This window comes from Prevotella rectalis (assembly GCF_900607215.1).
In the GTDB taxonomy this organism is placed as follows: domain Bacteria; phylum Bacteroidota; class Bacteroidia; order Bacteroidales; family Bacteroidaceae; genus Prevotella; species Prevotella brunnea.
Genome location: NZ_LR027819.1, coordinates 1 through 57,671, shown reverse-complemented (window position 1 = coordinate 57,671; position 57,671 = coordinate 1). Strand labels below are relative to the sequence as shown.

At 44.9% G+C, this 57,671-nt stretch carries 54 protein-coding genes, 1 tRNA gene and 2 pseudogenes (1 of these 57 running past the window's edge); 20 read left to right on the top strand and 37 right to left on the bottom strand.

Going from position 1 to position 57,671, the window contains the following annotated elements; all coding sequences use genetic code 11:
- Positions 1-1,343: the 3' end of a TonB-dependent receptor gene (locus tag E0E16_RS00350; protein ID WP_130828345.1), read on the top strand. It extends 1,990 nt beyond the left edge of the window; only the last 1,343 of its 3,333 coding nucleotides appear in the window; the start codon falls outside the window, past its left edge; its stop codon occupies positions 1,341-1,343.
- A 224-nt stretch (positions 1,344-1,567) separates the two neighbouring features.
- Positions 1,568-2,020 (top strand): copper resistance protein NlpE N-terminal domain-containing protein, encoded by a 453-nt coding sequence (locus E0E16_RS00345; protein ID WP_130828344.1) that lies wholly within the window; start codon positions 1,568-1,570, stop codon positions 2,018-2,020.
- A 557-nt stretch (positions 2,021-2,577) separates the two neighbouring features.
- Here the strand turns inward: E0E16_RS00345 and rsgA are convergent.
- The 4 genes from rsgA to rsmA all read right to left on the bottom strand — a co-directional run bounded on the left by rsgA (position 2,578) and on the right by rsmA (position 5,530).
- A complete protein-coding gene (gene rsgA / locus E0E16_RS00340; RefSeq protein WP_130828343.1) occupies positions 2,578-3,522 on the bottom strand; it encodes a ribosome small subunit-dependent GTPase A in 945 nt (314 codons plus the stop codon).
- Positions 3,523-3,602: 80 nt separating this feature from the next.
- The gene (gene frr, locus E0E16_RS00335; protein ID WP_130828342.1) at positions 3,603-4,163 is read right to left on the bottom strand and encodes a ribosome recycling factor; all 561 of its coding nucleotides are present in this window, start codon (positions 4,161-4,163) and stop codon (positions 3,603-3,605) included.
- A gap of 78 nt (positions 4,164-4,241) precedes the next feature.
- Positions 4,242-4,721 carry a free L-methionine (R)-S-oxide reductase MsrC gene (locus tag E0E16_RS00330; RefSeq protein WP_130828341.1) on the bottom strand — a complete coding sequence of 160 codons (480 nt, stop codon included), beginning with the start codon at positions 4,719-4,721 and terminating at the stop codon, positions 4,242-4,244.
- Positions 4,718-5,530, bottom strand: a complete 813-nt coding sequence (rsmA, locus tag E0E16_RS00325) for a 16S rRNA (adenine(1518)-N(6)/adenine(1519)-N(6))-dimethyltransferase RsmA (protein WP_130828340.1) — start codon at positions 5,528-5,530, stop codon at positions 4,718-4,720. The genes E0E16_RS00330 and rsmA overlap by 4 nt, the downstream gene beginning before the upstream one ends.
- 77 nt (positions 5,531-5,607) lie before the next feature.
- Here rsmA and E0E16_RS00320 point away from each other — a divergent pair, with 77 nt between their 5' ends.
- Entirely contained in the window at positions 5,608-6,633 is a 1,026-nt protein-coding gene (locus tag E0E16_RS00320; protein WP_130828339.1) for a lysylphosphatidylglycerol synthase transmembrane domain-containing protein, read from the top strand.
- A gap of 40 nt (positions 6,634-6,673) precedes the next feature.
- Positions 6,674-8,128: an aminoacyl-histidine dipeptidase gene (locus tag E0E16_RS00315; protein ID WP_130828338.1), complete on the top strand. Its 1,455-nt coding sequence runs from the start codon at positions 6,674-6,676 to the stop codon at positions 8,126-8,128.
- 620 nt (positions 8,129-8,748) lie between these two features.
- On the opposite strand, the gene E0E16_RS00310 is transcribed toward E0E16_RS00315, so the two are convergent.
- The 3 genes from E0E16_RS00310 to ribF form a co-directional block, all read right to left on the bottom strand.
- Complete coding sequence (locus tag E0E16_RS00310; RefSeq protein WP_130828337.1) at positions 8,749-11,436, bottom strand: calcium-translocating P-type ATPase, PMCA-type; 2,688 nt, start codon at positions 11,434-11,436, stop codon at positions 8,749-8,751.
- Positions 11,437-11,546: 110 nt separating this feature from the next.
- A complete protein-coding gene (locus tag E0E16_RS00305; RefSeq protein ID WP_130828336.1) occupies positions 11,547-12,383 on the bottom strand; it encodes a CPBP family intramembrane glutamic endopeptidase in 837 nt (278 codons plus the stop codon).
- 38 nt (positions 12,384-12,421) lie between these two features.
- Positions 12,422-13,357, bottom strand: a complete 936-nt coding sequence (gene ribF / locus E0E16_RS00300) for a riboflavin biosynthesis protein RibF (RefSeq protein ID WP_130828335.1) — start codon at positions 13,355-13,357, stop codon at positions 12,422-12,424.
- Between the two features lie 303 nt (positions 13,358-13,660).
- Here ribF and E0E16_RS00295 point away from each other — a divergent pair.
- The 9 genes from E0E16_RS00295 to E0E16_RS00255 all read left to right on the top strand — a co-directional run bounded on the left by E0E16_RS00295 (position 13,661) and on the right by E0E16_RS00255 (position 19,427).
- Positions 13,661-13,734 (top strand) — tRNA-Ile (locus E0E16_RS00295).
- Between the two features lie 313 nt (positions 13,735-14,047).
- Positions 14,048-15,271 carry a site-specific integrase gene (locus E0E16_RS00290; protein ID WP_130828334.1) on the top strand — a complete coding sequence of 408 codons (1,224 nt, stop codon included), beginning with the start codon at positions 14,048-14,050 and terminating at the stop codon, positions 15,269-15,271.
- A 37-nt stretch (positions 15,272-15,308) separates the two neighbouring features.
- A complete protein-coding gene (locus E0E16_RS00285; RefSeq protein WP_130828333.1) occupies positions 15,309-15,776 on the top strand; it encodes a DUF1896 domain-containing protein in 468 nt (155 codons plus the stop codon).
- A gap of 166 nt (positions 15,777-15,942) precedes the next feature.
- On the top strand, positions 15,943-16,362 hold the full coding sequence (locus tag E0E16_RS00280) for a hypothetical protein (protein ID WP_255418073.1): 420 nt from the start codon (positions 15,943-15,945) through the stop codon (positions 16,360-16,362).
- 412 nt (positions 16,363-16,774) lie between these two features.
- Positions 16,775-17,206, top strand: a complete 432-nt coding sequence (locus E0E16_RS00275; RefSeq protein ID WP_130828332.1) for a hypothetical protein — start codon at positions 16,775-16,777, stop codon at positions 17,204-17,206.
- A gap of 5 nt (positions 17,207-17,211) precedes the next feature.
- Positions 17,212-17,631, top strand: coding sequence for a PcfK-like family protein (locus E0E16_RS00270; protein WP_130828331.1), 420 nt, complete (start codon positions 17,212-17,214; stop codon positions 17,629-17,631).
- Positions 17,632-17,635: 4 nt separating this feature from the next.
- The gene (locus E0E16_RS00265; RefSeq protein ID WP_130828330.1) at positions 17,636-18,910 is read left to right on the top strand and encodes a PcfJ domain-containing protein; all 1,275 of its coding nucleotides are present in this window, start codon (positions 17,636-17,638) and stop codon (positions 18,908-18,910) included.
- 27 nt (positions 18,911-18,937) lie between these two features.
- Positions 18,938-19,192 carry a DUF8466 domain-containing protein gene (locus tag E0E16_RS00260; RefSeq protein ID WP_130828329.1) on the top strand — a complete coding sequence of 85 codons (255 nt, stop codon included), beginning with the start codon at positions 18,938-18,940 and terminating at the stop codon, positions 19,190-19,192.
- 4 nt (positions 19,193-19,196) lie between these two features.
- Entirely contained in the window at positions 19,197-19,427 is a 231-nt protein-coding gene (locus tag E0E16_RS00255) for a hypothetical protein (RefSeq protein WP_130828328.1), read from the top strand.
- Positions 19,428-19,571: 144 nt separating this feature from the next.
- Here the strand turns inward: E0E16_RS00255 and E0E16_RS14035 are convergent, their stop codons facing one another.
- On the bottom strand, positions 19,572-20,819 hold the full coding sequence (locus tag E0E16_RS14035) for a TIGR02391 family protein (RefSeq protein WP_060941326.1): 1,248 nt from the start codon (positions 20,817-20,819) through the stop codon (positions 19,572-19,574).
- Between the two features lie 275 nt (positions 20,820-21,094).
- Between E0E16_RS14035 and E0E16_RS00245 the strand changes: the two genes are divergently transcribed.
- Entirely contained in the window at positions 21,095-23,245 is a 2,151-nt protein-coding gene (locus E0E16_RS00245; RefSeq protein ID WP_130828327.1) for a heavy metal translocating P-type ATPase, read from the top strand.
- A 324-nt stretch (positions 23,246-23,569) separates the two neighbouring features.
- Here E0E16_RS00245 and E0E16_RS00235 read toward each other — a convergent pair whose 3' ends face one another.
- The 17 genes from E0E16_RS00235 to E0E16_RS00155 form a co-directional block, all read right to left on the bottom strand.
- Positions 23,570-24,064, bottom strand: coding sequence for a Csac_0668 family 2Fe-2S cluster-binding (seleno)protein (locus E0E16_RS00235; protein WP_002846217.1), 495 nt, complete (start codon positions 24,062-24,064; stop codon positions 23,570-23,572).
- Positions 24,065-24,133: 69 nt separating this feature from the next.
- Complete coding sequence (locus tag E0E16_RS00230; protein WP_130828326.1) at positions 24,134-25,099, bottom strand: IS30 family transposase; 966 nt, start codon at positions 25,097-25,099, stop codon at positions 24,134-24,136.
- A 196-nt stretch (positions 25,100-25,295) separates the two neighbouring features.
- Complete coding sequence (locus tag E0E16_RS00225) at positions 25,296-25,805, bottom strand: glycoside hydrolase family protein (protein WP_130828325.1); 510 nt, start codon at positions 25,803-25,805, stop codon at positions 25,296-25,298.
- A complete protein-coding gene (locus tag E0E16_RS00220; protein WP_130828324.1) occupies positions 25,792-26,277 on the bottom strand; it encodes a DUF3872 domain-containing protein in 486 nt (161 codons plus the stop codon). The genes E0E16_RS00225 and E0E16_RS00220 overlap by 14 nt, the downstream gene beginning before the upstream one ends.
- A 12-nt stretch (positions 26,278-26,289) precedes the next feature.
- Positions 26,290-26,871, bottom strand: coding sequence for a conjugal transfer protein TraO (locus E0E16_RS00215; protein ID WP_130828323.1), 582 nt, complete (start codon positions 26,869-26,871; stop codon positions 26,290-26,292).
- 5 nt (positions 26,872-26,876) lie between these two features.
- Positions 26,877-27,827, bottom strand: a complete 951-nt coding sequence (gene traN, locus E0E16_RS00210; protein ID WP_130828322.1) for a conjugative transposon protein TraN — start codon at positions 27,825-27,827, stop codon at positions 26,877-26,879.
- 48 nt (positions 27,828-27,875) lie between these two features.
- On the bottom strand, positions 27,876-29,144 hold the full coding sequence (traM, locus tag E0E16_RS00205) for a conjugative transposon protein TraM (protein ID WP_130828321.1): 1,269 nt from the start codon (positions 29,142-29,144) through the stop codon (positions 27,876-27,878).
- Positions 29,137-29,439 carry a hypothetical protein gene (locus E0E16_RS00200; RefSeq protein WP_040555682.1) on the bottom strand — a complete coding sequence of 101 codons (303 nt, stop codon included), beginning with the start codon at positions 29,437-29,439 and terminating at the stop codon, positions 29,137-29,139. The genes traM and E0E16_RS00200 overlap by 8 nt, the downstream gene beginning before the upstream one ends.
- Positions 29,440-29,443: 4 nt before the next feature.
- Positions 29,444-30,067, bottom strand: a complete 624-nt coding sequence (gene traK / locus E0E16_RS00195) for a conjugative transposon protein TraK (RefSeq protein ID WP_130828320.1) — start codon at positions 30,065-30,067, stop codon at positions 29,444-29,446.
- A gap of 50 nt (positions 30,068-30,117) precedes the next feature.
- Positions 30,118-31,155 carry a conjugative transposon protein TraJ gene (gene traJ / locus E0E16_RS00190; protein ID WP_130828319.1) on the bottom strand — a complete coding sequence of 346 codons (1,038 nt, stop codon included), beginning with the start codon at positions 31,153-31,155 and terminating at the stop codon, positions 30,118-30,120.
- A 51-nt stretch (positions 31,156-31,206) separates the two neighbouring features.
- Complete coding sequence (locus tag E0E16_RS00185; RefSeq protein ID WP_004356170.1) at positions 31,207-31,836, bottom strand: DUF4141 domain-containing protein; 630 nt, start codon at positions 31,834-31,836, stop codon at positions 31,207-31,209.
- Positions 31,837-31,864: 28 nt separating this feature from the next.
- Positions 31,865-34,378, bottom strand: coding sequence for a TraG family conjugative transposon ATPase (locus E0E16_RS00180; protein WP_130828318.1), 2,514 nt, complete (start codon positions 34,376-34,378; stop codon positions 31,865-31,867).
- Positions 34,375-34,710: a DUF4133 domain-containing protein gene (locus tag E0E16_RS00175; protein ID WP_130828317.1), complete on the bottom strand. Its 336-nt coding sequence runs from the start codon at positions 34,708-34,710 to the stop codon at positions 34,375-34,377. The genes E0E16_RS00180 and E0E16_RS00175 overlap by 4 nt, the downstream gene beginning before the upstream one ends.
- Before the next feature lie 2 nt (positions 34,711-34,712).
- Positions 34,713-35,015 carry a DUF4134 domain-containing protein gene (locus E0E16_RS00170; RefSeq protein WP_004354999.1) on the bottom strand — a complete coding sequence of 101 codons (303 nt, stop codon included), beginning with the start codon at positions 35,013-35,015 and terminating at the stop codon, positions 34,713-34,715.
- A gap of 158 nt (positions 35,016-35,173) precedes the next feature.
- Positions 35,174-35,947 (bottom strand): hypothetical protein, encoded by a 774-nt coding sequence (locus E0E16_RS00165; protein ID WP_130828316.1) that lies wholly within the window; start codon positions 35,945-35,947, stop codon positions 35,174-35,176.
- The gene (locus E0E16_RS00160) at positions 35,944-36,471 is read right to left on the bottom strand and encodes a DUF3408 domain-containing protein (RefSeq protein ID WP_006045106.1); all 528 of its coding nucleotides are present in this window, start codon (positions 36,469-36,471) and stop codon (positions 35,944-35,946) included. The genes E0E16_RS00165 and E0E16_RS00160 overlap by 4 nt, the downstream gene beginning before the upstream one ends.
- Positions 36,458-37,252, bottom strand: coding sequence for a division plane positioning ATPase MipZ (locus E0E16_RS00155; RefSeq protein ID WP_130828315.1), 795 nt, complete (start codon positions 37,250-37,252; stop codon positions 36,458-36,460). The genes E0E16_RS00160 and E0E16_RS00155 overlap by 14 nt, the downstream gene beginning before the upstream one ends.
- A 590-nt stretch (positions 37,253-37,842) precedes the next feature.
- Between E0E16_RS00155 and E0E16_RS00150 the strand changes: the two genes are divergently transcribed.
- The 3 genes from E0E16_RS00150 (at position 37,843) to mobC (ending at position 41,612) form a co-directional block, all read left to right on the top strand.
- On the top strand, positions 37,843-38,256 hold the full coding sequence (locus E0E16_RS00150) for a plasmid mobilization protein (protein ID WP_007173295.1): 414 nt from the start codon (positions 37,843-37,845) through the stop codon (positions 38,254-38,256).
- 6 nt (positions 38,257-38,262) lie between these two features.
- Positions 38,263-39,543 (top strand): conjugal transfer protein MobB, encoded by a 1,281-nt coding sequence (gene mobB / locus E0E16_RS00145; protein ID WP_007173294.1) that lies wholly within the window; start codon positions 38,263-38,265, stop codon positions 39,541-39,543.
- Between the two features lie 65 nt (positions 39,544-39,608).
- Positions 39,609-41,612, top strand: coding sequence for a conjugal transfer protein MobC (gene mobC / locus E0E16_RS00140; protein ID WP_007173293.1), 2,004 nt, complete (start codon positions 39,609-39,611; stop codon positions 41,610-41,612).
- Between the two features lie 99 nt (positions 41,613-41,711).
- Here the strand turns inward: mobC and E0E16_RS00135 are convergent, their stop codons facing one another.
- The 3 genes from E0E16_RS00135 to E0E16_RS00125 all read right to left on the bottom strand — a co-directional run bounded on the left by E0E16_RS00135 (position 41,712) and on the right by E0E16_RS00125 (position 44,989).
- A complete protein-coding gene (locus E0E16_RS00135; protein WP_080975323.1) occupies positions 41,712-43,520 on the bottom strand; it encodes a S8 family peptidase in 1,809 nt (602 codons plus the stop codon).
- A 6-nt stretch (positions 43,521-43,526) separates the two neighbouring features.
- Positions 43,527-44,141 carry a tail fiber domain-containing protein gene (locus E0E16_RS00130; RefSeq protein ID WP_007173291.1) on the bottom strand — a complete coding sequence of 205 codons (615 nt, stop codon included), beginning with the start codon at positions 44,139-44,141 and terminating at the stop codon, positions 43,527-43,529.
- A gap of 77 nt (positions 44,142-44,218) precedes the next feature.
- On the bottom strand, positions 44,219-44,989 hold the full coding sequence (locus E0E16_RS00125; RefSeq protein ID WP_130828314.1) for a class I SAM-dependent methyltransferase: 771 nt from the start codon (positions 44,987-44,989) through the stop codon (positions 44,219-44,221).
- Positions 44,990-45,465: 476 nt separating this feature from the next.
- Between E0E16_RS00125 and E0E16_RS00120 the strand changes: the two are divergent.
- Positions 45,466-45,771 (top strand): annotated as a pseudogene (locus E0E16_RS00120) (hypothetical protein); the annotation flags it as partial.
- Positions 45,772-46,080: 309 nt separating this feature from the next.
- On the opposite strand, the gene E0E16_RS14030 reads toward E0E16_RS00120, so the two are convergent.
- The 9 genes from E0E16_RS14030 to E0E16_RS00075 form a co-directional block, all read right to left on the bottom strand.
- Positions 46,081-46,215, bottom strand: coding sequence for a hypothetical protein (locus E0E16_RS14030; protein ID WP_007173288.1), 135 nt, complete (start codon positions 46,213-46,215; stop codon positions 46,081-46,083).
- A 108-nt stretch (positions 46,216-46,323) separates the two neighbouring features.
- Positions 46,324-46,638: a hypothetical protein gene (locus tag E0E16_RS00110; protein WP_130828313.1), complete on the bottom strand. Its 315-nt coding sequence runs from the start codon at positions 46,636-46,638 to the stop codon at positions 46,324-46,326.
- Positions 46,639-46,790: 152 nt separating this feature from the next.
- Positions 46,791-47,672: a hypothetical protein gene (locus E0E16_RS00105; protein WP_007173285.1), complete on the bottom strand. Its 882-nt coding sequence runs from the start codon at positions 47,670-47,672 to the stop codon at positions 46,791-46,793.
- Positions 47,673-47,691: 19 nt separating this feature from the next.
- Positions 47,692-48,438 carry an HmuY family protein gene (locus tag E0E16_RS00100; RefSeq protein WP_007173284.1) on the bottom strand — a complete coding sequence of 249 codons (747 nt, stop codon included), beginning with the start codon at positions 48,436-48,438 and terminating at the stop codon, positions 47,692-47,694.
- Positions 48,438-50,594, bottom strand: coding sequence for a TonB-dependent receptor plug domain-containing protein (locus tag E0E16_RS00095; RefSeq protein WP_048741232.1), 2,157 nt, complete (start codon positions 50,592-50,594; stop codon positions 48,438-48,440). The genes E0E16_RS00100 and E0E16_RS00095 overlap by 1 nt, the downstream gene beginning before the upstream one ends.
- Positions 50,581-51,258 carry a DUF4903 family protein gene (locus E0E16_RS00090; protein WP_007173282.1) on the bottom strand — a complete coding sequence of 226 codons (678 nt, stop codon included), beginning with the start codon at positions 51,256-51,258 and terminating at the stop codon, positions 50,581-50,583. Before E0E16_RS00090 ends, E0E16_RS00095 begins: the two co-directional genes overlap by 14 nt.
- 6 nt (positions 51,259-51,264) lie before the next feature.
- Complete coding sequence (locus tag E0E16_RS00085; RefSeq protein WP_007173281.1) at positions 51,265-51,795, bottom strand: hypothetical protein; 531 nt, start codon at positions 51,793-51,795, stop codon at positions 51,265-51,267.
- 61 nt (positions 51,796-51,856) lie between these two features.
- Entirely contained in the window at positions 51,857-53,269 is a 1,413-nt protein-coding gene (locus E0E16_RS00080; protein WP_048741237.1) for a leucine-rich repeat domain-containing protein, read from the bottom strand.
- Between the two features lie 117 nt (positions 53,270-53,386).
- Positions 53,387-55,870, bottom strand: coding sequence for an outer membrane beta-barrel protein (locus E0E16_RS00075; protein WP_130828312.1), 2,484 nt, complete (start codon positions 55,868-55,870; stop codon positions 53,387-53,389).
- A 243-nt stretch (positions 55,871-56,113) separates the two neighbouring features.
- On the opposite strand from E0E16_RS00075, the gene E0E16_RS00070 reads away from it, so the two are divergent.
- A complete protein-coding gene (locus E0E16_RS00070) occupies positions 56,114-57,514 on the top strand; it encodes a DUF3945 domain-containing protein (protein ID WP_007173278.1) in 1,401 nt (466 codons plus the stop codon).
- Between the two features lie 21 nt (positions 57,515-57,535).
- Positions 57,536-57,671 (top strand): annotated as a pseudogene (locus tag E0E16_RS00065) (DNA topoisomerase); the annotation flags it as partial.

The window sequence follows — 57,671 nt, the reverse complement described above, 5'->3', positions numbered from 1 at the left end:
ATGTGTTTAAAGACCGCACGCTGAAAGTGCGTGGTGGCTCAGGTATCTTCACCGGTCGCCTGCCATTGGTGTTCTTCACCAACATGCCCTCCAACTCTGGTATGGTCCAAAACCTCGTGAGTGCCGTGACACGATACACCAACGGCGTCGTAACATCGAGAGACCCACGACTCGACAAGTTTACAGGAGGCATCGTTACCGATGTGAACCAAATGCGAGACATGCTCGGTGCACCGGAAAGCATCACACCGGAGCAAGGCACGGTGCCAAGTTCCATCGCCGCCATCGCCAGCGACTTCAAGATGCCACAGGTATGGAAATCATCGATTGCCGTTGATTATCAGATACCCACCTCGTTCCCCTTCACCGCAACAGCAGAGTTCACCTATACAAAGAAAATCAACGACGTTCGTCTGGTTAACTGGGACATCAAGGATGCGGAGATGCCCACATGGGAGCGCCTCAACGGAGCCGACAACCGCTATCTCTATCCGACCAACTTCACATATAATAAGGTGAGCGATGCTTGCGTGCTGGAGAACACGCACAAAGGCTATGGTTGGACATTCAACCTCACACTAAACGCAGAGCCAATCGACAACCTGAGCATCATGGCAGCCTATACCCACACAGTGATGAAGGAGGTGTCGGGAATGCCCGGCTCCAACGCATCATCGGCATGGCAAGGACTCTACACCGTCAACGGTCCGAACAGCGACGCACTGCAGAACTCGCAGTATGTGATTCCCGATCGCCTGATAGCTTCAGTGAGCTACACTTATCATCACGACCATTTCGCACTCTTCTACACCGGCTATTCTCCAAGGGGCTACAGCTATTTTTACTACGGCGACATCAACAACGACAAGATTGCCAACGACTTGATGTACATTCCGGCCGACGACAGCCAGATTCATTTCACACACGAGTCTGATCGCCAACTCTTCTGGAACTACGTGAATCAGGACTCTTACCTGAAGAACCACAAGGGCGAGTATGCGGAGGCTTACAGCGCACGCGCGCCATTCGTCCATCGTTTCGACTTCCGCTGGGCACACGACTTCACCTTCAACATCGGCAACACACGCCACAACCTTCAGTTGAGTGCCAACGTGATGAACATAGGCAACTTGTTCAACTCAAAGTGGGGAGTGGAGAAGAACATGAACGGCAGCTTCGGCGGTCAGTTCCTGAAAGTTGACAAGATAGATGCCAACAACGTTCCTTACTTCTCGATGAGAAAAGACAAGGAGGGCAATGCTCCTACAAAGACATGGTCGTTCGACAAGAACTACAACCAGTGCTGGATGTTGCAGATTGGTGTAAAATACTTCTTCAACTAAATTGCGAAAAAAAACACACTCATAAGAAAAAGAGGGTACACTGCGTATCCTCTTTTTTTTATGAATAAGCAGGTACACCTGTTTATTTAGCTGCCGGAGCTTTGAGCTTTCTTTACAAACGAGGATTTCGCGTAAATGTTTCTTAAATGTTTTTAAGACTATTGATTATCACTTTTTTTATGCAAATGCGTATCTTTGCAACGAAACAAAAAGAACATGAATTTATGAAGAAAATTTTTATGGTACTGCTAACTTCCGTTGCGATGGTAGCGTGCAAACAACCCGCAAAACCTGTTCAGGATGCTGCGACCACAGCCAGTCAGGAGACAGAACTTACTGATTCTTTGTGCTTTAAAGGGGAAGTTCCGGCAGCCGATGGTCCCGGAATCAAGTATGAATTGATGATGGCAACCGACAGTACGGACGGTTTCCGACTCACGGAGACAATGCTTGAGGCAGACAAGGGAAAAGACGTGGTAGAACGCTATACCGGTAAAGCCGAAAAAATGGAAAAGGATAAGGACGGCAAGAAGGTAACGGCTTATAAACTGCAGTTGGGTAAGACTGAGACTATGTTCTTCAAGATCGTGAACGATTCTACGTTGCGATTGGTAAACAACGAGTTGGAAGAAGCTGAAAAAAGTTCTCTCAACTATGATTTGAAACTTGTAAAATAAGATTCTGACAACTTGCAATTGCCAGGCTTCTTTTAGAAACGAAGAGAATGGAGAACGGTAGCGTTCTGTCTGTATCTTTCCAATAGGGAAGTCTTCGGGAACAAGAAGATGACAGGCAACAAAAAAAGTAGGAGGTAAGCACTGCTTGTGAGTGTTTATCTCCTATTTTTCATGTTTATGGCGGACTTTTCATAAAACTTTTCTTCTTCGCAGCTCGCCGAAAAAGGGATGGGAAGCGAGTTCCATCCTGTTCACCGGTTAGGCATCTGTTCTGACCGGTAAAGGTTCATTTTTGCGAAAGCTTAGCTTTTGCAATGTAATAGCTTAGCTTTTGGGACTCAAAAGCTAAGCTATTGAAAAGCGAAAGCTTAGCTTTTGCAATGTAAAAGCTTAGCTTTTGGGACTCAAAAGCTAAGCTATTGAAAAGCAAAAGCTAAGCTTTTAAAAAGCAATTCGTAAGTGGCTGATTATCAACGACTCTCTCCCCTCCCTAAAAACCTTGTCGGTGAGGTCATTTTTTGCCCGTTTTTCCATCGTTTCGAGTGCCCGGATAAGGTTCAGAAGGCAGCCCTGTATTTCCCCTCTTCTTTATCTTCGAGCATGGATAGATAACTGTTGTAGCGGCTTTCAGAAATATAGTGATCTTCAACGGCTTTCAGAACAGCGCATCCCGGTTCGTGGGTGTGGGTGCAATTGGAGAATTTGCATTGTTCGGAAAACTTGAATATCTCTCGGAAATAACTCGTCAGTTCTTCCTTGTCAATATCGAATGTGCCAAAACCTTTAATGCCCGGTGTGTCAATGAGATAGCCACCTTTAGGCAGTTCCAGCATCTCGCTGAACGTAGTGGTGTGTATTCCGGTATTATGCACATCTGAAATCTCCGCGGTACGTCGGTTCGCTTCGGGCAACAGTTCGTTGATGATGGTCGATTTCCCCACACCGCTGTTGCCGGCAAGGAGCGTTACCTTTCCATCCAAGAGTGGCCGAAGTCGGTGAAGACTTTTGTCAGAAGGCGCGTTCTCGGTGGATTGCACTTCCACGCACTTGTAGCCTATGGTCTCATACAAGTGAATTAGTCCCTTTTGGTATCGAAGTTCGTCCTCCGACAGCAAGTCATATTTGTTGAAAACAAGTATCACGGGCACGCGATACGCCTCCGCTCCGGCAAGAAACCTATCGATAAAGATGGTAGAAGTCTCCGGATAATTGACCGTTATCACAAGGAGTGCTTGGTCAAGATTGGCAGCGAGGATGTGGCTTTGTTTGGAAAGATTGGACGATTTTCGGACGATGTAGTTCCGCCTGTCTTCTATCTCGGAGATGAAAGCAGTTCCTTCCTTATTGATAATTAAGTGTACGTAATCACCCACTGCCACGGGATTCGTTGAACGGATACCTCTCAGACGGAAATTGCCTTTTATTTTGCTTTCGATCACTCGTCCGTCATCGGTTTTCACTGTGTACCAGCTGCCTGTGTTCTTTATTACTAAGCCACGCATATTGTGAAAAAAAACAGTTCCGCGCTCCTTTTTGGATAGCGTGGGGCGGGAACTGTGTGTGGAACATCGGACATGAGCGGTCAGACCGTCATGATTTCTTTTTCTTTCTCCTCGAGCAACGACTCAATCTTTTTGATGTACTTGTCGTGAATCTTCTGCAAATCGTTCTCGGCATCTTTCTCCAAGTCTTCCGAGAGTCCGTCTTTGATGGCTTTCTTCAATTTGTCTTTAATGTCCGAACGTGCGTTGCGCACCTCCACTTTTGTGCGTTCGCCTATCTTGTTGCTCTGCTTCACGAGTTCCTTGCGACGCTCTTCGGTGGGCTGTGGCAGGCTCAATCGGATTACTTCGCCATTGTTGTCCGGCGTGATGCCTACGTCCGAATCCATGATTGCTTTCTCTATATCCTTTATCGCCTTTTTGTCCCAAGGCTTGATGGCTATGGTGCGAGGGTCTGGAACGGTTACGGAAGCCACCTGATTGAGAGGCACCACGGAGCCGTAGGAACTTACGCGCACGCCATCGAGGATGGCAACGTTGGCACGACCCGCGCGAATGCGTGCCAGCTGCTCTTCAAGATAGGTGGCAGCCATTATCATGCGTTCTTCAGCTTCGTTTAATGTTGCTTTAACGTCTATCATATTCTTTACAGTATTAAAAATTTAGCACAAATATAGGGATTTATTCCCAAACTTACAAGTCTTTTCTCTGTTTTTCCATCAGGCAGAATACAATTTGTCGGTCAGCAGTCGGGCTATCTTCTCCAAATAATGTGCATCTGTCTCGTCGAAAGCGTTGACCTCTTTGCTGTCAATGTCGAGCACGCCTACAGGCTCGCCGGTTGTCGTAAGGAGCGGAATGACGATTTCGGAACGCGACTCCGAGCTGCAAGCGATGTGCCCCGGAAACTCCTCTACGTCGGGAACAACCAATGTGCGCCGTTCCGCGATTGCCGTTCCGCAAACGCCTTTGCCAATAGGAATGTTAAAACAAGCCACCGTTCCTTGAAAAGGACCTAATTGTAATGTCTTACCGGAGTGAAGCAAATAAAATCCGGTCCAAAAAAAGCTGTCGAACGCATGGTGCAGAGCGGATGAGACGTTTGCCAGCACACCGGTTTCATTGTTTTCCTCGCCTTCTATCAAAGCGACAATCTGCTTCAGGAGCAATTCATAAGTTTCTTTCTTATTATAGTTCATTGATTATTGTTCTGTTCGATACCATTCAGCTCGTCAGCCACCTCGTTGGTCAGTTCCACAAACTGGGCGATGGAAAGCTGTTCGGGACGCTGGGTCATAATCTCTCGCTCATAAAAGCCTTCGCTCGGCTTTGTTGGGAAAATCTGTCGAAGGCTCACACGCAACATCTTCCGCCGTTGATTGAACACGGCCTTTACCAATCGCTTGAACAATCGCTCGTCGCATCCCAAATCGCTAATGCTGTTGCGTGTCATGCGAATGACCGCACTCTTCACCTTTGGCGGCGGATTGAACACATTTTCATCCACCGTGAACAAGTATTCCACATCGTACCATGCCTGAATCAGTACGGAAAGAATGCCGTAGCTCTTGTTCCCGGGGACGGCTGCCAAACGTTGAGCCACCTCGCGCTGTATCATGCCCGTGCAGCAAGGTATCAAGTCCTTGTTATCGAGCATTTTAAAGAAAATCTGTGAGGAGATGTCGTAGGGATAATTGCCGGTCAGCACGAACGGTTTGCCACCGAATGCTTCACGGAGATCCATCCGCAGAAAGTCCTTGCCCAAGATGTTTTCCCTCAACGTGGGAAACTTCTCATAAAGGAACGACACACTCTCCTTGTCAATCTCCACGGCTTTCACTTCTCTCGGCTTTTCCACGAGATATTGCGTGAGTACTCCCATCCCCGGACCTATCTCCAACACGGGAATGTCAGGGCATGCGTCCACTGTGTCGGCTATCCGTTTGGCAATATTCAAATCGGTGAGGAAGTGCTGACCGAGATGTTTCTTGGGTCTGACTGATTTCATAATTTTTCTTTATTCGGTTACAAAGATAGATATTTTATTTTGTAATTAAAAGCATTTTAGTATCTTTGCTCATTGTAATGAGATTGAAGAAGTTGCTCTACGACAGCATAAAGATTATCCTACCACTTATATTAGGTGGCAGCATTCTTTATTGGATGTATCGCGATTTCGACTTCGCAAAAATAGAGAACGTGCTGCTTCGGCAGATGAATTGGACGTGGATGCTGCTCTCGCTGCCTTTCGGCGTACTCGCACAGGCATTTAGAGGTTGGAGGTGGAGGCAGACTTTGGAGCCTCTTGGTGAGAGACCGCGTAACTCCGTCAGCGTTAATTCCATCTTTCTGTCCTACGCCGTTAGTTTAATCATCCCTCGCGTGGGCGAATTTGCTCGTTGTGGTGTGCTCCATCGTTACGATAAAGTGGCTTTTCCGAAAGCGTTGGGAACCGTGGTGACCGAACGCGCCGTCGATACAATCATTGTTGTGATCATCACGGCATTGGCTTTTCTATCGCAGATAAGCGTTTTTGGTAATTTCTTCTCGAAAACCGGAACGCGAATGGATCATCTTGCAGGTTCTTTTTCTGCCATGGGGTGGCTTGTTACCACCGTCTGTGCAGTGGCAGCCATGATGTTGCTCTACGTCATCCGCAGGAAATTGACCATCCACGACAAAGTAAAGGAAACACTGTCGGGCATCTGGCAGGGCATCATTTCACTGAAAGGACTGAAGAACGTGCCCTTGTTTCTGTTCTACAGCTTTGCCATTTGGGCGAGTTACTTTCTTCATTTCTACCTGACGTTCTTCTGTTTTGAAGCAACGAGCAATTTAGGCGTTACATGTGCCCTGCTTTGCTTTGTGGTTGGTTCAATTGCAGTCATCGTACCCACGCCCAATGGTGCCGGTCCATGGCATTTCGCGGTAAAGACCATGCTCATCTTATACGGCATCGCTGATGTTCAGGCGCTCTATTTTGTGCTTATCGTTCATACCGTACAAACTTTGTTAGTGGTGCTGTTGGGCATCTACGCATGGATAGCGTTGGCATTCACGAGAAAAAAAGCTGTTGGCGATGGTGGTCAGCCCACTTCCCGCACAGCATAAGAAACATATCAAAATACTAACCCTTAAAATAAACAAAACTATGAGTGAAATCAGAAATCTAAGTCCGGAGGCTCTCTGGCGTAATTTTGACGAATTGACAAAGGTTCCGCGTCCATCGGGACACATGGAAAAAGTTCAGGCTTTCTTGCTCGACTTTGCTAAGAAGGTAGGAGTGGAAGCTCGCGTTGATGAAGCCGGAAATGTTCTCATGCGTAAACCGGCAAGTCCCGGCTACGAGAACCGCAAGGGAGTCATTCTTCAGGCTCACATGGACATGGTTCCGCAAAAGAGCCCCGACAGCAAACATAACTTCGAGACTGACCCCATTGAGACACACATCACCGATGGATGGGTATATGCCAACAACACCACACTGGGTGCAGACGATGGAATTGGTGTTGCGGCCATCATGGGTATCATGGAGGATAAGACATTGAAGCACGGACCAATCGAAGGTCTCATCACAAAGGACGAGGAAACAGGAATGTACGGTGCTAACGACCTTCCAAAAGGAGAATTGAACGGCGACATCCTTATGAACATCGACTCTGAAACATGGGGTAAGTTCGTTATTGGTTCGGCAGGTGGTATTGACATTACTTCCACTCTTGAGTATAAAGAAATGCCTAACGACCAAGAAGCCGCCATAAAAGTTACGCTGAAAGGATTGAAGGGAGGACACTCCGGACTTGAAATCAATGAGGGACGCGCCAACGCCAACAAAGAGATGGTTCGCCTCGTAAGAAAGGCTGTGGTAGAATTAGGCGCACGCCTTGCTTACTGGCAGGGGGGCAATATGCGCAACGCCATTCCGTTCAAGGCGGAAGTTGTACTCGCATTAGCAAAAGACAAGGTGGCAGCTCTGAAAGAGATGGTTGAGAAACAACGCGCTCTCGTGGAAAATGAATATAAGACAATAGAAAAGAACGTGGAATTCTTCACGGAGGAGGTAGAGAAACCTGTCGCACTTGTACCTGCTGAAATACAAGACAATCTCATCAATGCCATCTACGCATGCCACAACGGTATTGTGCGCATGATTCCCGTTTATCCACACGTTGTCGAGACCTCATCCAACCTCGCCATCGTAAATATCAACGCCAACAAGGCTGATATAAAGATTCTGGCACGTTCTTCACGCGAGGACATGAAAGACTACGTGGTCAATCAGCTCAAGAGCTGCTTCGACATGGCAGGTATGAAAACCGAACTTAGCGCAAGCTACGGCGGATGGGATCCCAACCCTGACAGCGAAATCTTGAATTTACTAAAGAAGACTTATAAGGAATTGAATGGCGAGGAAGCTATCGTACAGGTAGATCACGCCGGACTTGAGTGCTCCATCATTCTCGGCAAGTATCCTCATCTTGATGTTGTCAGCCTCGGCCCGACCATTCGCAGCCCGCACACCGCCACAGAGCGTTTTGAAATTGCAACAGCCAAGCCATTCTGGGACTTGCTGATAAAAACTCTCGAGGCTATTCCCGAGAAGTAATTCCAAAGCCTCTCTTCGTGATGAAGAAAGCTTAATCATCTCATTCATTATTATAATTAACAAGAGGGCGTGCCGGCTTTGGCACGCCCTCCTAATTATCAATAGTTCGTTAAAATCTGAGATAATGGGGCAAATATTGGATGCTTACAACACATTTGTTTCGTTGAGTACAAACATAAAGTTTTTGGAGAAAAAGTAGTAAAATGACTATAGCACACAAAGGCGATTAATATCGGATACTTAAAAATTATTCGCATTCTGTCTATAAAAAGCTTAGCTTTCACTTTCCAAAAGCTTACCTTTTGCAATGCAAAAGGTCATGTATTGCAGTGCAAAAGCTTAGCTTTTAAATATCAATTTATATTATCCTGATTATCAGTAAAATATGAGACATTCCTCGGATCTTGATTTTGTCATATAATTTCAAAGACGATGGCAGGGCGTATGTTCGGTATCAAAAATCTGTTTACCGTCGCCTGAACATGAATTGGAGACATAAGGAAGTATGCGTTGTTCGACATTGAAAAGACACGTCAAATCTCATGATTTAATAGAGCTTTGCGTGAGGTTTTACAAAATTATTTAGAAATGCTATTGATATTTTTGTTTCGCGCCTCCAGTCATCGTTTTTTATCCCACAGGCGCAGAAGTTCACCTACCCAGAGCACGAAAGACGTGGAAACGATTATCACCACCCAATCTTGCAGGGAAAGTGACGTAACATTGAACATCTGACCTCCGAGTTCGACGATGAGTACCTGACCGATAAAGATAAAGAACACAATCGTTCCAAATCCCTCACAGCCCTTGAAGTGGAAAGCACTCCTTCCCGTGGCGTAAGCTCTGGCGTTAAACATGTTCCAAAATTGAAGCATGACGAAAACGGTGAAGAACAGACTCAGTTCGTAAGGGCTCATGTGCTTGTGGTCTCCGATTTGCAAACGCAACAAGTCTGCCATTCCCGTAACGGTGGCATGTTCCAAAATATAAAGGAACGCCAACAATAAAAAGAAGAAGAACCCACCCACTGCCAATATGTTAATGGCCATGGAACGCGTGATAATGAAAGCCTTTCTATCTCGAGGTTTATCGCGCATTACTTTTTCGGTTGGTGGCAATGAGGCCAACGCCATGGCAGCGAAGGTGTCCATGATGAGGTTCACCCACAGCATCTGCGTAACGGTGAGCGGACTTTGCGTTCCCATGAAAGCACCTGCCAAAACGATGAAACAAGCAACGACATTCACCGTAAGTTGGAAAAGGATGAAACGCTGGATGTTCTGATACAGGCTGCGTCCCCGCATAACTGCCTTGCCAATGGACCGAAAGGAGTTATCGACAATGGTTATGTCGGATGCCTCTTTTGCCACACTTGTGCCATCGCCCATGGACAGTCCCACGTGCGCCGCCTTTAATGCGGGGGCATCATTGGTTCCATCGCCTGTGACCGCCACGACCTGATTCTTCGCTTGCAATGTTTCCACCAGCCGTTTTTTGTCCATAGGGCGCGCCCGAGCCATGATTTTCAGGTCGGCAACACGCGCTCGCAATGCTTCATCTGTAAGCATGGCGAACTCCGGTCCGGTGATAATGGCACGTTCTCCATCTGCTTCCGACCACAGCCCTACTTGTCTGCCAATCTCTTTCGCTGTCCCCGGGGTGTCGCCGGTTACAATCTTTATCGCTATTCCCGCGTTTATGCATTCCCTCACCGCTGCCGGAACTTCCTTTCTCACCGGATCGGAAATGGCAACAATGCCAAGGAACGTGAAAGCTGCTTCCTCACGTATGATGCTCTCTATCGATACGGATTTCAAGTCCTTGATGGTTTTCTCCGGCAATATCCTACAAGCGAAGCCCAACGTCCGCATTGCCTGATTTTGCCATATACCGAGCCGGTGCGTAATCTCGTCCCACGAGGAATTACCGGAAATGGTGGTACAGTAGTTGCGAATGATGTCGGTGGCACCTTTTATATAGAGAATGACCTTTCCCGGGAGGAGCGATGACTTTACCACAGTCGCCATAAACTTGCGCTCGGTGGAGAAAGGCAACTCGTCTATAATCTCAGCGTCGGAGCGCAGTTCTCGATAGTCTTCTCCCTGTTCATGTAACCACAACAGGAGCGCGCCTTCCGTTGGATTTCCCAATGTCAAGGAATGTTCCGGGTCGGTCAGGTCGAGCGATGCCGTGGAATTAACGGCAATTCCTTCTCGCATGAGTGCCCGGCAGGTAGTATCTTTCTCATCGAAGCTTATGGCATAGACGCGCATTTGATTTTGAGTCAGTGTGCCGGTCTTATCCGTACATATAACCGTTGTGGCTCCCATCGTCTCGCAGGCGTGCATCTTTCTCACGAGGTTGTTAGTCTTCAGCATACGGCGCATGGAGTAAGCCAAACTAAGCGTTACCGCCATGGGTAGCCCTTCCGGAACTGCCACAACAATGAGCGTTACGCAAATCATGATGCTATTGAGAAAATACTGCAAGAAAAAGACCCAATCGAAACTATACTCCATGAAAAACATGAAGAGACGTCCCGCTAAAATCAGTCCGGCGAAACTATAGCTTCCCCATGTAACCAATTTCCCAAGACGGTCTAACTGCTCGGTGAGTGGAGTTTTCACACTGTTGTCTATCTGCGCTGAAACAAACACCTTTCCGTTTTCAGTGGCATCACCCACTTTTTCCACCCGGAAGAGCCCGTGTCCCTCCATAACTTTCGTCCCGCGTAGGACATGATTTGAGGGATAAGTCGCGTGTTCGTCAAACTCATCTCTATTGACACTTTTATGACAGATGGGTTCTCCGGTCAGAGAAGATTCGTCGATATGGAGCTGAACGGCATTTAGCAACTCGCCATCGGCAGGAATGTCGGCACCGGTATTCAACAGCACCAAATCGCCAACAACGACATCACACTTAGGCACTTTCGTGGCATTTCCGTTTCTTATCACCTCGACCATTTCTTCATCGTTCACCTTATTTAATATGGTGAAGGCGCGATTTGCTCTCTCTTCAAAAAGGAATGCCAGACCGGTTGCCAACAAAATGGCAATGAAGATGCCTACCGGCTCAAAGAAGACCGTGGCATCAATGCCTAAGCCGAAGTATTCATAAAAGGAAATGCCTATCGACAAACTGCCGGCAACCAAAAGAATGATAATCAGTGGGTCGCGAAATTTTACGATAAAGCGTTTCCACAAGGATGTTTGGACAGGTGGCGTCAAAACGTTTCTACCGTATTTCAATCTGCTGGCTTGAACTTCAAAATCGGTAAGCCCTTCGTAATGTTGCTTATGTTCCATAAAGATTCTTATCGTGTGCAAAGATAGTCGTTATTCACCAATATTCATGATTTTTACCATAGTGGAGTCAAAGAGCGAGCACTCTTTGAAGCTTTACCCATAAGTCCCACTTACGCGTCAGCTCGCTTCATCCTTCTTGTCAATTGAAAGATAGCCGGTAAAAGGATGCAGAGCGAGAAGAACAGCCCTCCGTGCATCAACCGCTCATTGCCATGAAATAAATCGAGAAGCTGTCCGTCCGAGAGTTCCGGCATAAGATGAAACATTAGATAGGCAACAGTATTATTCACCCAATGGAACGCTATCCCGGGAACGACGCTGCGCGTACGCATATACATCCACCCCAACAGCAGCCCCATGATAAAGGCATGCACGCCTTGAGCAAGATTCAAATGCACAAGGGCGAAGATAAGAGCTGAAAGCACGATGGCACACCACGCACATTTACCATCAAAGGCGGAAAGCAGCTTACGGAGAATACCGCCCCGAAAGATCATTTCTTCGGCTATCGGTGCCAAAATGCCGATTGCCACATACCCCCAAGGCTCTCGCATGATACCTTCAAAAAGCTGTTGCGTGCTTTTCGACATGACAATCTGCACTTTCTCGTACGCAAACTCCAATGGAAGAATAGCACCTATCGCCAAAATCATCGCCCAAAAGAGCACACCACAAGGTTTCGTTTTCAAATAAGAGCGCGAAACCGGCGCCCATCCGAGTTTGGCAAACAGGACGATTGCCGTCAGAGAACTAAAGATGCTGCCAATGACTATCACCGCGCTATATTTTCCCTCTCGCAACCCTTCCTCCACCATCTGAAACCCGACATCATTCAGAAAAGCGAAGATAGCCACCGAAATCAGTTGGAAAGAGAATTGCAAAAGAAAAAAGACGGCAACAAATAACATCACATAAAGCAACGAATTTGCTATCTCCTTCTTGTTCATGTTCCTAATGTTTTTGTATTCTTGAAAAACTCAGCGCGTTAGTTTGCCTCGAGAATGACCTCTGCCATCGCCTTGTCCCTGCGCAACTGTTCGGTCAGTTGCTCCGCGGTATCGAACTTTCGCTCTTCGCGGATATGCCGGAAAAACAAGATGCGCAAGCGCTGACGATATAAGTTTCCTTCATAATCGAAAATGTTCACCTCAACCGATTGTTTCCTTCCATGAAACGTGGGGCGAACGCCAATGTTAATCATTCCTCCATGAGCCTTTTCCTCCCCGGCGATATACACCCTTACCGCATATACACCCGGAGCGGGTATCAACTTATCTGCAGTGGGACTGAGATTCGCGGTCGGAAAACCCAACCGTCGCCCATTCTGAAAGCCGGGAATCACCACACCTTCCATCTGATAGGGATAGCCCAAACATTTGTTGGCAAAGGGCATGTCCCCGGTCTCAATGAGCCGACGCACGACCGAAGAACTCACCTCCGTACCCTCTATCATAAAAGCGGAACTCTTCAGCACCTCAATCCCTACTTCCGCACCATAACGCACGTAATCGTCGAAAGTTTCGCGGTGGTGATGCCCAAACCGGTTGTCATAACCCATGACGAGCCGACGCACATTCAGTCGTTTTCTCAGCACAATATCCATGAACTCCTTCGCGGAAAAATGTGCCAATTGTTCATCAAAATGCAAAACCACCGTGTTATCCAATTGCGTTTGGCGCAGATGGTAAAGCTTCTCATTGAGCGATGAGAGCATCTTCGGCTGATAATCCGAATGAAGCACCGCGCGCGGATGCGCATCAAAAGTAATCGCCATCGACTCCATCCCGGAAGCCACTGCCGCTTTCACCACATTTTGAAGAAGGAACTGATGTCCCCGATGCACCCCATCGAAGAAGCCAATGGTGGCAACCGAAGGCGCGAGTTCGATATCGTCGGCAGTTGTTAAATCTATTATTCTCATGATTGCTGTGCTTGAACCTTTGTGATGAAAATCCGTCAAGATGCGAAATACACGTGAGCAAATCCTTTTTCCTCACCTGCGGTTATCTCGTCGCCTAATCATCATCAAAACAGAACATGCACTGCCCCAATCTTTATCAAGACTTCGCGGAACATGTCCTTAAACTTTGGCAAAGATACGGTAAATCGGCGTGAAATACCCTCTCATCCCATCCAAAATGTGTTAAAACGCTAAAAATATCATCCCTTATTTCTCTCTTTCAGCTTTTTTGATTATCTTTGCAGCCGAATTATCAAAATTCCCGGACTTGTAGCTCAGTTGGTTAGAGCAACAGACTCATAATCTGGAGGTCCCTGGTTCAAGCCCAGGCTGGTCCACAAAGAGGTTTCAAGAGGACGTCAAACAACACGTCATTTTAGCCTTCAAAACAAGGATAATCGCTGTAAAATCAAGGTTTTACAGCGATTTTTTGTTTTTTATCCATATCCGTTTGACTGCCAAACCATACCTTTTGATAGTCATCATTCGGTCATTTTCTGCTACAGAAACTGCTACACAAAAGCAGACTCTCAAAAAAATGTAGCAGTGAATGGAAAATGACTACCTAATTGACGGCATACAAATATCTCGTTTTCAACAATTTATGTTGAACTTTGTAGCCAAGAAAGCTACACTAAAAAATGATGCGTTATGAAAACGACTTTCAAGGTATCCTACTACCTACGTTCCAACTACGAGAACAAAGAAGGAAAATCGCCTGTAATGCTCCGAATGTATCTCGGAGGCGAAATGGCTAATCTTGGATCCACTAAAATTTTCGTGGATAAATCTAAATGGAGCAACAAAACCAGCAGAATGATCGGTAGAACGGCAGAAGCTCTCTCCGTCAATGCATCAATAGATGCACTGACAACAACTTTGATGCAGATCTATAGGAAATATGAAACCTCTGAAAGCTTGTCCTTAGATCTTATCAGGTCAGTGTTTCTTGGAACAGATAAGGAATTTACAACTTTTCTCCCTGTCTTTGATAAATATATTGACTCCATCACGCAACAAGTTGGCAAGACGCTGACAAAGGGAACGTTTTATAAGTACAAGGTGGTGAGGCAGAACTTTCAAAGCTTCCTACAGGCAAAATATCACCGCAGGGACATTGGGTTGTCAGAACTAACAAGTGCTGTTGTCCAAGACTTTGAATTGTATCTGACCTCAGTTGTAGGCGGGGCACATAATACTACCACCAAGAAATTGAGAAACTTGAAGACGGTCGTGAACTATGCGAGGAACAGAGGACTTATTATGCATGATCCGTTTGCAAACCACAAACTACACTACGAGTTGGTAGATCGTGGTTATCTCACAGAAGAAGAGGTTCTCCGTATTATGAAGAAACACTTTGACATAGAAAGGCTGGAGTTAGTAAAGAATATTTTTATTTTTTCCTGCTTCACAGGATTAGCCTACATTGACGTATATAATCTTACCTACGATAAGATTGTTACTGTCGAAGACAGACAGTGGCTTATCACCAAGAGGTATAAGACAAGCGTAGATGAAAATGTCATGCTGCTGGATATTCCCCTTGCCATCATAAGAAAGTACTATGACATTAACAGAAAAGGTGGAAAGGTATTTCCAATGATGAGCAATCAGCGCATCAATTCATATTTGAAAGAAATTGCCGACCTTTGTGGAATCAAAAAGAACCTCACCTTTCACATGGCAAGGCATACTTTCGCCACTATGTCTATATCCAAAGGAGTTCCAATGGAGTCGGTGTCTAAGATGCTCGGACATACGAACATCAGAATAACACAGATTTATGCCCGCATCACCAACAAGAAAGTGGAGCATGACATGGAGCAACTCGCCGACAAGCTCGACAAGTTCAATAAGGCGATGGGCATCTGATAATATGATAATGTATAACCTAAAAATAACATGAATTATGGAAACGACAAAGAAAGAACTATCCTACTTCCGTCTGAAATTAGAGAACTATCTCGGTGAGCATTTCCCCGAAATGCTGAGTGACAAACCATTCATAACGGCAAGAGCCGATGAAGCCCTTACCACCTACTGCGATGCAGTGGCACAAGGCTTCTCGCATCCCGAAGCGGAGAGTATGGCAAACGAAGTGTTGCATCGAGGACTGCATTTTTCAAAGTATGATACACTTGTGTCTGTCTTGGAGAATGAGTTTGAGAAAGAACTGCCTTCTCCACTCCCCGAAAGACTAACACCAATGCTTCTGAAGAACAAGGCAGTGCAAAGCGTTTTCGACAAGTATGAACTGACAGACGACTTTGGGGCGAGTCCTGAGTACGATAAACTCTACACCGAACTGACAGGAACAATCGTTCTGCTCATTGAGGTTAATGGTCTGCCAACTGTCGATAGTGAGAACATGACTTGATGTAATACCATCGGAAGCTTTTGTAGTGTCAAGATCCAAGATAAACGCTCCGCTCCACATGCCAAGAGTTTGTACAAACACTTGTCTTTTTTCGAGCATAGCTCTCAACAACTCGTGTGTAGCCAGAGCATCTTGTTATTGCTCTTGAACTATTAAAAGCTCCGATATGAATACAATCATCATGAATCAAGACGTTCTTAAAAGTGCGATTTCTCGCCGAGACAATAGAAGCGAGCTCCCATTGTCCTCACGGCTTAACGAAATCGTTCACACACCTGCCTTCATCAAGGCAGACGCATCGAACAAAACCGATAATATCAAGCAGCAGCCGACTTCTCCCAAGCAAGTCTGCCATTTCTCTTGGACACGCTTTATCGAACTCGCAATCCTGCTTTCCATCGTTATCGGTGCCATTTGGCTGATCTCAAAGATAGTAACGCCACAAGTCGTAACTGTCGTGTCAGTCATTGCAGGTTTTCTGATACTACGCTTTATAGTCAGGGTAATTCTGAAAGTGGCATTTACGCTGCTGAGCATTCTCTTCTGGCTGGCGATTCTCTGTGCCATCCTGCTTTGCGTGCTTTGAGAAGCACGACGATGAATCTGTAAACACTTTCATTTATCGTTCATCAGGTGGTTATCTCACATTTCGAGATAGCCACCTTTTCTATTTCCCACTATGGGCGTTGCACTTTCGCTTCCTTTCCAATGCTCCACAATATGCGAAATGAAGAAGACGGATGCTGTTCCCTTTTTATCCGCAAAGGTAGTATGGGGCTTGTGGCTTTTTTCGAGTCAAGCTCTCAACAACTCGTCAAAAGGTCTGTGCCGCTTGGTTTGTCTGGAAAATCTCCACACCTACGGGTAGTATTTTCCGACAAAACCTTGTGTAAGCCCGCCCCGCTACCTCTATTTTGCTACAAAAAGGACGAGTTGTTGAGGGCTTGCCCGAAAAATCAGCATACTCCGATCTTTGGACACATAAAAAAAATGTCGCTATGGATAAGCAAAAAGTAAATACAACATCTTCGATGAACAGAAAAGGATATAGCTCCTTCTCTCATTACCGCATTAACCCTACGGCTGAAAAGAGTGAGCAAGTGTTGGCAATGAAGTTTGTACAATGGGACGTTTCCCCTTTGGAGAACCTTTGTAACAGCAAAGTATATCTCCTGCGTGCAAAACTCAATCGTGGCGAGTGTATGAGCCGTGAGGAAAAGAATTGGCTATGTGAGGCGGTGAACTCTAACACCTATTTCCGCACAGCCGTTCCCCTACAAGGCTATCGCTTTGACTTCTTTGACGTGCTGAAGAAATACCTTGTCAATCAGTACGGACAATGGACAGAGTATTACGCACCCGACAGAACAAGCCTAAGAACCTACCTATATGGGCGTATCAATCAAATAGTAGAAATCCCAAAATACTAAGCAATATGAAAGGAACAGAACATTTCACACGGACAATAGCCGAGTATCTCAATCAGCGTGCTATGACAGACCCTTTGTTTGCCCCTAACTTGATGAAACCGAACAAGAATATCGAGGAGTGCATCACCTACATTCTTAATGAAGTACAGAAAAGCGGTTGCAATGGCTTTGATGATGATGAAATCTTCTCTATGGCTGTTCACTACTACGATGAGGACGATATAGAAGTAGGTAAGGCTGTTTCTTGCCAAGTAGCCGTTAATCACATTGTAGAAATCACAGAGGAAGAAAAAGCCGAAGCAAGGCAGGAAGCCATTAAGCAATATCAGCGTGAGGAACTTGCCAAGTTACAGAGCCGTAACGCACGAGTGAAAAAGACTGAGAACATAGCAACCCAAGTACAACCATCACTATTCGATTTTTAAGCCTATGAAACCAAGAAACAAATTTGAAAAGGCAGTTTTGGAACAAAGCAAGCATCTTCGCCCGATAACCACGACACAAAGTAAGTGGGCATTTCGTGAGTGCATAGACCACTTCGCCTACCGCTTACCAAAAGGTCGCACTACTTGTATGGATTGTGGGCATAGTTGGATAATGGACAAACATAGAGAAACTTGCACTTGCCCTCATTGTAGGGCAAAGTTGCAGGTCAAGGAAACCTATGAGCGCAAGTTGCAGCAGAAGCAGTATTTCACCATACTTACCACTTGTGGAGAGTTTCAAGTATTGCGTATGTTCCTACTTATTGTGGGTATGGAGAAAGGTTACAAAGCACAAACTTCTATAATTGAGATTGGGCAATATTGGTGGAATATGCAGGGACGAAAAGCTATGGTTGCCATACAGAGGGTATTGGGACACTATGTTGATACCTTTTCCTATTATAGTCCTATGGCGATACGCAACGATAATGAAGCCTATCAGCATATTGCCTACTCACCGATATATCCGAAGTTCAAGGTTACAGACATACTTCGTAGAAATGGTTTTAAGGATAATTTCTATGGCATCGTGCCTACTAAGTTTATTCCTGCATTACTTACAGACAGCCGAGTGGAAACATTGCTAAAAGCAGGTCGCACAGACCATTTACGTTACTTTCTTGGCAACAAGAAGGCTTTTGAAGAATTATGGCAGTCCTACAAGATAGCAGTCCGTAACGGCTATGAGATAGCAGACATTTCTTTTTGGAGTGATTATGTAGATACACTTAAAAGATTAGGTAAGGATATTCATAATCCAAAATATTTATGCCCAACAGACCTTAAAGCCGAACACGACCGCAGACACGAGGAACTTCTCAGATTACGTGAAAGGGAAGAGATAGAACAGAAGCAAAAGAAGGCAATGGAAGATGAAAAGCGTTTCAAGGAACTCAAATCCAAGTTTTTTGGTATCACTTTCACGGACGGCACAATTCAAGTCCACGTTTTAGAGAGCGTGCAGGAACATTTGGAAGAAGGTGTATCAATGCACCATTGCGTATTTTCTAATGCATACTACCTCAAGGAGGACTCCCTTATCCTTTCGGCTACCATTGAAGGCAAGCGAATAGAAACCATTGAAGTATCATTACGAACTCTGGAGGTGGTACAAAGTCGTGGGGTGTGCAACAAGAATACGGAATACCACGAGCAGATAGTAAACCTTGTGAATGCCAATCGAGGTCTTATAAGCCGAAGAATGAAAGCAACAGCATAAAGTATGAACCATTAAATTATCAGAGATATGAAAACAGAGATTGAAAACATCATCTACAATTGGACGGATGAGATACCGCATATTCTCATTAGGGTTATCAACGCAATAACCCTATCCGACAGCAAAGAGGAGTTAAGGTCAGCTATCAACAAAATAGTTGAAGAAACAGAGCTTGACAAGTTCTTTGCATACGGCTATGGCGCACATCACTTTTGGCTCACACACCGCAAATTATCTAATGGAGAGCCAAAGGAATATAGATTATTAAAGGTTGAATTTTAAGATTATGAAGAAGAAATTTTACAGAGTTCGGACGCAATACATCTTTGAAGGAGTGTTTGATGTGGTTGCGGAGAGCAAGGAAGACGCACGGCAGAAAGTCCTGCAAAATTGTGGGTTGGTTATGGGTGGCAGCATTCACAGCACACTTCCCGATGAGGAAATCAATTGGGCTTTCTCCACACACCCCGAAGTAAAGACGGGACGGATAATCGTTCAAAAAGAGCACACAACGTAAAGCGGTCGGCAGATTTGCCGACCGCTCCTTTCTTTCGTGAGCTTCGGGCGGACAAAGAAAGGAGCAAAGAAACCCCAACAAAAAATACCTCGTTACTTTTGGCAGTGAGTTGAGACGGCTCAAAAGTAACAAAAAGCCAAATAACTAATATCCTGTCTTATATGTTATATCTAATTTGTTATGAATTATGGAAGCAACGACTAAAACCTCTATCATGGCTGATAATTGTGTATCCTCTGTCATTCTTGGAGTATGAGCTTTTGGATTACGATACATACTAAAAAAACCTTTTATAAAATTGCTAAACCCTTTATGTTCACTTTCCTCTGAAGGAGTTCTCAATGTATTAAAAGCCATAATTTTCTGTTGTTCGGGGAGCATTGTTTTTTCTTTTATTAAATCCATAAGGGATTTGAGCCTATTAACAGGACCTATACTTGATAAAATTCTTACGATATCTACATTTTTGTCAATTAATCTAAACAATCCTCTTATTCCTGTTTGGGTTAAATTTAAAAGCATCTTTTCATTATATTCTTGGGCATCTTTAGAAACTCCATAACAATTTCCTAAATAAGATAATAAAACTGCTTTTAAATAGGTGTTTAAGGATGCAATTGGAATTTCATATCCTAAGGCATCAAGTTCTTTGGCAAAATTTGGTTCATTATAAAAATTGTTCCATTCATAATGAGCATCTATGAGAAACTGAGCGTGTTTCTTAAAAATAACTTCTTTATAAGATTCTGGTATATAAGAAACACCATTAACTAGTTTTAAAAAGCTTAGTGCTTCATTAGCTCCATCTTTCCCTTTAACTTCTCGCAGAGATGCAAACTTAACAGCTATACTACTTTTTACATCTTCAGAAACAATATTCCATAATGATGGAGCAATCAATTTTACATTGTATTTTAGATTTGCATTACAATCAGGTTTGATATAATTTGAAAACAAATTATGTAAAATAGGACCATGAATTTTTGACGACTGATTTTCTATAATAGCACATATCTCCTCACCTTTCTCAAGTTTTTCTGATGACAAATTTTCTATGAGGTCTTTAATTTGCAATCCTGGAGCTGGTAGATCGTATGTAAGAACATACTTTATGCAATTCTTGATAAAATTAAATGTCTCTATCTTATCTAATGCACCCATAGGAAAATGAGCTGTTGAGAAATTATTCCGTATTTCTCGACACTGTTCAAGATAGAAATGGGCCTCATGTGGAATGATGCCGAGAGAAAAAGTACCAGAGATAATTTGATAATCTTTTACTTCTCTTAAGTCTTCAATTGTTTTTAATTTTTTACCCACCCAATTAATCGCACTGGAGAAATATTCAATACCATAGGAAATAATTTTACGGTACAAATCATAAATTGCCAAATTCCAAATATAATTTATTGCGGCATCATTTAAGCCGAAAGGGACGCCACAGATCGTTTCTGTGCAAAGTCGGATTTTGCCAAACGAGAGAATATATGTACCTTTGCATATGAGTTGGCACCTAACCCGTTTCGGGTGTGTATACTCTCAGGTCTTAATCCAATGACCGGTATACAGTCCCAGTAATATTCAATCAACTGTGTACTTTTTTCAGGAATCGCATAGACAATGCAAATGTCATTTACATCATTATTAAGTATAAGGAGGAATTTAAAATGAACAATTACAACAAACATTTATCCCACAGTCACCATAATCATGGCGACATGGATCATTCAAAACATGAGCACGTAAGCACGGAAGAACATGGAGACTATAAGGATCAACATCAAGAACATCATGCTGGGCATAATCACAGCGGGCACAGTGGGCATGACCACAGCGGGCACAGTGGGCATGATCACAGCGGGCATAGTGGGCATGACCACCATCATCACGGTAACTTTAAGGAACTTTTCTTAAAATCATTGCCAATAGGAATCATTATTATGCTCTTATCCCCTATGGCTGGGTTTGAACTACCATTCCAGTTTGCTTTTCCATATTCTGATATTGTAGTAGCTATTTTATCTACTATATTAATTATTTATGGTGGACGTCCATTCTATCAAGGGGCAGTTGACGAATTTAAACAAAAAGAACCTGGAATGATGGCTCTCGTTTCTTTAGGTTTAAGTGTTTCATATTTATATAGTATTTATACTGTAATAGCAAGCTACGTAACAGGTGAACAAATTATGGATTTTTTCTTTGAATTTGCTTCATTACTATTAATCATGTTATTAGGTCACTGGATTGAGATGAAAGCTATTGGAGAAGCAGGAGATGCACAAGAAGAACTGGCTAAGCTAGTACCAAAAGATGCTCATGTAGTATTAGATGACGATTCAATAGAAACACGACCAGTTGCTGACTTAAAGGTAGGTGATTTAATTCGAGTTCAAGCTGGAGAAAATGTGCCAGCAGATGGAACTATCGAGCGTGGCGAATCACGTTTAAATGAAGCTCTTCTAACTGGAGAATCAAAAGCAGTTAAAAAAGGTCCTGGCGATGAAGTAATCGGAGGCTCAACAAATGGAGAAGGGGTTCTTTATATTAAAGTGAATGAGACAGGTGATCAATCCTTTATATCTCAAGTTCAGAATTTAATCAGCCAAGCTCAAAGTCAGCCTTCCAGAGCAGAAAATATTGCTCAAAAGGTTGCAGGGTGGCTCTTCTATATTGCGATCATTGTCGCACTAATAGCTTTTGTAGTATGGACGCTTATAGCGGACATCCCAACGGCAGTAACATTGGCTATCACAACATTAGTTATAGCTTGTCCACACGCATTGGGTCTAGCTATTCCATTGGTCACCGCTCGTAGCACAAGCTTAGGGGCAAGTCGTGGCTTACTAGTAAAAGACCGAGAATCTTTAGAAATAGCTCAAGATGCAGATGTGATGATTTTAGATAAGACAGGTACTTTAACAACAGGTGAGTTTAAAGTATTAGATGTAAAACTTCTTAATGGAAAATATACAAAAGAAGAAATCATTTCACTATTGGCAGGTATTGAAGGTGGGTCTAGCCACCCAATTGCTCAATCAATTATTAGTTTCGCTAAGCAGCAAGGTATAAGTCCAGTATCTTTTGATTCAATTGATGTGATTTCCGGTGCTGGCGTAGAAGGCAAAGCCAAGGGCCATAGTTACCAATTAATCAGCCAAAAAGCATACGGACGTAATCTGGATATGGATATTCCAAAAGGAGCAACTCTCAGTGTCTTAGTAGAAAACAATGATGCCATAGGTGCTGTAGCTTTAGGGGACGAATTAAAACCAACGAGCAAAGAGTTAATTAAAGCTCTTAAAAAGAACAATATAGAGCCGATTATGGCAACAGGTGATAATGAAAAAGCAGCTCAAGGCGCGGCAGAAGATTTAGAGATTGAATATAGATCAAATCAATCTCCACAAGACAAATATGAGTTAGTAAAAACACTTAAAGAAGAAGGAAAGAAAGTTATCATGGTAGGTGACGGTGTTAATGATGCCCCTTCTCTTGCCTTAGCAGACGTTGGTATAGCTGTAGGTGCTGGAACCCAAGTGGCGTTGGATTCAGCTGATGTCATCTTGACTCAATCTGATCCAGGAGATATTGAATCATTTATTGAATTAGCACACAAGACAACTCGTAAAATGAAACAAAATCTCTTTTGGGGAGCTGGTTATAACATTATAGCTATCCCTCTAGCTGCAGGAATTTTGGCTCCTATTGGTATCACATTAAGCCCTGCATTAGGAGCAATCCTAATGTCTGTGTCAACAGTCATTGTCGCCATTAATGCTATTTTATTAAGTTTAGATCCAAAAAGTAATAGTTAGCAGATCGAATGATTGAAACACCTTAAAGTATCAATATACAATTGTTTTACAGGAGAAAAAGAGATGTAAGTACTGGCTCTTTGTAAAATCGTATTGGTAGAAGTAGACGATTTTTCTACCAACACGATTTTTAATTTATTATAAAACTGATTTCTTTTAAAATCCTATAAGCCATTGATTTTATAAGTTTTATAGCTTGTTATTCTATTTTCTTGACATCAATACTACAGTCTCAACCCCTATGGTTATGGGGAACATATCCACGCTCGTAGATGGAAACATATCAAAGATTGGCTCTCGTTTGTAGGAACATATCGACTGTAATTATTTCATTTTCAAGCCTTTATCGATAGCTTCCTGAATAATCTTATGACAACAAACTCCCAACGGATTGTTTTCTTTACAATTAGAATTTTTCATTGCCCCAGTGATGGCATTTACTTCTTTTACGGATTTCGCGCCATGCTTTACAACTGCTTCAATTACCTGATTTTCTGTGACTTCGCTACAATAACAAGCATACTTAGGATCTGCATCTTTCTTAAACCAGATAGGAACTCTAACTTGGTCTTTCAAGAATTTTATTTCATTATCTAAGTTATAGTAAACAACGTCGCAGTCCTCGTTCATGCAAATCTTATATTGATCTCCGTTAACAGCATTACGATAATCATCTACCACTAGATGTTCAACAGTTACTTTACTAACGGAAATCCCTTCATTATTACATACAGGACAATTGTCTTTAATTTGATCCGGCTTTTCTGTTTTGCATCCACAACAACATTCATTATTAATCTTCATATTCTTAGCCTCCATATTTTCATTATAATTTCTTTTTTAAACTAGGTAAAACCAATTTTGTAGAGTCCAACAGCAAATGCAAATTTATGGAAAGTTTTCGAAGAATTTGTATTTAGGGGTATCAAAATTTAATTTTTCTCTTGGTCTTCTGTTTATTTTCTTTTGTATTTCCATTATTTTTCGGTCAGAGAAATCGTTGAAGTTTGCCTTTTTTGGTATGTACCTTCTAATGAGTTTATTTGCGTTCTCTACAGCACCTTTCTGCCAGGAGGAGTAAGAATCGGTGAAGTAAACCACCACCGGATTTCTTCCATTCATGCTGAGCCGCCTTGTTATTTCCTCGTGTGCGGCAAACTCACATCCATTGTCAGTGGTAATGGTAAGCAGTGATTCCCTATATGGAAAGAGCAATTTTGCCACGGTCTTTGCCGTTGGTAACGCCTTCCGTCCCTGCGGCAGTCTTTCTATGAGAATGTAGTTAGTCGAGCGTTCCGTTAAGGTAACAATGGCATGACCGTACGAGTCGACGATAGTGTCCAGTTCCCAGTCTCCGAAGCGCGTGCCGTCAGCCTGCATTGGTCTCTGGTGTATGCTTATACGGTTAGGGATATTGGTAGCCTTCGTAGGACGCAACGCCTTGCTCCTCTTTGTGTATTTGAGTCTATGTGGCATATGTGAAGCAAGTTTTCCGGTGGTGTCTGCATGGACGTGGTTGTAGATGGTCTGCTTCACGATGTGAATACCCTCACGTCTGAGCACGCCTGCAATTTGGCTAGGAGACCAGTCCTCATCCTCTATCATGCAGTCAACACGCCACCATAAGTCCTCAGGCTTGCGGTGATTGCCTTTGAAGCCGTGCTTGCGGACTTCGCACTTGGATTGTGCATACTTCCACACATACGTGCCGTCCGGCTTGGAGTTTCGCCTGATTTCACGGATGACCGTTGAGCAGGACACTTCGATTTCCCTTGCTATACGGGATTTGCTCCATTTCCTTTGAAGTCCAAGATAGATTTCGTATCTTTGTGCTTCGATTAGTTGATTTGACATAGCAATACAAAATTAATTAATCTTAGGGAGATTTCGGTCTCCCTTTTTTTATTTGTATTGCTGATTGTTTCTTTACCTCGCCGAGAGATGCAGACAACCTCTCGCTACGCTTCGAGAACGTCTGCATCTCTCGGCGAGGGGTACTCTTTTATTGCACTTCGATTTTGAATCTGCACAAGAGTCATTCTGTGTAAAATCATGGAATATAAAACAGCGCAAACTCCACCTGTCTGCGTTTAACTAACCCATTCAAGGCTTTTCCCTTATATTGGCAGAACGAAACATACTCCCGATAGATATTTCTATCTCCTGCTTCTATCTTTCGTAGCAGCCTACTCTTGGGGTGCTTGCCATAACCAAGCAATCGTCCTACACCCACATTATAGGCAAGCAAGGTCAGCAGCAGGGCATCCTTACCATAGCCTTTGAAGTGTTCAAAGCATTTCCAAAGGTCGGCACGGAGCAGTGAGTCAGCCTGCCGTTCCGTCATATCCGCAGTGAAACGTTCTCCTGGTTGCAGCTGATGACCATATCCAACATACGGAAAATCCTTCGGCTTATTATGAAGTCCCTCAAAGTATTTAACAACAACTACCGCACGCTCAAAAGGTGGCAAGTCTGCCAGCCGTACCCTGCGCTGGGCAAGGATCGGCTGGCAGAGCAAGCACATTATACAGAATAAAGCAAAGCGTTTAGCTGTTCGCATCGTTCAAGGCTCTGGTTGCTACTGCGGTGGTCTTTCCCTTTTCTTCCTCCTTCTCATTATTGAAGCTGAAAGTCAGTTGCTGCATTTTGCCAAAACTATCCTCCACATACACGTCAATCGTCTGGCGGTCAGTGGAGAGCGAGGTGTAATACAGACGGAACACATCTTTCGTGAGCGGATAGCGATCATTGGGCTTGAATACCGTACCATCATCCATCTTCAGCGTTCCCTTGCCGTCAGGCTGGAAATAACGTATCGTATAGCGAGTGTCAGCAAACTCACCACCTCGTTTGAGCGTGCAGCGTATCTCAGCCGTCTGACCCCTTACGATGTCCTTCTGAACCGGCATTGTCTCCACCGTGAACGGATAAGACTGCTGAACATCCAGCTCCCTATCACAAGCAGATAGACAAAACACGGCAAGGGCAAGTACGCCCATTACCCATATCGAACTTAATATCTTCCTTTTCATGTTTCTTTTCTATTAAATATTAAACCTAAGTCCTGCTGATAGCGCAGGACGGAAACGATGCACGTCAGAGCCGAAGAGCAACCGCCCTTGTGCCTTGACAAGAAATAGAAGCCTGTCCGTAAGGAATACTTCCAACGAGCCATGCACGGCACCGCCATAGACAAAGCGGGAGCGGTCGAGCAGTGTCGCCCCATCGGGCAGCAGCTTTTTGTCCTCGTTCAGCTGCTCATAGCCACCCAAGGCGGATATGCCGCCATAGAACGACACGTTCTTTCCCATGTCAGAGAGTATCGGGTGCATATAGCCCACCTGCAAGAGTGCATCTTTGAGTTTTACGTTATAACTTCTGTACGGCATATTCTGCTGTTCATACTCAACTCCTACAAAGGAGTAGTTCTCTCGTTTCAAGTAGCGGGTAAGTGATACGCCAACGCCGAAGTTATCCTTGGCTAAGAGTTTCTCGCCTTTGATAAGGGGAAGACTTCCAACGACTTCTACCCCTTTCTGCTTAGGAATGAGTCGCTGTGCGTGCGACGGCAGACTGAAAGTCATTGCCACCGCCACGCAAGCCGATAAAATAAGGTTCTTCTTCATAAAGCCTACCATTTCAGTTTGAGGTTATCAATCTTCTTTGCTATCTGCAGGTCTTCTGCCGTTACATGAAAGGTCAGCGTACGACCGCCATTTCTCTCATAGAGCGTCACTTCAAGCTGCTTGTCTTCTGCAAGAGAGAACTGTTCGAGCGCAAACACAGCGTGTTCACTACCCATGCCACGCACCTGCATCACCTGATGATAGGCACGAAGCGGCTGCATCACCTGCTCTTGTATGGCGGTACGCTTTGCCACCTTCTTATCAACCACCTTGAACGTGATGAAGTCCACCGAGTATGGCATATTCGTGCCGTTTTCCATACGAGTGTGGAAATACAGCAAGCCGTTATGGGCATACAAGCCACGGAGCAGGAACTTCATACCGAACTGCTGCGAGCCGATATGTTTGACGGTACGCCTGTTGTTCTGATAGATGGTCTGCATCATCAGTTTGACGAGTACGGGCGACTCGTTGCCGAGTTCCTTGAAATAGATGTCGGCACGGTTGCTCGGTAGTCGTCCGTCCGTTGGTGACAGGAAGTCCTTCATCTCGATGCTTAACTTCTCCGGCTCATCGGCATATTTGACATTGAAAGCGTAAAACGAGCCGTCTTCGCAAATCACGCTCATGTTGGTTTCCTTCTCAAAATCCTTCACGGCAGCCTTCACGCGCAACACGTTCTCTGCATCCTCCGCCTTGCCTGCAATCAAGTTATTGCTCCCCAAGTCCACATAGCGAATGGCAGAAGGAAAGATAAGATGCACGGTCTTGTCAAAGGTAACCTCCAGACCATACGGTAGTACGACACGTCCCGTTGGAATAGCACGGCTCATACCTTGAAAAAGTTCTCCCGAAGTAAGCGGACGGCTTGGTGTCAGACCATCATTGTTTTCCTGTGCTGTGGCTGTTGCTCCCACCATGGCAAGCATAGCCAGTGATAAAATAATTTTCTTCATTGTTCCTTTTGATTTGATGTTATTTTTTACTTATCATTTTCGATTGTTTTATTTGGACTGAACCAAGAAAAGGCGGTAACCCCCTTTGAGCGTTACCTTGACGGTGCGCAGCTTCTTCTGAAGTAGCTGACTTGCACCCTGCATCACTCCACGGGCAGCCTCGGAGATAATCTGGTCCTTGGCAGAGGAAGCGAAGGTAAAGGATGTCCCCATTGAACCGCCGATGTTCGCTCCAACTTCCTTAAGCGCATTGATATCCTCCGAGCCAGGTATATACACGCCCTCTTGTCCGTCCGTGTCGTATGCCGAGAGCTTGACGGCTATGATATGTCCGTCCACCTCAATGCTTTTGATAAGCAGGTGCATACGGTTGCCTTCAATCTTAGCAATGGCTATGAGTCGGCTTTGACGTGGAATACGCAGTCCCTGCACCTTGGCAGTCTCCAGCAGACGAAGCACCACATTGTCTCCCTCCTTGAGCGTGGTCGTTCTGTCCACCACCACTTTGAGCGTGTTGCGCATCGTGGGTGCAGCCGTACTTGTTAGCGAATGGAAGCCCATGTTGCGTGCTCTTGTTCCATATTCCTTGATAAAATCCGCATCGCTCATCGGCTGACCGAGTGAAGTCACCACCTGTTTGCGCTCCGCCAAGACCTCCATTGACGGTGTACCAACTTGCGCAGCCTGCCCTTTAGTCACACCCATATCGGTGGTAGAAGTGGTGTTTCTCTTGCTTTCCGTAAAGGCATTACTCAATGACGACGGCACGGATGATGTCTTGGGTAGATACTTTGCTGCCATCTGATAGCTCTTTTCCATCAAGACAAGCTGCCGTTTCTCCTCATTGTCCTCCCTGCTGTCTTTGGAAGCCAATTCCTTTTTGAGGTTGTCAATCTCCTGTCTCATTGCCTCACGCTCCTGTTCATGCGGATCGGGAGCGTAAAAAGAGTTCAAGAGGCGATTATTCTCCTCATAGCGGTGCATGGAGCTTTCTATCTTCGCTGTCGATGCAGCCACCTCCGCACGCTGTGCCTCTGATGGAGCAGTGTTCTGTGCGAAATAGTCCGATAGTCTGCCCATCTCCTCACGGGCCTGCTCTTCCTCGTGTGTCTTGTCGCCTAATTCGTAGGCTTTGAGCTTGTTTTCGGTGAGCTTTTCTGTCGTTGCCTGCGGGATGCTGTCATTGAGCCCCTGTTCCGCAGCAGTCTTATCCTTGCCCGAAGGTGCGAAGATAAACCACATCGAAAGGGCAAACAGCAGTCCCAGTCCTCCAAAGACCAGGCCTTTTTTCATTTGTTCTTTCTGTTTATTATCCATTTTCTTTGATTGTTTGATGATGTTGTAGGTAAAAATTGCCGTGTAACTCTTGTAAAGTACTGTCCGTCTGTATCGGACTGTCCGTCAGCTTTCCCGTGGGGATGGGTAGTTTCTCCTTCTTTGGAGGAAGGAAAAACTGCGCTATCATCCAAAGCGAGCAGAGCAGATAGATGAAACTCAGCCCATAGACGATTTCCTTTCTCTGCCTTATCGTGAGCCTTTCACACCGATGGCGAAGCCATAGGTGAAATCTCAGATAATGGTGAGCGAGCAAATAGTTTACTTTTCTTGCCATAGCCTTATCGTTTATAAGTCTGTATATCCCTGTTTTCCTTCACAAGGAAGTTCTCCATCAGGAAGCCTTGCGGGTTGTTGTCCGAACGGACTGAGTTCTGCAGCGTGCAGGTCGTAACAAGACTGCGCTCTGTAACGTTACTCTGACGGACGATAAACTCCCGTGCATAGGTCGTTACCACATAAGGGTAAGTATTAAAGTTGCAGTGGATAGAGTCCACCTCTATGCGCTGGTTGACATTGCCCGATATGGCACGGTTATAATACCCCTTCTCTGCCAAGTCCTTGTAATAGTTGAAAGCCGACTTGTCGCATAGCAGGAAGGCACGCTCCATGTTCCTCTCGATGGCATCCTTGTCGGGTGCAATGGTAAAGAAGAGTTCGTGGAAACGGCGGACGTGTTCCCTTGCCTCCACGGGACGGTTTCTACTTGCATCCTGACTGAGAGCCAGCATGAGCGACTTTCCCTGGTCAAGCACATAGATTTTCTCCCTCTGCTCCTTGGCGAAGCTGTACGAGGCATAGAGGGCATATCCGCTCACCGCCAAGCAGACAAAAGCAAAAACAAAGGCATAGAGCCTTATCTGTCTGAATGAGGTCTCGATATTGTTAAGTGATTTGAATTCCATTCCTTTTTCCTTTTATAGCTGTTGATGAATTAAGTATTGTTGATCCATTTCTATTTCCCTTTGAGCAAGGCTCCCTTGATACGTCCACCGACATTTCCTACAGCAGCACCTGCGCCTGCCATAGCAGCCTTGCCACCTGTATATGCACCTTGCGCACCACGCTGTGCCGTCTGGTTGACATTGCGACCGTAGGAGCCAATACCGCCACCAGCTTCAATGATCCACCCTGCCACGGTAGGCACGCAGAAGTAGCCCACAATACCAATAAGGAAGAAGACGATGTAATACCACGTTCCCGAATCAGGCAGATAGTTCGGATCGCTGAGCGCATCGATGTCTTTCTGCATCATCAGCACCTGTATCTTGGTAAGCAGTGCCGTAAGAATAGAGCTGACAGGCAGCCACAGATAGACCGATATATAGCGTGAGAACCAAGCTGTAAGTGAGCCTGCAAGACCATCCCATACGGCTATGCCGAACACGATAGGTCCGAGTATCGAAAGGACAATCAGAATAAAGGTGCGAAGCGTGTCGATGATGAGTCCCGAAGCATGGAACAGTAATTCCAAAAAATCGTGTACCAATTTCATGACCCATTGCTTGGTCTGATAGGCAGCACGCTCGGCATACATCCCCGCTATCGTCACGGCATCCTCCGGACCGATGATGCCCATTTCCTCTATCTTCTGGTCGAACTTTTCGTTGGAAACCAAATAAGCCGTTTCAGGATTCCTAAGGTAGGCTTCCTCCTGCAGCTTATCTCTTTTTGCGGTCAGTTCCGCCAAATTGCCTTCCTGCTGGTGTACCATCATCTCCGTTCCTTGCACCACAGGTGAGAGTACGGCGTTCATCGTACCGAGTACGACTGTCGGAAAGAACATGATACAAAAGCCCAGCACGAAGGGACGGAGAAGCGGAAACACATCGATTGCCTCGGCACGGGCAATGGAAGCCCACACCCGAAGGGCAATATAGAAGAGTGCACCCAAGCCCGCTATCCCCTTGGCGATGCCTGTCATCTGGGAACAGAGCGGCATCATCTCATCGTAGGTCGAGCGAAGCAGCTCGTGTAAACTGGCAAAATCCATAAGCAAAAGTGTTTTATGAAAGTTTTTTCAAGTTTTTTTTAGTCTGTGGATTTACCAATACCTGCTTGCCGTATTACCATAGAGCGCCTTGACAGAGGCAAGGTTGTTCTTCTCCCTTGCACGAACGTAACTCACGGAGATGTTCTTCCTTGTATAGTACGACACCAAGGAGCGGTACTCACGTAGTGTGGTATAGATACGGTCTATCTGCTGCATGCGCTCGTGGTCGTTCATGGAGAATACATTACTCTTGACGATGGACTTGAGTTCCTTCAGGCTTTCACCACTTTGCTCGAGCAACTTGGTGTAGCCCGAAGCCATCGCAGCGAGTTCTGCCGGGCGAAAGTTCTTGTCCGAGAGCATCTTCTTATACGAGGTGACGTAAATCTCAGAGATGTCACCCACCATAAGAATACACTCCTTGACCTTATAGGCATCGCCAATAAGGTTATTCACCTTCTTCAAGGCATCGTAATACTTCTTGGTGTCGTTGTAGAGTTTTTCCACCTCCTTGAATCCGTCCAAGGTATTCTTTACTGTCTTCGAGGCGGTGGCAATCTCCTTGACCGTATTGGCAATGTTGCCGGCAAAGTTACCGGGATCATAGACCGTCCACTGTGCGTGAGCTTTGGGAACTGAAAGGCTCAATCCTAAGAGAGCCATGAAAATGTACTTTTTCATTGTTGCTATAGTTTTGATGGTTTGTTACTTATTTCTTTTTATTGTTTCTTTTCTCTATGGCAAGCTGACGGATAGCCGTTTCGATATCTCCACCAAGCTGTGCTGCTCTGTTCATCACCTCCACCTTCTCGGTTTCTTCCGTGGTATAGGTAAGGTATTCCTCCATGCTCACTTCCGTAGCATAGACAGCACTCTGCATACCGCCCAAGCCTATCCATACCTCTTTGTAGAGTCGGTTCGGGTCATTGTTCTGGTTGATGGAGAGTATCTGGCTCTTTTCCTTTTCAGATAAGCCGAGCATCGCCTGTATACCGTCGAACTTGGTCATGTATTTTCTTTGGTCGAGCAGTATCTTGCAGTCGGAGTTGTTGATGATACTCTCCTTGACAATGGGCGACTGAATGATGTCGTCCACCTCCTGTGTCACGACAATGGCTTCCCCGAAATACTTTCTCACCGTCTTATAAAGGTACTTGATGTAGTCCGCCATGTTTGCCGAAGCAATGGCTTTCCACGCTTCCTCAATGAGTATCATCTTTCTGATACCTTTGAGTCTTCGCATCTTGTTGATGAAGGCTTCCATGATGATAATCGTTACCACGGGAAAGAGGTCTTTGTTGTCCTTCACTTGGTCGATTTCAAAGACGATAAAGCGTTTACTTAGCAAATCAATATTCTTGTCCGAGTTCAGTAGGAAATCATAGCGCCCGCCATGATAGTATTGCTTCAATGTCGTTAAGAGGTTATTGATATTAAAGTCCGAGAGCGTTACCTTGATGTCTCGCTTTTCCATATCCTTTCGGTACACGTCCCGCAGATACTCATAGAAAGTATTAAAACAGGGTATAACGCTGTGGTCAGCACATATCAGCTCGATATAGGAGTTTACGGCTGAACCAAGTTCACCTGCCTCGGTCTTAGTAATATGCTCATCTGCACTCTTCCAAAGCGTGAGCAGCAGCGTGCAGATACTCTCCCTTTTCTCTACATCGAAGAAATAATCATCCGTGTAAAAAGGGTTAAAAGATATAGGGCTTTCATTGGTATAGGTGAAATACACGCCGTCCTCGCCCTTGGTCTTGCGGTGGATAAGTTCACACAAGCCTTGATATGAGTTACCCGTATCAACCAAGAGGACATGCGCTCCCTGCTCGTAATACTGGCGTACCATGTGGTTGGTAAAGAAAGACTTACCACTGCCCGAAGGACCCAAGATAAACTTGTTACGGTTGGTGATGACTCCCTTTTTCATTGGCAAATCCGATATATCCAGATGAATAGGTTTTCCAGAAAGGCGGTCAGCCATTTTGATACCAAAGGGAGAGAGCGAATCCTTGTAGTTCGTCTCAGCGGTAAAAAAGCAGAGCGCAGGCTCTATAAATGTATAGAACGACTCTTCCGAAGGAAAATCGGCTGCATTGCCGGGAATGCCCGCCCAATAGAGCGTTGCCACATCAATTGTATTGTGACGTGGGTGGCATTCCATAAGAGCAAGCGCAGAACCTACGTCATTCTTGATCTGGCGAAGTTCTTCCTTATCACTACTCCATGCCAATACGTTGAAGTGGGCACGGATGGAGGTCAGTCCCTGCGAGTGGGCGATATTGAGATACTCCTGTATCCATTCCTCGTTAATTTGGTTGCTACGGCTGTAGCGTGCCAGCGAGTGCATGTTTCTTGCCTGCTTCTCGAAGCGTTCCAAGTTGGCATCGCTGTCCTCGATGAAGAGATACTGGTTATAGATATGGTTGCACGGCAGCATCAACCCCACGGGAGCGGCGAAGGACAACCTGCAATCGGAGCGATCAGTGGAAAGCCGTTCATATCGACTGTCCGTGCTCACATTTGTGGGCAAATCATCTGTATCGCTTAATGTATGTAAGCAGAGCATATTGTCGCCCACGCGCACAAGGTCTGCGCCCAGACGGATGTCCTCCAATGAGGCATGTCCCTCTTCTGAAAGAGAGAAATACCTGTCAAGCAGGCCGCCCTTTTCATTTGTGCCAACTAACTCATCTCCTGTCATGCGGACAATCCTTATCTGCTCGGTATCGTTGATGATACGCTCGAACTGGTCTACGGCTTCCATGAACTTCATCACCTCATCCTTGTTGGTAATTTCCTTGGGCAGCAGATGCCCACGACAAAGCGAAGAGAAGTTACTCTGCTGTGCCATACGCTGCTTGTTCGTCTTGGTTAGGAAGAGATAGACCGAGTGGTGTAGATACGGACGTTCGTTGAAGTGCCTTTCAGAGGAACGGGCAAGGAAGCTCAGTCCGCCATCGGAGAGCTTTCCTTGATAGTCCTCCTTGATGAACCAGTCCTGCTTGTGTACGATGCTGTAATCGGGCAGCACTTTTATAGCTTTGTGCCAGGCAGAGTGCATTGCTTCGTATTCTGTAGAAGTGACGGTAAAGAGTTCGGGCAGTTCCACACGGAAAACCACAGTGATGTCAGCATCTTTGCTCACCATGCAGCCCTGCTCGATGGAGAGCAGCGGGAACTTTGATTCAAGGGTCGTTATCTTGCTTTTGTTTCTCATTGCTTCTTTCTTTTGGGTTGAAGGTTACGGATAAGGTGATAGACCGTCCGGCGGTTCAAAAGGTAGCGTGGGTGCATTCTCACGGCTCCCTTTTTCATGAGTCCGTATTGCCCATACTTTCGGTTCATGGCAAACGTTTGCCACACCACGAGGGTGGTACCCACTATGCCTATGACCAGACAGGCTATCTGGCTCACTCCACAGAGATAGAGAATGACCACGAGAAAGAAGACAGCCAGCAAGCCTCCTGCAAAGAGGAAGAGGTACTGCGCCTTCAAGCCCTTGAACTCCACCGTCCGACCTACACCTTTGTTGATTTCCCAACTCGCCATTGTTACAAGAAGAAAGAACGTAGGATGGTTGCCGCCACGATGAGGAAGATGCACGCACCGAACCAAGAGGCTGCGGTCTTGCTCGTATCGGGGTCGCCCGAACTGAACTTGTTATAGACCTTTATTCCTCCGATCAAGCCCACCACGGCACCGATGGCATAGATGAGTTTTGTGCCGGGATCGAAATAACTGGTCACCATCTTGGTGGCTTCATTGATACCCGCCATTCCATTGCCCTGCGCATAAGCTCCTACGGTGGCGGCAGCCATCAGGAGCAGCATTGTGATTTTCTTTTTGTTGTTCATTGCTGTTTTTATTTTAAGTTGTTAAACAAATTATTTTCTTTTTAGGGTGAAAGTGGCAAGGGGTAGCTCGGTTTTATCGTATGACAGATATTGGTTGATTGTTTTACTTTTGAGCCACCCCCGCATCACTTTACACTTCTACAATATGAACATTGGTTTTACAGATAGTATGACAGTGGACGCTCACCCATATCGTCAGTTTCCGTCATCAGATTGTCAGAAGAGTTCTTTCTGGAGGCATCGAAAGTGGACAATTCATCTGTCTGCTCTTCTCCTTCCTCTGCGCTTCGGATTTTATCCAGCAGGATGGACTGCTCACCTTGCATTTTGGCGACATACTCCTTGTATTTCTCCATAAAGTCAGTGCCTTTAAGTTGACCGACAATTTCCTTGACTTCGGCATCATCTACCTCATCACTGTTCTTACGCCACTTTCTCATGCGACCTAAGTCACGTGCGAGGATAGATTGACTGGATACCTCGCCATCTTCAGATGCGGACTCAATGGGCAGACTCAGCTCCTCGCGAGCAACCTCGTTTTCGTCCTCTCTTTCCATCTCGTAGCTAACCTCCATCTCGTTATCCTCTTCCTTCATGTCATCTTTATTTTCGGAGTTTTGCGTTACAAAATTATTACTATTCTGCTTTGAATTTTCTAATGATGAAGCAGAGGGAACTTGTGGGATAATAGGGGAAGTGGAACGGCTTTTGCCAATCAGTACAAACTCGGCTTGATCTTCTGTTCCTTCTCCTTTTTGTCCGTCTTTTTTCTTCGTCGCTTCATTCTCCTTAGTCTGCTCATTGCCCTTTTTATTTTTCTTGATAAGGATGCCATACGGAGATACATACCGCATATAGAAGTACAGGATACCCAGCATTATCCAAATGATGATGAGTATCAGTATAAAACTGAAAAGTATTGTTTCCATCATAGTGTTATTGTTGTCTTGCGTCTTTGTTTTGCTGCCGCACTGTTGAGCAATTCCAAATGTTCACGCAGGTGTTCCCTAAGAATGTTGTCTATATATGCGGCTATGGAGACACGCTCCCCCAAGTCCTGCAATACGTTGCGCAGGTTCTGCAGCGTTTCCAGATTTATAGAGAAGGCTGTCCGCATTTGGGAACGGACGGGATGAAAGTACAGGGAACGGTAGTCCTCGATGGAAAGGGAGGATACGCCGGGCTTTTCCATTCTCGGCTTCCTTTCCCGTTTCTGTTCCGTGTTCCCCGTTTCCTCTCTTTCTATTTCATCTACCGGTTTTTCTTTTGCTGTTTTCGTTTCTTTCGTCTCTTCTAAATTATTGTCTTCCTCCCCTGATGTTGCTGGGGAGGACTCAGTATCCTCGGAAGGGTCGAAGGAGTTTGGTATCGTGACAGGTTTCACCACGACATTGTCCTCTGCCATTTTCTTCAGCTTGTTTTCCAGCTGTTGCTTTCTTTCTTCAATCGTTGCCATTTTCTGTTTTCGTTTTTAGTTTGAGACGTTGAATTATCTCATTGACGAGTTCGTCCAGCCCTGTACCCATTCGTAATCCCCTTGCAGGAGGCTGATAGGTAGAGCGGAACAGTCCGTATGTGGAAAGTTCGTGAGAGAAGCGGTGCGTGGCATACACATAGCCGGGCAGGAGCGTGAGTTCGTATTCGTCGATGAGCTTTGTATATTCGTCGATGATGATGTTCCTTACTCTTCTGTCCACCTTGTTCCAGAACAGAATAATGTCCTTTATCCGGGAGTCGGACATCGAAACTCCAATCTCCGTGATAGTCTTGGCGTATGCCAGACATGAAACCAGCGACTGAATATCGGCTTCAATCGGAGAAAGGATATAGTCCATCTGAAGGGACAGTTCCATCAGTTCGGTTGTTCCAGCATGTCCCGGGAAATCAAATATAACCAACTGGTACTTCTCGTTGCTGATACCGTCGATTTTACTTCGTGCAGTCCTGACGGCTTCCTTGGGTGCAGACTTGTAAATTCTGTATGCTTTTTTGCCAAGGTGATGAAAGTACTCCTGCATGGATTTGGAAAGTTCTTCGCTCTCCTGAACGATACTTTTCTCACGTTCCCTCAGTTTGTAGAAAGAGTCTTGCGACAGGTCGCAGTCCATCACGAAGAGGTTGATGCCTTGCTCGTAGTACAATATGCTGCTTACGATTTCGGCAAGAGTACTTTTTCCCACTCCTCCCTTTTGGGAAGAGAAGCCCAGAAAAAGGGGGCGTTGTTCTTTGTTCTCCATAATGATAATTTCTTAGTTCATATTATTTGTCTATTTGATGTTTGGATGTTCTCTCATTATTAAGAGTCATCAGCAGACAGTTTGCTCTGACTGTGTATGGTTTGGGCGATAGTCCAAAAGGACGATTTCAAGTTCTTACAATTTGTTGTATTGACAATAGTTTGTCATGACAATAAATTGTTATGAATATGTATTGTTCCTTCTTGTCATCTTTGGTGCAAGCAGGCGATAATATGATATATCTTTTGCTTGTGTTATCATACCATTGTTCGCTCGTTCTGATTGCAAAATAAATGATATTTCGGCTGATTTTATGATGCCTATGAAATGCAGGGAAATGAAAGGAAAAAGAGTGAATGTCGCTGATAATGAGATATTTGAAAATCCACTGTAACTTTGCAGGCAGATAGAAAACATGGAGGTAAACTATCCGAAGCGGACACCCTTACAGGTGGATGCTTCTATTGCATCAACTCTTGATATTGGCAAGGTGTGTCTTTGTAACACAAACCGACGTTTGTACCACAAATACCCTTGCCCCGAAGGGGAGATGAATTACTCCAAAGTCGTAATTAGAAGCCAAAACGAATATGAAAAAGGAAACGGAACACGGTTCAGAACAAAAGACGGCAGAAAAGCCACGTTGGGACAACTGGCATGTACGGTTGCCCAACCCCAAAGACCAGCAAAAAGTCATTGAACTTTTCCATAAATCCGGTGCAAAATCGAAGTCTGATTTTGTGCGTGGCTGTATTCTTGGGGAGAAGTTCAAGGTGATAACAGTAGATAAATCCGCTGTGGATTATTATCGTAAACTCTCGGAATTGATTGCCGAAAATCATCGGATAGGCGTACTCTACAACCAAACAGTACGCGCAATAAACTCTTATCACAGCGTGAAAACTGCACAGATTTTACTTGAAAAATTGGAAAAAATCTCTGGTCAAATCATCACGCTACAACAGAAAGCCATCCAACTGACGGAACAATTTGATAGTCGATAAAGGAATATGATTGCAAAGATTTCTTCTACCGAGAACCTTGGAGGAGCATTGGGGTATAACTTCAAAAAGATGCAGCACAACGAAGCGGTAGTCCTCTGCGTGAACGAACTTCGGAAAGGCTTCGATGGCACTTTTCAAATGGATAAGGTACTTGCCGATATGCAAAAGACGATACCAGAGCAATGCAGGACAAAGAAAACGGTTTTTCACTGCTCCCTCAATCCGCACCCAGACGAGAAACTATCTGATGAGCAACTCACGCAGATTGCAAAGGAATATATGGAGGCACTCGGCTATGGCAAGCAACCCTACATCGTCTTCAAGCATAATGACATTGCCCGTGAGCATATACACATCGTGTCGCTTCGGGTGGACAGCAAAGGAAGAAAGATGAACGATAAGTTTGAGAAGCGGCGGAGCAAGCAGATTACCGATGCCTTGGAAAGGAAGTATAATCTTATTCCAAGTTCAAAAATTAGTAATAAGGCAGAAACAGAAACGCCCAAGGTGGATATGGGTAAAGGAAACATCAAGGAGCAGGTGGCAAGCGTCCTCCGCAGGGTGCTGAAGCATTATCGCTTCTGTTCATTGGGTGAACTGAACGCCGTTCTCTCCGCATACAATCTTGCAGTGGAAGAAGTCAGGAAGGAGTTTCGGGGAAGGAAATACGACGGGCTTGTCTATGTCTCGACTAATGACAAGGGAAACAAGGCAGGCACACCCATCCATGCCTCAGACATCGGCCGTGGTGTAGGCCACACTGCCGTGCAGAACAGGATGCGGAAATCGAAGCAAGCCATCAAGCCGCTGATACCAACCGTTAGAAGAAAGATATTGGAAGTTATGCGTACCTCTCCAAAGACAGAGGAAGAACTTCGACAAAGATTGGAGGAACAGGGCTTGCGTGTGGCAATCCGAAAGAATGAAAGCGGACGTATCTATGGCATTACCTTCATAGACGACGAAGGAGGCGTTGCGCTCAACGGCTCACGATTGGGGAAGGGATATGCCGCCAATAAGTTTAACGAGTACTTCTCTAACCCTGCTCACAATCCATTCTTGGATGAATCGCTTTATGGTAATCCGTCCGTTAGCCATGAACAGATAAATAACATGCAGTTATTACAACAAGACACAGAGGAAGGCGACAACCTTGTTGATGAACTAATCGACGATATGGTGGGAGAAACTTTCTCTGCATCGGGCAATGATGATTGGAAAGAAGCGGCATGGCAGCGTAAACTCCGAAAGCAAAGTAAGGTAAATCTTAGACGAAGAAAACATTAAATAAACGAGCAATTCCAACTCCCCTCCTTTCGGAGGGGTTGGGGGGAGGCTACAAATACATTATTATGGCACAAGAAGATGATTTAAGGGCATTGGGTAAAGTTATGGACTTTATGCGGGGTATATCTGTGATATTCCTCCTGATTAACTGTTATTGGTTTTGTTACGAGGCATTCCAGCAATGGCATTTCACATTGAGCATCATCAACAAAATACTGATGAATTTTGAGCGGACTACGGGCTTGTTCTCGTCCATCCTTTGGACGAAACTCTTTTGTGTGGTTTTCCTTGCGCTCTCCTGTTTAGGTACAAAAGGCGTGAAGGAAGAGAAAATCACATGGCCAAAGATTTGGACGGTGCTTTTCGCAGGTTTTGTGCTCTTTTTTCTGAATTGGTGGCTGTTGGCATTGCCCATTGGTAAGGTGGGTACTGCTTCGCTCTATATCTTTACGCTGTCTGTGGGCTATATCTGTCTGCTGATGGCAGGTGTGTGGATGAGCCGACTGCTCAAAAACAACTTGATGGACGATGTGTTCAATACCGAGAATGAGAGCTTTATGCAGGAAACTCGGTTGATGGAGAACGAATACTCGGTAAACCTTCCTACACGATTCTACTATAAGAAGAAGTGGAACAAGGGCTGGATCAATGTAGTCAATCCATTCCGTGCCTCGATGGTGCTCGGCACACCCGGCTCTGGTAAGTCATACGCTATCGTGAACAACTACATCAAGCAACAGATAGAGAAAGGCTTTGCCATGTATATCTATGATTATAAGTTTCCCGACCTTTCCGAGATTGCCTACAACCATTTGCTCAACCACCTTGATGCCTACCAAGTAAAGCCTCAGTTCTATGTGATTAACTTTGATGACCCACGCAAATCGCACCGCTGCAATCCTATCAATCCTGCTTTTATGACGGATATATCGGATGCCTACGAGAGTGCCTATACCATTATGCTTAATCTGAACCGTTCGTGGATTCAGAAGCAAGGAGATTTTTTCGTCGAATCACCGATTATCTTGCTTGCCGCCATTATCTGGTTTCTGAAGATATATGAGAACGGCAGGTATTGCACCTTTCCACATGCCATAGAATTCCTGAACCGTCCCTACGCACAGATATTTCCGATACTTACTTCCTACGATGAGCTTGCCAACTACCTTTCTCCCTTTATGGATGCTTGGGAGGGCGGAGCGCAAGACCAGCTACAGGGACAGATTGCCAGTGCCAAGATACCGCTTTCACGTATGATTTCGCCAGCTCTCTATTGGGTAATGACAGGTGATGATTTCTCACTTGACATCAACAATCCCAATGAGCCGAAAGTCCTTGTTGTGGGTAACAATCCCGACCGTCAGAATATCTACTCGGCTGCACTTGGTTTGTATAACAGCCGTATCGTGAAGCTCATCAACAAGAAGAAGCAACTCAAATCCTCAGTGATTATCGACGAGTTGCCGACAATCTACTTCCGTGGTTTGGACAATCTGATTGCCACTGCACGAAGTAATAAAGTAGCAGTGTGTCTGGGTTTTCAGGACTTTTCGCAGCTTACCCGTGACTATGGGGATAAGGAGAGCAAAGTGATTCAGAATACGGTAGGCAATGTTTTCTCCGGGCAAGTCGTCGGAGAAACGGCCAAGACGCTTTCTGAACGATTTGGAAAGGTTCTCCAGCAACGACAGTCTATGACCATCAACCGTAACGACAAATCCACTTCCATTTCAACACAGATGGATAGTCTTATCCCTGCAAGTAAGATTTCCAACCTTACACAAGGTATGTTCGTTGGAGCAGTATCTGACAACTTCGATGAACGCATCGACCAGAAGATTTTCCATGCTGAAATAGTGGTGGATAGTGTCAAAGTCTCCGCTGAGATGAAAGCCTATCTATCAATTCCTGTGATTGTTGAGTTCACAGATGAAGAGGGGAAAGATACTCTCAAAGAAACAATAGAGGAAAATTATAAACGAGTGAAGAGAGAGGTTTTAAATCTTGTTGGCAAGGAAACGGAAAGGATAAAGTCTGATCCATCATTATCACATCTTATCAAAGATTAATTCAGGGTGAAAAAGGAAGAAATATCCTTAAAAAGAACGACAGAAGAAGGATAAATTTTATCAGATAAATTTTATCCCTCTTCTGCATATAAAAGATAATTATTTCTTGGAGATCTCAAATACAGAACCTTTCGTTATGGTGAATGGAGCATCAATAGTTACAATATTACCATATGTGAACTTCAAATATGAATTGCTTGTAACATTAAAATTTTTTGCTTTAATAATCCATCCTGCTACATTTCTATTGGATGTTACTGTTTGATCATAGAAGTAAACAATCCCTCCTTGTGCTGCTGAAACAGCTGAAAAGGCATCGCAGATACCATATCCCATTTGCTCATTCCAAGTTCCATTCGTTCTATCAGGTAAAGTAGAATATACATAATTTCCTGCCTTTTGTGCAGTTTGTTCTATTATATCTACAACATCTTTTCTTGTCAATTCTGGATTAATAGATAAAACTAATGAAGCGATGGCACTCACATGAGGAGCTGCCATAGAAGTACCACTCATCTCATCAAGACCATTGTTAGGAACTGTTGATAAAATATTACTACCTGGTGCAACAACATCAAGAGCTTTCCCATAAGATGAAAAACTAGATTTTTTATCCCTTTGGTCTACGGAACCAACAACAAGAATGTCTGGATGGAAATTTGCGGGATAATCTGGCACTGATTTATTATAATTTCCAGAAGCAAAAACAACAATCATTCCTTTCCCATTCCTACCAGAAGTCATTGCGGTCCTAATAGCATCTTCCAAGATAGCACTATGCATTTCTTTGTAAAAGGCTCCACCCTGATCTCCCCAAGAGTTGTTGATAACATCAACATTGTGAGATGTCGCATATCCAAACCCTGTTGCTAACTCGCTACTAATAGTTGGCGAAATGTACAATCCATGACTGATGGATAAAATTGTGGATTGAGGGGCAAGACCTGCTATTTGAATTCCATTATGGTTTGCACCTATAATACCTCCTACATGAGTACCGTGCCTTCCACGTACAACAGATGGAGAATGACCATTATGTATGTCATATGACAATGGACTATAATTATTCGCGAACTCTCTATGGTTTTGATCTACACCTTGGTCTAAAACCGCAACAGTAATTTGAGGTTTGCCTTTAGTTAATTTCCAAGCATTGCACGCATTGACCTTTTCTAGTCCCCATTGCCGATTAAAATCAGGCTCAGAGGTACAATTATTTGTCTTAAAATTAAACATAAAAGCAGGGTCTACATCCGCAAATTTGCCTGTTTCGTAGAATTTGTTTGAAGTTTCCAAACCATTAGAATTTATCGGCGACTTTAGAATGTACCAATTAGGCATGTAATCAACTTCCTTTATAACCTTTGCGTCAAAGTCTTTCGCAACACTTTGGAGAAGATTATAGTCTTGAGATGATTTTAACTTTATATAAAAGTACTCACTTGTTGATATATAGTCTTGTTCATCAAGTCCAAACACTGGCGCAACTTGAACATCTTTGTTTCCTTTCAATTTTTGTATCATTGAACTAAGAATTCCATTCGTAGTTACATTGCCAACTGGTCTTATTTCAACTATTTTCCAAAAACGCGACTGAGAGCCTTTTTGGCTTTGTACTGCTTGCTTTGTTGTAATTGTAGAAACAGCAGAATTTTTCAAGTCAATAGCCACTAACTTTGAACTATCGGATGATGAAATATAGTATAAATTTCGTAAAGAAGATATTTCTATTTTTTTACCATTATACCAATAATAATAATCCGTTGGGCGTCTGTGGCTTGCTCGTGTCGAAATTTGATTATCGGACTTGTTAATGATATTATTATCTATTACATCACTACAAGATATAATTACCACAGAAGAGCAAATCAACGCCGTATAAAGTAGTATAAAATTCTTGTATCTCATAGGATTCTATTTTTTATTTTTAAGAAGTTCTATTTCCGTTTGTAAAGATTTGATAGCGTCAATCATTACAGGGATAAGTGCAGTATAGTTAATCAATTTCTTACCTTCCGCATCAGTTAAAACTACATTAGGTAAAACTTTTTCAACCTCTTGTGCGAGTAGACCTATTTCCCTTTCATCTCCTCCTTTCCTTAGTAAAGAAGCCTCTCTAGTAGGTTTATCTGAAAAAGAGTATGACACGGGACGCAATTTGAGAATGCAATTTAATCCATTTTGTAAAGAACGAATATTAGATTTCGCTCTTGCATCAGAGTAATTATAAACATCCTTAACTTGAATACTGTTGAAAGTACTTGTCTGTGTATTGTAGAATACAACTTGGTCGGCATGACTAGCCAAACGGGTACCAACAGGTGAGACGTCAATTTGGAAAAAATTGCTTGTCTTACACTTGAAGTACATTCCAAGACCTTCAATGGTTTGTTTGTAGAAACCATAGGGTGCAGTATTGCCAATTGTTAATTGACCATTACTGTACAATTTCATTTGTGCATTTGCAGTTACACAAAAAAGAGCAAAAACTAAAGCAGAAACAGCTTTCTTAACCATTAAATTTTTCATTGCTGTCAGGTTTTAATTAATAATTTGAGATTATGAAATCGCTTTTCGGAAGTAAGATTACCTTGTTTAATAATTTATTATGATAATAAATAGAAGCAAGACGTTGTGAAAAAATTACGAATATAGGGTATTTTCCCAATTGTCGGATGTAATAGGCGAGGCCTTAACTTAAATTTCACCTCATAATGCGGATTTATGAAAAACAGAGTTCTATCAAGAACTCTAAATTTCTTTTCTATCAATTTCTCAAAAAGCTCAATAGGACATTTTGTCTTTTTGATGCTAAGTAATTCCTTAATTGTATCTTCTTTTTCTCTCCCAAGTTTGAGAAGGCTTTCGTATAAAATTTTAGGTAACAAATGAAACCAAGGAAGATGAGAAAGGAACTTTCCTCTACAAATTTGTTGATGTCCTCCAAACGGCATTTGCCACGCAGGAAAAGAGATAAAAACAACCCCTCGTGGGGCAAGAAATCTTTTTAAGGAAGATATAAAAAAAGACTTATTCTCTATATGTTCTAAAACATCGTGACAAATTATTAAATCAAAAAGCCCATCCTTCCCTTTAATCTCAAATATATCTGAAGCAAAAAATTCTCCTGCAGCATTGGCTTCATGAAAGAACTTTTTAGCATCACTAATTCTGCATTCTGCCAAATCAACCCCAAGAGTGTTGCATCCCTTTTTAGAAAAAGGCAAAAGATTTCCTCCGTCACCACAACCTATTTCCAAAACATTTATTCCATGAGTTATTTCCTTATATTTTTCGATATAAGGAATAAAATATTTTTGGCTTGTTGTGGAAAGTTCATGAAAATATAGCTTTCTATCAGATTGTCGGTATTGCATATATTCTTAACTGTATTAGTTCTTTTTACAAAGAAAGCAAAAAAAAACAAATAAGCAAACTAATATCATTATTTTTTTTGCAAGTACCATAAAAATACCAATAAGACGGTATGACTTGCGGAGTTTTTACAAAAAAAAACTTATCTGTATATACCTAATATTGGTGATATTATTCTATATAGTATGTATCAATGGTTTAATATTAAATCTGCCTCATCCAACATTTGGTGTGATAGAGTGTAATAACAGAAGTTCAACATCTCCTTTTTCATTAAAACTTCATGTTCTCAGATAGCGAAGAAATCGACATCATATTTTGGCAAGTAATCAAATTAAGGTTTACAAAACACCTTTCAATAATACCTTTATTTTCCCTTCTTTTCCCGTGAATTCTTTATGTTATAAACAATCTGATTATTGCTTATATCTTTGTCGTTCAACATAGTAACTCAATAACAAATAAATAACAAATAATTATGGAACCAAAAGACAATGACAACTATGTGCTGGTCTTGGAAGACCGCACTGAGGTAAAGAACGAGAAAGAAACGGGAAAACTCTCCGTAGTATCCGGTATTGACGACAAGGGTAACCTTAAAACCACCGAAGTAATCGCTGCCAATCAGGCAGCGTTCTTGAAGTTTAACAACAAGGACGGACTTCTAAAAAACTTCATGAGCAATTTTCTACGTCAGTTCAACGAGCCGTCCCGTTTCGGACTCTACAAGGTAGTAGCTAACAACGTAGAACAAGGTGTGGCATCGCTCCACACCATGCTTCAGATCCACGCATACGCCCGGACGCACCCCTACCTCAAAGCCATGATGCCTGTAAGTTCCGGCAGAACCGACGGGAGTGATGTAGTTGTAGCCGAAACCGCCGTCTAAATACAGGTTGAACAGTCCTTTATGCAGATAGTAGTAGCGTACGAAAGGTGACAGTTTCAGGGCATGGGTTTTCTCTCGTCCGTTCTCGCCACGTTCCGAGCCGAAGGCATAACCCAACATGATGCCCGTAGCCCATGTCTCGTTGAACCGCCAGCCTACCTCGGGATACAACTGTAGCGTAGTGGCTTTGGTCTTGGTGTTGTTCTAATAAGTGACGGCGCCGCCTGCAAACAGTCCTCCCTCGTGGTCGTCCTTGTGAAAAGGCGAAACGGTCTGTTCCTGTGCCCACCCGAAAAAGGGAATGAACGATAAGATAAAGGTGAATATCGTTTTATTCATTGTTGAAAATAACGAGATTTATTGGAAAAGTGAACAGTATTCATTACGTGAGATAAAAAAACGCATTATATCATTAAGACAAGTGCGTTTCTTATAATGATAAAAGGCTTACGCCTCCTTATACCATTTCCACGACTCATAGGCAAGCGTTATGCTCAGCACAACTAGCATGGGGTGGATAAAGAGCTGTGGAAACTCGAAAGTGAATATAAGCTCCGTGCAATGTGCTGTGCAAAACAGTGCAATGAGTGCGGCAAGGCAGAAATGCACTAACTTATACCGACTTTTACAGGCATAGAGCGAAAGCAGCAGTCCCGTCATCGGCAAGGTGACAGAAACGACCGCCATCAACACAAGCATCGACATAGGAGCCACACCGTCATTGGAGATTGCTATGTTTGCATTCCAGAAAAGGGGTATCATATCCATTAATGAATGTGCAGACATACCTGCAATTATCGACACCCAGAGAATAGAGATTTTGAAATTTTCTTTCATCGTTGAAGTTTTTTTATCAAGACCGGCTATCAAGCCGTCTTTTGGGTTTATGATTAGGTTTGCTATATGCGTGGAGTTCAATCATTCGTCTTAGCTCTCCTGTGCTGTTTGCTCTTTATCCAAAGATAAAAGCCGAGAACAATGAAGACCGCGAGGATTGCAATCATCTGCAACCTGTACTTCTCGGGCTCAACCCAGAATTCCTTAAAGAAATTGATGCGACCGAGAATTTCCACGGGCGTCCAGAATACGATGACCGTGGCTATCGCCATACGTATGTTTGCTCCCCACGAGGCGATGCGCAGTTGTTTAAGGAACATGAACACTGATGCCACGAGGCAGCCCAGGCCCACGAAAAACGTCACGGGATGGTGGTCGCCGACGAAGCGTTTGTCGTAACAGAACATCAGCAGCAGGTACAGTCCCCACAGCATCATGTTGAGTTCCATGAACGTCACGATGCTCGTGTGGCGTGTCATGGGCTGGGCAGCGATGACCTTGCGGCGGCTGCGGAACACCATTTTCTGTATCCACGTGATGAAGTCGCAGCCGTTCTTGGTGCTGAAGATGTACATCGTCATCACCATCATCCACAGTCCGAATGAGGCCGGCATGATGAGATATTCGGGCTTGGTCACCACCACGCCGTTCTCCATTTCAGGCTGCACGCCGTAGCGGCGGGCATAGTAGAGGAAGAGAAATTCCACCCATCCCGTCCAGAAGAGCAGTCCGCCGAAGAGTCCCCACAGCGTCTGGCGGGTGTCGCCTTTCACGAACACGCCGACGATAACGAGGACAAGCCCCACGAAACCCATCGCAAACCCTGCTACATGCATGGCGCCCTCGTCCATAAACTTCTCCATTAGTATCATCAGCGCATGTCCCAACGGCATGGCAAAGAGTACCAGTAAGAACGATACGATAGTGCGCCAAGGATATATTTTACGTTTTGTCTCCATTGATGATATGTTGTTATTATTATTTCAGTTCATCGATGTAATAGCTCATCTGCCCGCCGCCCTCGTCATCGATGGACGACTGCTGGTTGAACCAGCTCACCACCTGTAGTTTGAAGCACCGCACACCGTCGGCACAGCGTATAACGTAGACGTGATAGGACGGCGTGTAAGTCATGGGAGGTCCCTCTATTTTGATGCACTGCTCCAAGAGCGGATTGCCACTGGTGAGCCGTCGTGCCGGTCCGCGGTTGGGGTCAAACCATGGGTGTCCGTCGTTGTCGGGTGTGCCGTCGGGCTTGAGGTAGTGAGTGTTCACGTAGTTGTACCACTCGCGCTGCGAGTAGGTGACATAGACGGAGGTTGTGTCGTCCTCCACCCACTTCACATCGTCGGGAATCTGCACTCTGTCCTGCCAGTGGTCGTAGTCGCCGAAACCGAGGTCTGCCGCCGCCCCCTTGCCCGGACCCGACGTGCCGCCATTGGTGCGGATATGCGCTCCGCAGAAGGCGATGTCCCAGTCCAGACGTTTCAACTGGTCTCCTTCTGTGATATCCTGATTGGGAGCGGAAAGATTGAACGCCTTGCCCGTTCGCAGGTTGAAGTAGAGCCAGTCGTCGGTAACTCCCGTATAGGCACCTGTGGCGCGAGGCATCACCTTTCCTTCGAACTCGTCGGCATCGTAATGCACACAGCTTCCGAGTAATATTGCAGAGGCTGCTGCCATGAGTATGCCGATGGTCTTATCTGTAAGATTATTCTTCATCATTACTTCTTGTCGATTTTTACTTCAAATTGCACGTAGAGCCTTGCACCCGCCTCCGCCGGTACGCTAAACGTGGTCAGTCCTGAGCCTAAAGTCTTGGGCTTGTAGTTCAGCAGGTTGTTTACACCCACCGAAAGCCGGTACTTGTCACTGAAAGTCTGTGCTACGTTGAGGTTGCACAGCGCATAGGCCGGTAGCGTGCAGCGGAAATAGGCATCGCGCCCGCGTCCCTCGGAAGGGAGGAAGAGACGATCCTGCACATCGTAGCGTTTCTCACCCATGATTTGGGCAGAGAGCGTCACGCCGAGGTTGTAGCCGCGGCGGCTATATTTATACGTCGCATTGGCTGTCGCCGCATGGGGTGAGGTGGTGGAGAACCGCCGCCCCTTCTCCGCAGTGATATACACATAGGAGTAGTTGGCATCGAGTGTGAGCCACGTCCACGGTTTCCATCGTGCCAGCACGTCAAGGCCAGCCACGGTCTGCCGTGCGAGGTTGGTGTAGAGGAAGTTGTACTGCATATCGTAAATCTTCCACACGCCCTCTATTTTGTCGCGGTAGAGGTTGGCGTAGCCGTTTGCGTTGACGAAGAGCTTAGGCGAAGCATACTCCACGCCCAAGGAGAGGTAATGGTTTTTTTCGGGCTGTAAATTTTCGTTTCCCCTGATGACGAACATGCCGAGGTGGTCCCAGTTGAAGAACAGTTCCTTGATGCTGGGTGAGCGCGAGCCCTTGGAATAGACCGCACGCAAGGCCCAGTGAGTATCTGGTTGCCATTTCACTGCCACCTTGGGCAGCCATATCAGTCCGAACACGCGTGAGTAGTTGGTGCGCAGTCCTGCCGACACCGTCCACTGCTGCGTGGGCGACCAGTCGTCCTGCACAAACCATTCCATCTCACTCAGGGTGCGTGTGGTCACCTTGTGATTCACGAAACGGTCAGAGGTGAGCACGTCGTCAAACAGTTCGATGCCGGCGTTCAGCTCGTGACCGTCGAAATAGCGACTTTGCAGCGTGAGTCTCGGCTGAAGGATTCGCGACTTATAGACCGGCTTGCGCTCGTCTCGCCGCTCGTGTCGCTTGAAGCTGGCGTAGCGGTCGGTGTGAAGCATGAGTTTCGCCGTGAGATAGTCCTTCCATCGATACGATGCCTTCAGACCGTAAGTCCAGTCGCGCGCTTGGGTGAACACGAGGTCCTGCACCAGGTCGTAACTATTCATGAAGAAGCACGACCCATAGAGCTGCACCGACAGTTCTGCCATGGGTTCTACCCACAGTTTCTGCGAAGCCACTATATGTTCCCTGCCCTCGATGCCCATCGGCGGGCGAGGGAAGGTGCTTTGCAACACAGTGTCTTTGTGCAGCCATGGATTAGCTTCGCGCGAGTACACCTTGCGATCGCCCACTTTCTGATAAAGATAGAAGGCATCTGTGGAACTATACCACACATCGGTCTGCGACGTGAACCAGCCCTGGTGTGCACCCGCTGAGAGCCACGCCGAGAGGTTGGGACGGTCGGCATTCTTCTCGAACATATAGATAAAATCCTTCTTCTTGGGATTCCTGTAGTTGCGTTCGTTCATCTGTCCCCAGCGCACGCCCACATCTATGTCAAGAGGCTTGTGCGTCTTCTTTCCGATGACATTGATCACTGCTCCGGATGCACGGCTGCCATAAAGCGTGCTGCTGGCTCCCTTGACGACTTCCACGCGGTCTATGCCGTGAATATTGAACCTTTCGTAGTCCAAATTACCAGCCATATCGCCCGTCATGCGCTCACCATCTTGCAGCATCACCACATGGCGTGCATCCATGCCGTCCATACTCATCTCGCTGCCGAAAGCCACCTTCTGCACATTGAGTCCGGGCGTGAGGTGCTGCAAAGCCGATTGAAAATCTCCGAAGCCAGCATCTCTCATAACCTTGCCACTGAGTAACTGCGTGGTCACGGGAGACGAATTCACAGGGCGTGGCGTACGTGATCCCGTTACTATCACCTCGCCGAGACTCCTCACGCTGTCTGCACTGTTTATATGCGGCTGCTGTGCCACTACCCCAACAGGGAGGAGACACAGCAGCAACGGGATGGATAATTTCCCGTTCATTTCACTCCACTTGTTATTTCGTACAGGTATCTTCATTACATTAGAGAATGCCATGCTCTTTCTTATACTTCGCAAGATCCTCTTCGTACTGCTTGAAGTCCTGTTCATAAGTAAGTTTTTTAGAGTAATCAATCTTTTGTCGGTAGACAAAACTCTGCATCAGCATCACGTTGAAATTGGTTGAGAATTCTATCTCTTTGGTGTCTACGTTGAGATAGCCCACTACGGTGCCCAATCCACCTTCTCCATCGGTGTAGATACCCTTCTCGTCTTTCTCGTTAGGTATGTATCCCACGTCGCCTTTCTCGCCTACGAACTTTATCCATCCGTCGCCCTTGTACTCGTCGCGTTCCCACTTGTTAAGCGGAATGAACTTGCAGTGGATGTTGAAATCTACCGTGAGTGGCATACTTCCTACCGTGAATTTGATGAGTTTGATGTTGAGCGGACGGTCGGCTTTACCTGCAGCGGTGTTCCACGAGAAATAATATTTAAGCGGACACCCCTCGGGCAACCGCGTCTTGTCCTCAGGGCCCATCATCGCGCGTGCACGAAGCACTATAAATTCTTCCTTGGTCAGCAATTCCTTGGCTTTAGCGAGTATCACCTCGTCCTGAATGGGAGTGGAGTTAATCTTCTCGTCGCTATTGCACGACGAGAAGACCAAACAGGCGGTGAGTGCCAAACCAAGTAAAAGCGAAAACTTTTCCTTAGTCATGTCTCCTTACTTATTACCATTAAACTCGAAGATGGCCTTATACGGCTTGCCAAGTACACCACCAACTACATCGCACTCCAACCTGAGATTGAGGACTCCGTCCCTTGCGTATGATGTGCCAACGGGAACTGTTACCGTGAAATCACTGTTCACCCAATCCTGTTTCCAAACGGACACTCTGATATGCCCTTTGCCAGTCGCGCTGATGATGTTGCCATTGGCATCGGTGTTGAGCGTAACCCGTTCGTCCGAGAAGTCAATCTCGTGTTTTGCAGGTCCAGCTTGGAATTCCAAAATACCGCGAAGTGCGTACATACCGCCTCCCCTGTCAACCAGTTCGAAATTCACATAGTCTTGGAAACGGTAGGCCACATCCTTCTTTTTGTTCATATAGGCATGAATGATTTTGCCCGTGTAAACTCCTGCCACTTTCTCGCTTCCTTGTGCGAAAAGAACGTTGTTAAACCCATTCACCTGCGCATTGGCAGTGAATAAACTTGTTGCGATAAACGCAAGCATCAAAAATAACTTTCTCATGTTTTAAAAAATCAAAAAGTTGTGAATGAATAAAATGAAAGAACATAAGTGGTGAAATCACTTAATAATCCTTAGACCAGTCATAGGCTTTCATTTTTCTTGCCATTTTGTCGAGAACGGAGTTCATACAAGAAAACGACGTGCCACTACGCAAAGTTCCCTTGTTTTTCATAACATATTCCTTTGCATTAGTCGCATCAAACAATTCCTTGGAAATAGTAAATATAGCCTCTTTTTTCTCAGTTGTGCCATTAGGCATTGTAACTGTATGCTCTTCAAGCTTGTTCGTCGGATAAGTTATTTTACACTTAGGTAAATCGTATAGGTCCATGTTTGGCACAAAGGCGAAGTTCGCAAAATTCAGCTCTTTCAAGTTCGGCAGTGCAATGAAACTCAGTGTACTGGTGTGCTTCGCTTCTTTTGGTAGCGTTATCTTCTCCAAATTCGCACAGTTCACGATTTCCATATAGCTCATCCCTTCAGAGGCTATTTCCGTCTGATAACCTCGCTGTCCCCATGCCTTTACCATGCTAAAATCCAGTTCCTTGAGAGATGGGTTATCGTTGATGCTCACTTTCATGAGATCCGTGCAAGCACTGATGTCTATACCATTTGGCGTACTGACATTGGTCAATATCAAGCCCTGCACCGTCTTAGGAATCTTGAGATATGGTATCGACGTTGTAAATTCTTTCTCGCTTTCCGTGTAGGTAACAACTGTAGTACCTCTCCAGCCCTTGTTGTGTATGATATATTGCAATCCCTCGAAATTATTAATATCTGCCTCCATAAATGCCGTTGGCATGACAGCCTCCTCTGGATTAACAATTCGTTTGGCAATATCTACCTTGTCGCCAGTAAAAATACTGGGGAAAACCTCTTTCATACCCTTGCGCAGCACTTCGTCCGGCACCTCGCGCAGTGTGTTGTACTTCTGCAAAGTTCCTTTTTCATCGCTCATCTGCATATCAACGTCTTTTGCAGTCGTGAAGAAATTCACGATTTCGTCCTCGTTGTATTTTGCACTGTTGGGCAGGTAAAGTTTGTTAAGATGATGCAATATCGTGATATTGCCGGTTTCGTCCTCTTTGGTCAACCCTGTAAACTCATAAATCTCATTGCCGGTTAAATCAACACCGGTGATTTGCGAGGGGAGTTGTGAAAAGTCGAATGAAAGTTTATAGTCATTGTTCGACAGCTTCACCTCCTTCAGGTTGGGCAGAATGTCAAGTCCGCTGAGATCTTTGAGTTTGGTTCCACTTAAATCCAATGTGGTGGTTTTCTCCGCCAAGTCGTTGAGTTCCAACTTGCCGTCTTTGTCAAAGGCAAAGCCCCTCTTTTTCAGAATGTCCATCAACTCTGTGTTTTTAAGGGACTTTGTACTGTAATTAATTGCCTCGTCCTTGTTGCATGAGGCAAGCCCCATTACAAGAAATGCCATTACTGGCAGTGCGATTTTTCTTATGGTTCTCATTTTTTTATATTAATTAAACTGTTTTGGTGCAAAGATAGGTTATTTATAATGATGCCACAATACCCAAAATCTATGATTTTAGCGGACAACTCCCTATCCTCATTTATGAGGATATAACTATTTGTGGTGATTTCCCTCTGATTTACGCTTACTTATGCTAAAACGGTATCTCAAAGAGAGAAGGACATAGCTTCTGATTTGTGGACGATAGCTCTCGTGATAACCGTATTCCGTAACAGAGCGCATAAGGGGGGTGCGCCTGTTCAGAATGTCGTTCCACTTGAACGAGAGGGTTGCCTGTTTCTTTTTGAGGAAACGCCACGATGCTCCGATGTTCAGCAGCCACTGGTCGTCATCAGTCACCGCATAGGTTCCGCGATGCAGGCGACCGTTTGCGTCGCCCCAAATCTGCACATCATGGGGAATGTCGATTGTGCCACTGACACCAAAATCGTAATCAAAAGTGTTGACACGAATGTCTGTCAGAAGGTTATGTGAACGACTCGTCTGCAAACTGCCATGCAGGTCTATACTTCCCCATTTAGGCTGATAACTGCCTCTAATGGAGATAGAGTTTCCGTATATGTGCGTCTTACATTTCGAGGAGTTGCCTTGCGTTTGTTCGTTCAGGAAATAGACGTGGTTCTGAAAAGAACCTCCTGTACTGCCCGACAGCACGAGACGCTTTATCTGCTTTTGCCATTGCAGCATTCCGGAAACGGAATAGTTTCCTCCAACGTTTACCGTCCTGTAGGTCCGTGCGCCCGTATTTTCTTCATACGACACCTCGTTCGCAAGATCATTGAATGTGTTCCTCCAGTTGCCCGTCAGGGTCAATCCGGATTTTTGATGATCCAAACTAAAAGACAGCTGCTGACGAAATGATGGATTAAGGTTAGGATTTCCCAGTCCATGGTAAAGCGGATTACGCTTGTCGTCAATCGTCAATAGTTCCTGAATGGAGGGCAGCTGACTGCTGCCGCTGTAACGCAGTTCCATATCCAGGCTTCGTCCGTTCCATTTCACATTGAACATAGGCTTGTATTCAACGGCTCTGACGGTGGAGTCCACGGCTTGCAGTGTGTGCCGGCGGCTGATGTGGCGCTGCTGCCACTCCACATTAATGCCTCCGTTGATTTTCCATCGACTGCCCTTATAGTCCATTTGCAGCCTGATCTGCTGTCCCAATGTAGATAGTGCGCTTTCATAGCTAAGGCTGTCGATATGTAGATGCTGCATGGCATCGTCATAAGTATCGCTTGTGTTCATGCTCTTCTCGTTTCGCAACCCATAACTGACCTGCAATCTCAGCTGTTTGCCAATGGGCTGTGTGTAGCGCAGAGACATCAGGGCTTCGTTTCGTCGTGAAGGCATCTGCTGGCAGAGGTTGCGAAGGAGAACGGAGTCATTACCTAACGCATTGAGCAGATGATGGAATCTGGTCTTTGAAAGGCTGCTGTTCTCCGTTCTGTCTGAACTGCCGCTGAGTGATGTCTCAAAAGTGATGGAGGCTCCACCCTTACCGATGCGTCGGGTGAAGTCGGAAGAAAAGTAATATTTCCTGTTGTTTCCCTTAGCACCGCTTCTCAGCATTCCCGAGGTCAACGTGTCTGCCCTCGTGCTGTTTTGCTCATAAAGAGAGGTCGTGTTGTCAGTCAGGTTGTCCGAATTCCCGAGGGTTCCGTTGAACATGACATTCAACAGTGTCTTTTCGTTGATGTTGTACTGAAAGCTTATAATTGCCGAATGGTTATGACTTTTACCAAGGAAGAATAACGTGGATTTTTGATAATTTGTTCCAGATGTAAGGTATTGCTCATAGAAGTCGTCGCTCGTGCTTTCATTATGGAAGGTGTTGAGCGAGAGGTTAGCATTAAACGTAATTTTTTTACCGAATTTCTTCACGATGTTTCCCGCCAGTATATTCTGAAAATTATCTTTTCCCACGCTCGTGTTGCTCAGGTTGTCTGAACGGATTGTCAGCGTCGCGTTTTCGCCATTCGCATTGAACAGATTACCCTGCATCTCATCCTTACGCCTGTCTTGGCTGCCATGCTCTGCCGTAAGAGAACCCGTCAGGCTGCCATTATAGGAAGATTTCGTCTTGATATCCAGCACGAAGTTGTCAGCCCCGTCGTCCACACCCGTCATTTTCTCTAGAGCACTGAGCATGTCGTATAGCTTCAGCAACTCCACGGCATCGGCAGGCAGGTTTTCCAAAGCAGCAATGATGTCGTTGCCCATGAACTTTTCTCCGTTGATATTTACCCCATTGAGAATTTTTCCCTTGAACGACAAAGTTTTGTTGTTCCTGTCATACTCCATACCCGGAATTTCCTGTATCAGGTCTTCCAGATTAGCTCCCTGTCTCACCCGCAGACAATTGGTATTGATAAAGGTCGTATCCTTCCGCATTGTAATCAGTTTGCGCTCGCCGATAACCAGAACTTCATCAAGTTCTATCGTTTTTTTGAGTAAAGAATCCGACCTGAGTGTGGGGGATATGGTATCACCCACAACAATATCCAATATGATGGAATTAGCTGTGAGATTAAACAGAAACAGAAGGACAAATGTCAAAAAAGGCCTTAGAGTCATCATTTTTGCAAAGTTATGGTTGTCAATCAGAATATGCAATACCTTAAAATGGCGATTTTGCAAAAATCATAAATACATAAATTTGTATTTTTAATTCTGCTTTTGATTATTGTTTGCTCAACCAATAATTTTCTTTTCCTGGTATTTCCTACTACTTCCCAACATTTCCTCATTTCTAAATTCATAATATTATTGCTATAATTTTGCTGTTCGATAATGAATTATTCATTCAATAATAAATGATTTATGGAATCGAACAACAATGACAATTATGTGCTGGTATTAGAAGACCGCGCGGAAGTGAAGAACGAGAATGAAGCTGGGAAACTCTCAGTGGTCTCTGGGATTGACGACAAAGGCAAGCTCCAAACAACGGAAGCCAAAAACGTGCATCAGGTAGCCTTTTTGAAGTTCAACAACAAGGATGGCTTGTTGAAGAACTTCATGACCAATTTCCTCAAACAGTTCAACGAGCCGTCCCGTTTCGGACTCTACAAAGTAGTAGCTAACAACGTAGAACAAGGTGTGGCATCGCTCCACACCATGCTTCAGAACCGTGAGAAGCCAGAGAACAAGCAGCAGTTGGCAGATAGTCAAGTGCGCTTTGACGACTTCCTACCCAAACAGAAGAATGCCACTGCGATTGACGAGTCAAAGATAGATTGGAAGCAGCTCGACAACCTCGGACTTACCCGTGAGCGATTGGAACAGAGTGGAGAGTTGGCAAAAATGCTCAACTGGCAGAAGAGTAACCTTGTTACCATTGCCATACCTATGGGTGATACCACCATCTACACCGATGCCCGTTTGGCATTTCGTACCGATGGCGAGGGTAATATCGGCTTGGCAGTTCACCCGCTTCGCAAAGAGCCACAGCTCGACTTCCCCTATATGGGACACAAGTTCTCTAATGAAGAGAAAGAACAACTCCTTGCAACGGGTAATCTTGGAAAGACCATCGAGATAACGCCCAAAAAGGGCGAACCTTTTGCCGCATACGTCTCCATTGACCCTCAGACCAACGAACTCATTGCCCTTCGTGCCGACCGTGTGGCTATTCCAAAGGAAATCAAAGGCGTTACGCTTTCCGATGCGCAGTACAAAGACCTTGTAGAGGGCAAAGCCGTGAAAGTGGAAGGAATGACCGCTAAGAGTGGTAAGTCCTTTGATGCTACCCTGCAAGTCAATGCCGAGAAGAAAGGCATCGAGTTTATCTTCAACAACAAGCAAGGCTTGAAGGAGCGACAGCAGCACAGCCAACAACAAGGCGCACCACATAAGCTCTGCGGTTTGGAACTCTCCGACAAGCAGCGTGAAGCCTTGGACAGCGGTCGCACACTTTATCTGAAGAACATGGTGGACAAGGAAGGGCAACCTTTTAATGCCTACGTCAAGATGGACAAGGAACAGAACCGCCCGCGTTTCTACAAGTGGAATCCAGACAAGAAGCAGGAGACCGGCAAGGAAAAGGTGGTAGCCGTAGCCGAAGAACACAAGACACAGGTTGCAGTGAACAACCAAGGCAAGACCAACGAAGCCACCAAGAACGTGAACGAGCCGTTAAAGTCCGGGCAGACACAGCCCACTGCCGCCCAAAAGCAGAAACAGGACGAGAAGAAACAGCAGCGCCGTGGACCCAAGATGTAACCCTTAAAACCAAACCCGACTATGATTACTTGTATTATTGCCGAGAAACCCTCGGTAGCCAGAGATATAGCCCGTATAGTAGGAGCTAATACCAGACAAGACGGATTTTTGGAAGGTAGCGGTTATGTGGTAACATGGGCGATGGGACATCTCATCA

Bases quoted from the DNA above. Each gene is read 5' to 3' on its own strand.
- E0E16_RS00170 (WP_004354999.1), bottom strand. From the start codon at position 35,015: ATGAACAACAAAAAGAAAATCACAATGCTGCTCCTGATGGCTGCCGCC.
- E0E16_RS00075 (WP_130828312.1), bottom strand. From the start codon at position 55,870: ATGATGACTCTAAGGCCTTTTTTGACATTTGTCCTTCTGTTTCTGTTT.
- E0E16_RS00175 (WP_130828317.1), bottom strand. From the start codon at position 34,710: ATGGCGAGTTGGGAAATCAACAAAGGTGTAGGTCGGACGGTGGAGTTC.
- traM (WP_130828321.1), bottom strand. From the start codon at position 29,144: ATGGATAATAAACAGAAAGAACAAATGAAAAAAGGCCTGGTCTTTGGA.
- E0E16_RS00225 (WP_130828325.1), bottom strand. From the start codon at position 25,805: ATGCGAACAGCTAAACGCTTTGCTTTATTCTGTATAATGTGCTTGCTC.
- E0E16_RS00265 (WP_130828330.1), top strand. From the start codon at position 17,636: ATGAAACCAAGAAACAAATTTGAAAAGGCAGTTTTGGAACAAAGCAAG.
- E0E16_RS00100 (WP_007173284.1), bottom strand. From the start codon at position 48,438: ATGATGAAGAATAATCTTACAGATAAGACCATCGGCATACTCATGGCA.
- E0E16_RS00110 (WP_130828313.1), bottom strand. From the start codon at position 46,638: ATGATACCCCTTTTCTGGAATGCAAACATAGCAATCTCCAATGACGGT.
- E0E16_RS00085 (WP_007173281.1), bottom strand. From the start codon at position 51,795: ATGAGAAAGTTATTTTTGATGCTTGCGTTTATCGCAACAAGTTTATTC.
- E0E16_RS00165 (WP_130828316.1), bottom strand. From the start codon at position 35,947: ATGATGGAAACAATACTTTTCAGTTTTATACTGATACTCATCATCATT.
- E0E16_RS00160 (WP_006045106.1), bottom strand. From the start codon at position 36,471: ATGGCAACGATTGAAGAAAGAAAGCAACAGCTGGAAAACAAGCTGAAG.
- traN (WP_130828322.1), bottom strand. From the start codon at position 27,827: ATGAAGAAAATTATTTTATCACTGGCTATGCTTGCCATGGTGGGAGCA.
- E0E16_RS00235 (WP_002846217.1), bottom strand. From the start codon at position 24,064: ATGGAGGCTAAGAATATGAAGATTAATAATGAATGTTGTTGTGGATGC.
- E0E16_RS00185 (WP_004356170.1), bottom strand. From the start codon at position 31,836: ATGAAAAAGTACATTTTCATGGCTCTCTTAGGATTGAGCCTTTCAGTT.
- E0E16_RS00095 (WP_048741232.1), bottom strand. From the start codon at position 50,594: ATGGCATTCTCTAATGTAATGAAGATACCTGTACGAAATAACAAGTGG.
- E0E16_RS00320 (WP_130828339.1), top strand. From the start codon at position 5,608: ATGAGATTGAAGAAGTTGCTCTACGACAGCATAAAGATTATCCTACCA.
- E0E16_RS00220 (WP_130828324.1), bottom strand. From the start codon at position 26,277: ATGAAAAGGAAGATATTAAGTTCGATATGGGTAATGGGCGTACTTGCC.
- E0E16_RS00230 (WP_130828326.1), bottom strand. From the start codon at position 25,099: ATGTCAAATCAACTAATCGAAGCACAAAGATACGAAATCTATCTTGGA.
- E0E16_RS00155 (WP_130828315.1), bottom strand. From the start codon at position 37,252: ATGGAGAACAAAGAACAACGCCCCCTTTTTCTGGGCTTCTCTTCCCAA.
- E0E16_RS00135 (WP_080975323.1), bottom strand. From the start codon at position 43,520: ATGAGATACAAGAATTTTATACTACTTTATACGGCGTTGATTTGCTCT.
- E0E16_RS00310 (WP_130828337.1), bottom strand. From the start codon at position 11,436: ATGGAACATAAGCAACATTACGAAGGGCTTACCGATTTTGAAGTTCAA.
- traJ (WP_130828319.1), bottom strand. From the start codon at position 31,155: ATGGATTTTGCCAGTTTACACGAGCTGCTTCGCTCGACCTACGATGAG.
- E0E16_RS00260 (WP_130828329.1), top strand. From the start codon at position 18,938: ATGAAAACAGAGATTGAAAACATCATCTACAATTGGACGGATGAGATA.
- E0E16_RS00305 (WP_130828336.1), bottom strand. From the start codon at position 12,383: ATGAACAAGAAGGAGATAGCAAATTCGTTGCTTTATGTGATGTTATTT.
- rsmA (WP_130828340.1), bottom strand. From the start codon at position 5,530: ATGAAATCAGTCAGACCCAAGAAACATCTCGGTCAGCACTTCCTCACC.
- E0E16_RS00180 (WP_130828318.1), bottom strand. From the start codon at position 34,378: ATGAGAAACAAAAGCAAGATAACGACCCTTGAATCAAAGTTCCCGCTG.
- E0E16_RS00290 (WP_130828334.1), top strand. From the start codon at position 14,048: ATGAAAACGACTTTCAAGGTATCCTACTACCTACGTTCCAACTACGAG.
- E0E16_RS14030 (WP_007173288.1), bottom strand. From the start codon at position 46,215: ATGAATAAAACGATATTCACCTTTATCTTATCGTTCATTCCCTTTTTC.
- E0E16_RS00200 (WP_040555682.1), bottom strand. From the start codon at position 29,439: ATGGCAAGAAAAGTAAACTATTTGCTCGCTCACCATTATCTGAGATTT.
- E0E16_RS00245 (WP_130828327.1), top strand. From the start codon at position 21,095: ATGAACAATTACAACAAACATTTATCCCACAGTCACCATAATCATGGC.
- rsgA (WP_130828343.1), bottom strand. From the start codon at position 3,522: ATGCGTGGCTTAGTAATAAAGAACACAGGCAGCTGGTACACAGTGAAA.
- E0E16_RS00070 (WP_007173278.1), top strand. From the start codon at position 56,114: ATGGAATCGAACAACAATGACAATTATGTGCTGGTATTAGAAGACCGC.
- E0E16_RS00080 (WP_048741237.1), bottom strand. From the start codon at position 53,269: ATGAGAACCATAAGAAAAATCGCACTGCCAGTAATGGCATTTCTTGTA.
- traK (WP_130828320.1), bottom strand. From the start codon at position 30,067: ATGGAATTCAAATCACTTAACAATATCGAGACCTCATTCAGACAGATA.
- mobC (WP_007173293.1), top strand. From the start codon at position 39,609: ATGGCACAAGAAGATGATTTAAGGGCATTGGGTAAAGTTATGGACTTT.
- E0E16_RS00105 (WP_007173285.1), bottom strand. From the start codon at position 47,672: ATGGAGACAAAACGTAAAATATATCCTTGGCGCACTATCGTATCGTTC.
- E0E16_RS00125 (WP_130828314.1), bottom strand. From the start codon at position 44,989: ATGCAATACCGACAATCTGATAGAAAGCTATATTTTCATGAACTTTCC.
- E0E16_RS00330 (WP_130828341.1), bottom strand. From the start codon at position 4,721: ATGAACTATAATAAGAAAGAAACTTATGAATTGCTCCTGAAGCAGATT.
- E0E16_RS00315 (WP_130828338.1), top strand. From the start codon at position 6,674: ATGAGTGAAATCAGAAATCTAAGTCCGGAGGCTCTCTGGCGTAATTTT.
- frr (WP_130828342.1), bottom strand. From the start codon at position 4,163: ATGATAGACGTTAAAGCAACATTAAACGAAGCTGAAGAACGCATGATA.
- ribF (WP_130828335.1), bottom strand. From the start codon at position 13,357: ATGAGAATAATAGATTTAACAACTGCCGACGATATCGAACTCGCGCCT.
- E0E16_RS00345 (WP_130828344.1), top strand. From the start codon at position 1,568: ATGAAGAAAATTTTTATGGTACTGCTAACTTCCGTTGCGATGGTAGCG.
- E0E16_RS00090 (WP_007173282.1), bottom strand. From the start codon at position 51,258: ATGACTAAGGAAAAGTTTTCGCTTTTACTTGGTTTGGCACTCACCGCC.
- E0E16_RS00150 (WP_007173295.1), top strand. From the start codon at position 37,843: ATGAAAAAGGAAACGGAACACGGTTCAGAACAAAAGACGGCAGAAAAG.
- E0E16_RS00130 (WP_007173291.1), bottom strand. From the start codon at position 44,141: ATGAAAAATTTAATGGTTAAGAAAGCTGTTTCTGCTTTAGTTTTTGCT.
- E0E16_RS00285 (WP_130828333.1), top strand. From the start codon at position 15,309: ATGGAAACGACAAAGAAAGAACTATCCTACTTCCGTCTGAAATTAGAG.
- E0E16_RS00255 (WP_130828328.1), top strand. From the start codon at position 19,197: ATGAAGAAGAAATTTTACAGAGTTCGGACGCAATACATCTTTGAAGGA.
- E0E16_RS00275 (WP_130828332.1), top strand. From the start codon at position 16,775: ATGGATAAGCAAAAAGTAAATACAACATCTTCGATGAACAGAAAAGGA.
- mobB (WP_007173294.1), top strand. From the start codon at position 38,263: ATGATTGCAAAGATTTCTTCTACCGAGAACCTTGGAGGAGCATTGGGG.
- E0E16_RS00280 (WP_255418073.1), top strand. From the start codon at position 15,943: ATGAATACAATCATCATGAATCAAGACGTTCTTAAAAGTGCGATTTCT.
- E0E16_RS00270 (WP_130828331.1), top strand. From the start codon at position 17,212: ATGAAAGGAACAGAACATTTCACACGGACAATAGCCGAGTATCTCAAT.
- E0E16_RS00215 (WP_130828323.1), bottom strand. From the start codon at position 26,871: ATGAAGAAGAACCTTATTTTATCGGCTTGCGTGGCGGTGGCAATGACT.